A 55,443-nucleotide genomic window follows, 5' to 3' on the forward strand; every position below is an offset into this window, starting at 1 on the left:
GAGCCGGCGCCGGGCTCGGAGAAGCCCTGGCACCACCAGATGTCGAGGTTGGCCGTGGCCGGCAGGAACTTCTTCTTCTGCTCCTCCGAGCCGAATGTGGCGATCACGGGGCCAACCATGAAGACATTGAACTGCAGCGGCAGCGGCACGGCCGCGCGCTGCAGCTCCTCCGTGAAGATGTAGCGCTGCACCGGCGACCAGTCCTTGCCGCCCCAGGCCACCGGCCAGTTGGGCGTGGCGAGGCCGGCGGCATTCAGGATGCGCTGGGAGGTGACGATATCCTGCTTGTCCAGGTGCCGGCCCTCGGCCACCTTGTTGCGGATCTCGGCCGGGATCTGCTCCCGGAAGAAGCGGCGGAGCTCGTCGCGGAAGGCGATCTCCTCGACGGTGAAGCGAAGTTCCAAGGCGCCCTCCTCAGGCAGTGCCGGCCGTCCTGGCGGTCAGGCTCGCGGCCGGCGCGATTCCTCATGGCCAGCGGGTATCGCCCAGGAGAAAGCAAAGCGCCAGATGCCAACTGCAAGGAATGCACGCATAGCGCGAATTCGCGACCTGCCAGAGGCGCGTGCGACGCGGTGCTGTATCTCGGGATCTTGCTGTGCCTGCCAGCGATCTTCCCGGCAGAGGCTGCGCCATGAGCGGGGGATTGCAGGAGACCGTCCGTTCGGTCAATAATGCTGCCGTTCAGGAGGCTTCCCATGGCCCGCGCGGCAACCAAGATATCCGTGGTGGACCAGACCGGGCCATCGGAGCGGATTCTACAGATCCTTACCGAATCAGCCCGTCTTTTCGCGACGAATGGCTATGACGGGACCTCGATGCGCGACATCGCCGCGGCCTGCGGCATCTCGAAGTCGCTGCTCTATCATCACTTCGCCGACAAGGACGAGATCTTCGCCCGCATCGCCCTCGGCTCAACGCGCGAGCTGTGCGAATTCGTGACCGCGCGCATCCCGGAGGATGCGGCGCCGGCCGCGCGCATCCGCGCCTTCATGATCGGCACGGCGGAATATTTCCACCGCTACCGCTGGGCCTGGCTGGCTTCCACCTCCTCCTTCTGGAGCGACCCGGAAGCCCGGCGGCAGAAGGAACGCATGATGTGGCGGGACCGCTATGAGGGCCTGCTGCGGACCCTGCTGATGGAAGCAATCGAGGCCGGGGAGATGCGGCCTGTGGATGTCTCCCACGCCGGGCGGCTGATCCTGTCCTCGCTGAACTGGATGCACCGCTGGTACAAGCCCGAGAAGGGCCTGACCGCCGTGCAGATCGCCGAGACCTATTTCGACATGATCTTCAACGGGCTGAAGGCGGAGCCCCCAGCCCCCTGAAGCGCTAGTCCAGCTTGAGGCCGATGCTGCGGATGAGGGCGCCCCAGCTCTCCCGCTCGGTCATCAGCAGCCGGGCGAAGTCGCCGGGGTCGACGCCTTCCAGCGTCGCGCCCTGCGCCGTCATCTGGCCGCCCAGCGTCGGGCTTTTCAGCGCCGCGCGCGTGGCGGCCAAAACCGTCTCCACCACCGCATCGGGCACGCCGGCGGGCGCGAAAAGCCCGTACCAGTAGGGCTGCGCCACGTCGGGGAAGCCCGCTTCCGCGAAGGTCGGCGTATCCGGCAGCGCCGCGATGCGCTTCCCGCCCGTCACGGCCAGGGCGCGGATCTCGCCCGCCTTGACCAGTTCCACATAGGAGGCGACACCGTCGAAGCCCACATCGACATCGCCGCGGATCAGCGCCTGCGCCGCCGCCGAGCTGGAGCGGAAGGGCACGTCGGTCATGGCGATGCCGGTGACCTGCTTCATCCGCTCACCGGACAGATGCGCCACGGCGCCACGGTTGGTGGTGGTGAAGGTGACAGGGTGGGGCTGCTTCTTCGCGTATTCCACCAGTTCCGCGACGCTGCGGATCGGCAGCTTCGGGTTGCAATAGGGCGCCAGTTGCGCGCGCATCAGCAGCGTGATCGGCTTGAACTGTTCCAGCCGGTAGGGCAGCTTTTCGAAGAGATGCGGCGTGACGGCGAAGGTGGTGGAGGAGGTCAGCAGGAAGGTATAGCCATCCGCCGGCGCCTGCGAGACATGCTCGGCGGCGATGATGGTGGTGGCGCCGGGGCGGTTGTCCACCACCACCGGCTGCCCCAGCGCCTCCTGCATGGCCGGCGCCATGGCGCGGATCAGGATGTCCGGCTCCCCGCCAGGGGAAAAGGCGACGACGATGCGGACCGGGCGGGTGGGATAGGCGGCGGCCTTCGCGGCACCGGCCGGGATCAGGCCGCCCGCCAGGCCAGCCGCCATCAACCCGCGCCGGCCGATCGGCGCCCTGGCGGCATCACGCATGCTGTTCATTCCTGTTGTTCCTCCCGTGGTCGCGCCGGTTATTCAAGCGTGATCTTTCTTTCGGTGATGATCCGTCCCCATTGCGCCTTGTCACGCTGCATCTGCTCGTCCAGCAGGCTTGGCGGGCCGGAGATGGCGCGCAGCGCCTCGCTGGCCAGCCGGTCGCGCACGGCCTCGCTCTGCATGGCCTTGTTGGCGGCGGCGTTGAGGCGCGCGATCTCCGCGGCCGGTGTCCGCGCCGGTACCAGCAGGGCGGTCCAGAAGGAGGTCACCAGCGCGGGGTAGCCGGCCTCCTTGAAGGTCAGGATCTCCGGCAGCAGCGGCGCGCGCTCATCGTAGGACAGGCCCAGGATGCGCAGCTTGCCGGCGCGCACATGCTCGATCGTGGTGGTCGGCGCCTCGACGCTGATCTCGATGACGCCGGCCAGCAGGTCGGTGGTGGAAGGGCCATTGCCGCGATAGGCCACGTCGGTCAGCCGGATGCCCATGGCATCGGCCATCATGATGCCGAAGAGGTGGCTGACGCTGCCGGTGCCGTTTGTGGCGTAGCGCAGCGGGTTCGGCTCCGCCTTCGCATGGGCGACGAAGCTGGCGATATCGCGCGGCGGCAGCCCGGCATTGACCGTCAGCGACAGCGGGCCGTCAAAGAGCAGCGCGACGGGCGCGAAATCCTCCAGCCTGAAGGGCAGGTTGGGGCGCATCATGGCATTCAGCGGCAGGCCGGCGGTGCCGCCCACCAGCACCGTCAGCCCATCCGCCGGGGCGCGCGCCACTGCCTCGGAGGCGATGATGGCATTCCCGCCCGGCCGGTTCTCCACCACGATGGTCTGGCCCAGGGTTTCCGCCATGTTCTGCGCGATCAGGCGCGTGATGATGTCGGTGAGCCCGCCGGTGGCGAAGGGAACCACGAAGCGGATGGCGCGCCCGCCCTGGGCACGGGCGATGGCGGGCATGCAGAGGCTGGCGGCCGCGGCGGCCAGCAGGGGACGCCGAGGGAAGTGCTTCACGAATTCCTCCTTCAGTCCGGTGGTTCCGGGCCCGGCCATTGGGCCGATCCTAGACTCTGGCTGACCGGACGGTCAATCACTCTGCTCCCTGGCCGCCAACCGTGTTGCCAGTGCGGTCCTGGCAATGCTAGCGTTCCTCGACTGACCGGTCGGACAGTGCCTTCCGGGCATGATCCGCCGGCGCGAAGGGAGAGATGAGATGTCCGACGATATCGTGCTGCTGGAGGTGAAGGACCACATCGCGCTGGTCACCCTCAACAAGCCCCCGGTCAATGCGCTGAACCGCGACATGCGCAATGCCCTGATCGAGGTCTTCGACGCGATATCGGAGCGGGACGACGTGCGCGTGGCGGTGCTGACTGGCGCTGGCAAGGTCTTCTGCGCCGGCGCCGACCTGAAGGACCGGCCGGACAACAGCAAGCTCGGCGCCTTCGGCAGCCACAACCGCGTGACGCGCGAGACCGGCAATGCCATCCGCGAATGCGCCAAGCCGGTGATCGCGGCGGTCAATGGCGCGGCGCTGGGCGCGGGCCTCGGCCTCATGGCCGCTTGCGACATCTTCTTCGCTTCCGAGAACGCCACCTTCGGCATGCCCGAGATCGATGTCGGCCTGGCCGGCGGCGGCGCCATGCTCAACACCATCTTCGGCCGATCCACCATGCGGCTGCTGATGTATACGGGTGAGCGCCTCTCGGCGGCCGAACTCTATCGCCGTGGCATCATCGAGGCCTGCACCGCGCCGGAGGAGCTGCTGCCCACCGCCATGCGCTATGCCGAGAAGATCGCCAACAAGAGCCCGCTGGCCATCAACTATGCCAAGACCTCGGCCAATATGGTCGAGCTGATGCCGCAGAAGGACGCCTATCGCTTCGAGCAGAACTTCACGGTCGCGCTCTCGCGCACCGAGGATGCGAAGGAGGCGCGCATGGCCTTCATCGAGAAGCGCAAGCCGGTGTTCAAAGGCCGCTGAGATGTCGCTGACGCAGGACATGACCATCGGTGCCGGGCTGGAGGCCATCCTGCAGCCGCGCGCCATCGCCATCATCGGCGCCTCGCAGGATGCCACCAAGATCGGCGGGCGCCCGGTGCAGCTGCTGCAGCGCTTCGGCTATCCTGGCAAGATCTACCCGGTGAACCCGCGCGCCACGGAAGTGCAGGGCCTGCCGGCCTATCCTTCCGTCGAGGCGCTGCCGGAGGCGCCGGACCTCGCCATCATCGCCGTCTCGGCCGAGGCGGCGCCGGCGGCGCTGGAAGCCTGCGCGGCGCGCGGCATTCGCGGCGCGGTGATCTTCTCCTCCGGCTTCGCCGAGCTGGGCGAGGCGGGGGAGGCATTGCAGGCGCAGTTGCGCGACACCGCGCGCCGCAGCGGCATGCGGGTGCTGGGGCCGAACTGCCTTGGCGCGCTCAGCATCGCCGAGAAATCCATCGCCACCTTCTCCATCGTGCTGGAAAGCAGCCTGCCGCCGGCGGGGCCGCTGGGCATCGCCTCGCAGAGCGGCAATCTCGGCAGCTATACGGCATTGCTGGCGCGGGAGCGCGGCATCGGCATCAGCCGCTTCCTGACCACCGGCAACGAATGCGACGTGGATATCGCCGATGGCATCGCCTGGCTGGCGCGGGACCCGGCCACCAAGGTCATCCTCTGCTGCCTGGAGACCTGCCGCGACGCCCCCCGGCTGATCGCCGCCTTTGAGGAAGCGCGGCAGGCGGGCAAGCCCGTCATCGTGCTGAAGATCGGCTCTTCCGAGGCCGGGCAGGCCGCCGCCGCCTCCCATACCGGGGCGCTGGCGGGCTCGGACGCGGTATTCGATGCCGTCTTCCGCCGCGCGGGCGTCTGGCGGGTGCAGAGCGTGGAGGAGATGCTCGACCTCGGCCATGCCGCCGCCGTGCTGGGGCTGGAGCGGCTGCCGAAGAGCCGGCGCGTGATGCTGCTGACCGCGTCCGGCGGCTTCGGCGTGCTGCTGGCCGATGCCGCCAGCGCGGCGGGGCTGGAACTGCCCATGCCTTCCGCCGGGACGCAGCGCCGCATCCTGGACGCCGTGCCCTATGCCTCCCCGCGCAACCCGGTGGATGCCACGGCGCAGATGTCCAGCCGGCCGGAGATCCTGGAGCAGATCCTTTCCGCGATTCTCGATGACGAGAACTGCGATTCTCTGCTGCTGCTGCTCTCCTCCTCGCTCTACCTGCCGCGCCTGCGCAACGTGTATATGCAGACGCTGACCGCCATCCGCGCCCGCTATCCGGAGAAGGTGGTGATGCTGACGGTCCATGGCCCGCAGGACGCCGTGGAGGAACTGACCGCCATGGGCTTCCCCGTGGTGGATGGCGTCGGTCCCTCGGCGCAGACGCTGGCCGGGCTCTGCGGCCTGGCCGCCGCGCGGGACCTGCCGCCGCCGCCCGCGCCCGTGGCCGCCGCCGGCCCGCTGCCGCCGGACGCGCTGCGCAACGAATACGGCGCCAAGAAGGCCCTGGCCGCCGCCGGCGTGCCGGTGCTGCCGGAAAAGATCGCCCGCAGCGCGCGGGAAGCCTCCGAGGCCGCGCAGGCCATGGGCTTCCCCGTGGTGCTCAAGGTCCTCTCCGAGGACCTGCCGCACAAGACCGAGGTGGGCGGCGTGGTGCTGAACCTCGCCGATGCCGCCGCCGTGGCGGAAGGCTACGACGCCATGCTGGCGCGCGTGCGGCAGAAGGCGCCCACCGCGCGCATCGATGGCGTGCTGGTCTCCCCCATGGCGCGCGGCGGCACGGAGCTGATCCTGGGCGCCAAGCGCGACCCGGTCTTCGGCCCGGTGGTGGTGGTGGGCCTGGGCGGCATCTTCGCCGAGATCATCCAGGACGTGGCCGTGCGCCCCGCCCCGGTGGAGGAAGCGGAGGCGATGGAGATGCTGCGCTCCCTGAAGGCTTTCCCGGTGCTGGATGGCGCGCGGGGCCGGCCCAGGGCGGACCTGCCGGCGGCGGCGCGGGCCATCGCGGCGCTGGCCCGTTTCGCGGCCGCCCATGCGGGCGAGGTTGCCGAGATCGACATCAACCCCTTGCTGCTGCTGCCGGAAGGGCAGGGTGCCGTGGCGCTGGATGCGCTGCTGGTCCCCGCCGCCGCGCAGTGACGGGAGCCTGACCATGGACGGCATGACGCCGGAACTGAGCGGCGAGGCCTTTCGCCGCTATGCGCGGGACTGGCTGCGCGACAATGCCCCGTCAGGCTTCCTGGCGGACCAGCCGGGCTACACCCCGCCCGGCCTGGAGCAGAGCCTGGCCTGGGAGGCCGCGATGCACCGCGCCGGCCTCGCCGGCATCACCTGGCCCAAGGCCTATGGCGGCCATGGCCGCACGCTGCGGGAGCATCTGATCGCCAATCAGGAGATCGGCCGCCTCGCCCTGCCGGAGAGCGTCAGCTCCATCGGCAAGGAACTGGCCGGGCCCATCATCCTGGCCGTGGGCACGGAGGAGCAGAAGCTGCGCTACCTGCCGCCCATCCTTGAGATGCGGGAGATGTGGTGCCAGGGCTTCTCCGAGCCCGATGCCGGCTCCGACCTCGCGGGGCTCCGCACCCGCGCGGTGCCGGATGGCGATGGCTGGCGCGTCACCGGCCAGAAGATCTGGACCAGCGGCGCCTACAAGGCCAAGCGCTGCCTGCTGCTGGCTCGCACTGGCACGGTGGAGGACCGGCACAAGGGCCTCGCGCTCTTCGCCGTGCCGATGGACACACCGGGCATCCGCGTCGTGCCGATCCGCCAGATGAACGACAAGCAGAGCTTCTGCGAAGTCTTCTTCGACGATGTGCGGGTGGAGCCGGAGGATGCGCTGGGCAAGCCGGACGAGGGCTGGAGCGCCGCCATCCGCGTGCTGGGCATCGAGCGCGCCACCAACCGCATGTACCGCGCCTGGCGCTTCGAGAATGAGCTGCGCCACCTGGTCGCCGCCTGCCGCCAGGATGAATCCCTGGCGCCGCTGCTGCGGGATTCCGCCTATCGCCAGCGCATCGCCGCGACGGTGACGGATATCGAGATGGTGAAGGGCCATGTGGAGCCGGTGGTGGAGGCGCTGGTCGCCGGGCAGGCCATCGGCGCGCGCGGCAGCCTGATGAAGCTGCACTGGAGCGAGGCGCACCAGCGTTTCGCCGCCCTGGCGCAGGAGATGCTGGGCATGGCCGCGCCGGATGCGCCGCCCTCCACCCTGCAGGCGCAGAAGCGCTTCCAGGAGATCTATCTCCAGGCCCGCGCCGAGACGATCTATGCCGGCACCACCGAGATCCAGCTCGGCATCATCGCCGACCGCGTGCTGCAGCTCCCGAAGGGGAAGTAAGCCATGGACATGATCGAGAGCGGGCTGGACCCCGCCGAATTCGCCGCCACGGCCGAGCGAGCCGTGGCCGCCTGCGCCACGCTGGAGAGCCGGGCCCGCGCGGCGCGGCTGGCCGAGGACGGGCTGCTGGGCGTGCTGGCGGGGGAGGAGGCCGGCGGCCTCGGCCTCGGGCTGCGCTTCGCTGTGCCGGTGCTGGTTGCGGCGGGCGCGGGCGACCTGGGCTTCCCGCTGCTGGAGACGCTGCTGCTGGCCGGCGCGCTGGAAGGCCGGAAGCCGGAGCTGGTGGCGGCGCTGGTGGCGGGCGAGGCGCGCGGTACCATCGCCTGGAGCGGCGCGGCGCGGCTGGAGGGCGGGCGCGTCAGCGGCACCCTGGGCCGCGTGCCCATGGCCGGCGAGGCCGACTGGGTGCTGGTGCCGCTGACCGATGGCGGCGCGGCCTTGGTGGCCGCCGAGGCGGGCAAGGTGGAAAAGGCCATCACGCTGGACGTGACGGTGCCGGAGCAGGTGCTGCGGCTGGAAGGCGCCGAGCCCGCGCTGCTGTTGGATGCCGGTGCCCGCTCGGTGCTGGAGGCCGATGCGCTGGTGCTGCGCGCGGCGCTGATCATGGGCGCGGCCGAGACCTGCATCACCCTCGCCGCCGAGCATGTCTTCACCCGCCGCCAGTTCGGCAAGCCGCTGGTGGCCTACCAGGCCGTGCGGCACCTGCTGGCGCGGCACAAGCTGGGGCTGGAAGGCATCCGCGGCGCCATCACCCGCGCCACCACGGTGGAGCTGGAGGAGGGCGCGGCGCTGCTGGCCCGCCAGACCGCCTTCCTGGCCGCCGCCACGCATGGCCCTTCCATCGCCGAGGGTGCCTTGCAGCTTTTCGGTGGCATGGGCTTCACCTGGGAAGTGGCGGTGCATCGCTACATGCGCCGCATCCGCGCCCTGGAGGCCCAGGGCGGCGTGCCCGCGCTGCGCGAGGCCGTGGCCGCCCGCTTCATTGAAGCCGCCTGACAGAGACTTGGAGGAAACAGGAATGACCACGGAAGACCAGGCTCTGTCCGGGCTGCTCACTGGCCGCGTCGCGCTGATCACCGGCGCGGGGCATGGCATCGGCCGCGCCACGGCGCGCCGCATGGCGGCCATGGGCGCCATTGTCGGCATCAACGACCTGAAGCCGGAATTCGTCGATGCGGCGGTGGCCGAGATCGAGGCCGCCGGCGGCAAGGCCATCGGCGTGACGCAGAATGTCGCCTCGCGCGACGGCATGCGCGCGGCGGTGCTGGGCCTGGCGGAGAAGACCGGGCGCTTCGACATCCTGGTCAACAACGCCGCCTGGGTGCGCTACCAGGCCCTGCCGGATATCGCGCCGGAAACCGTGGACCGGATGCTGGAGATCGGCTTCAAGTCGGTCATCTGGGGCATCCAGGCGGCGGGCGAGGTGATGCGGGACCACCAGGGCTGCTCCATCGTCAATGTCGCCTCCACGGCCGGGCTGCGCTCCACGCCCAGCAGCATCGTCTATAGCGGCATCAAGTCGGCGGTGATGGGCATCACCCGCGCGGCGGCGATCGACCTCGGCGGGCGCGGCATCCGCGTCAATGCCATCGCGCCTTCCGCCGTGCCGACCGAGGGCACCGCCAAGCACCGCACCGAGGAAAAGGACCAGCGCCGCATTGCCCGTACGCCGCTGGGGCGGCTCGGCACGGTGGAGGATATCGCCAAGGCCATCTGCTTCCTGGCGACGGACCAGGCCAGCTTCGTCACCGGCCAGGTGCTGGCGGTGGACGGGGGCATCACCACCAGCACGCTGTAGGACGCCCGCGCCATGACGGGACGCATCGTGCTGGTCACCGGCGCCGCCGCCGGCATCGGCTGGGCGACGGCGCAGGCTTTCGCACGGGCCGGCGACCGGGTGCTGCTGGCCGATATCGACGGCGCGCGCGCCGGGGCCCGCGCCGCCGAGCTGGGCGCGGGCCACGAGGCCATCGCCGTGGACATGAGCGATGGCGCGCAGGTGGCGGCGATGATCGCCGGCATCGCCACGCGCCATGGCCGGCTGGATGTGCTGGTGAACAATGCCGGGCGCATCGATGGCGGCACCAGCGTGGTGGACCAGACGCCGGAGGGCTTCCGCAGCCTGCTGGCACTGAACCTCGACGGCAGCGCCCGCGCGGCGGAGGCAGCAGCGGCGCTGATGCGGCAACAGGGCGGCGGCGCCATCGTCAATGTCGCCTCCGGTGCGGCGCTGCGGGCCATTCCGTTGCGGAACGGCTACAGTGCCTCCAAGGCCGGCGTGGTGGCCATGACGCGCAACCAAGCCTGCGCCTGGGCGCGACAGGGCATCCAGGTCAATGCCATCGCCCCCGGCTATACCCGCACCGAACTGGTGGAGAAGCTGATCGCCGAAGGGCGGGTGGACCAGGCCAAGGCGGCGCGGCGCATCCCGCTCGGCCGCATGGGCGCGCCGGAGGAGATCGCCGCCGCCATCCTGCACCTCGCCTCGCCGGATGCCAGCTACATGGCTGGGGCGCTGCTGGTGGCCGATGGCGCCTCCCATGCCTATGGCGGCAGCGAGGATGCCAGTGTCATCCGCGGCAGGGCGCCCGCAACGCCGCCGCCGGGCATGCCGGTGGTCGCGGTGGGCGAGGGCGCCGTGGGCCAGGCCCTGGCCAAATTGCTGCGCGCGCGCGGCACCTGGGTGGTGCCGCTGGCGGAGATGGACCGGCACGGGCGCCTGGACGGGGTGCTGAACAGCGACCCCACTCCCGGGCAGCCGGGCCATCTGGACCGCCTCTTCCTCGGTGCCCAGGCGGCGGGGCGCATCATGCTGGACCAGGGCTTTGGCGCCATCGTCAACCTGACGGGCATCACCGGGCAGATCGGGTTGACCGATACCGGCCCTGCTGGGCCGGAAGCGGCGGCGGTGGGCATGCTGACCCGCACCATGGCCTGCGAATGGGGTGGCAGCGGCATTCGCGCGAATGCCCTGGCCGCCGGGCTGGTGGAGGGCGATGCGCCCACCCTGGTGCCCCGCGTGCCGCTGCGCCGCATGGCGCGCCCGGCGGAGATTGCCGCCGTCGCCGCCTTCCTGCTCTCACCCGCCGCCGGCTTCGTCAGTGGCAGCATCGTGCCGGTGGATGGCGGGCTGAGCGCCCATGGTGGATTGGATTTCTGCGGCTGACAGGCGCCAGGTTCAGGAACCCATGGATAATCTACGTGATCCACCCTGGTTACGGCTGTGATCAGGGTGGCGCAATGAGTGGCAGTGCTAGCTGACGGAACACACCGTGTGGCCATGCCTTGCATGGAAGACCCGCTGATGCTCAGCGGCATCATCCATGTGCCGCGTTCGGCGAAGGTTGGCCGCCGCGGGGCGCCCGCCTGCCGAACTGCTGATCGGCAGCCCTTGTGAAGTGCAGCTTTTAAGTCTGAACTCGAGCTGCACCCTTCCCTGAACGTCACGGCGGATGGCCGGCTGATCGCGCCCTCGTGCGCGCCGCGCCAGATAAAACCCAATGATCTCACAAGAAACGTAACTATCCTGGCCGTGGTGCGCATGGCTGCCGCTCCATCCAAGATCGAAGCTGTTGCAGCGGACAAGTGTGCCGGATTCTTTCACGAACCGACTTCATTCCAGAAGGAATGCACCGCATGCGTGCCACTGTCATGTATGCTGCTGGCGACGTTCGCATCGAGAACATTCCAGATGCCGGGCTCCGGGACCCGACCGACGCGCTGATCCGCGTGGCCCGTGCCTGTATCTGCGGCAGCGATCTTTGGCCCTACAACCTGAAAAAGCCGGGCGGTTCCCCTCAGCGCATGGGCCACGAGGCCATTGGAATTGTGGAGGCAGTGGGTTCCGAGGTTAGCACCCTGAAGGTCGGCAATGTGGTCGTGATGCCATTCGCTTGCTCCGATGGCACCTGCACCTTCTGCCATGAGGGGCTGAACACCGCCTGCGTCCATGTCGGCTTTTTCGGCAATGGTGACGAACTGGATGGCGCCCAGGCCGAGGCACTGCGCATACCCTACGCGGACGGGACTTTGTTCGCCCTGCCTGCCGGGGCGGATGACACGCTGATGCCATCTTTGTTGACGCTTGCTGACGTGATGGGGACAGGTCACCATGCGGCGATCGTCTCTGGAGCCGGGCCGGGCCGGATCGCGGCGGTGATCGGCGATGGGGCGGTGGGACTTTGCGGCGTTATCGCGGCAAAGCGGCTTGGCTCCGAGCAGATCATCATCCTGGGCCGCCACGACGACCGGATCGCGCTGGCAAGAAAATTCGGTGCCACGGATGTGGTGAGCGAACGCGGCGATGCGGCCGTGGCGCGCGTGATGGAGGTGACCGGCGGTTTCGGAGCGCACTCGGTTCTCGAATGCGTCGGAACCGAGCAGGCCATGGCGACGGCTGTGGGCATTGCACGGCCAGGCGGCGCGATTGGCCGCGTGGGCGTTCCGCATTACCAGGCGATCCCCGGCTCGCTCCCGGCCTTCTTCAAGAATGTCTTCGTTGGCGGCGGCCCCGCGCCGGTCCGCGCCTATATCGCGGACCTGCTCCCGGATGTGCTCGAGGGGCGCATAGAACCCGGCCTGGTTTTCGACCGGGAGGTTGGGCTTGAGGGTGTTCCCGATGGCTATCGGGCCATGCATGACCGCGAATCGATCAAGGTGATGGTGAAGCCCTGACTGGCGGCTGCCAGGGCGTTGGTGTCAGCTCGCCGTGGCGGGTGGGCGCCTGGGGCATCACTCGGCGCCCTCCGCCCGGGCGAGTCACGAAGGACCCTACAGCGCAATCATCTTCAGGGCCCCTGATCGCCAGCGGGTCTCAGATGGTCTCGATATGCGCCCGCACCGCTCCCTCGGCGTCAGTCCAGCCCTTGCTGGCCGCATAGGCCAGCATCTTGCCAAAGCCTTCCTCCCAGCCCGGCTGCCCGGCCTGGGGGGCGAGGCGCCGCAGCGCGGCAGGGGAGACCCAGGCATGGGTATCGCCCTCCAGCCGCGCGATGCCGTCCAGGGCACGGGCCAGCGGCACGCCGGGCGCGGCGCCGACCGAGAAGCCCCGGAAGTTATCCGCCTCCTCCAGCGTCACCGCGCCATCCGCCGCCACCCGCAGCCGCATCAGGCGGCGGCCTTGGCGAAGAAGTCCTCGCCCAGTTCCTTGCGGACGGCGGGGATGATGCGGCTGCCCCAGAGCTCGATCTGCTTCAGCATGGTCTTCTGGTCGAAGTCGCCAAGCTGGGTCTGCAGCGCGATATGCTTCGGCTTCAGGATGCGGATCTCCTCCACCAGCCGCTCGATCACGTAATCGACGCTGCCGACCGGCAGATTGGCGCGGATCTCGTCCAGGGAGGGCTCGTTCTGCCCCGGCTCTTCCTTCACCAGGAAGCCGTCGTCGGAATTGGCGCGGCGGAACTTCAGGGCTTCCGAGATGCGGCGCTGGTAGCGGGCATTCTCGACATAGCTGCGCAGCTCGGATTCATTGTCGCTGGCGAAGGCGCAGCGCAGCAGGCCCACCTTGGTGTCGTCGATATGCTTGCCCTGCTTCTCGGCGATGCCGGTCAGCGTCTGGCGGATCTGGTGCAGCTTCTCCGTGCCGTTCAGCAGCGCGGTGACGAAGAGGTTGTGGCCCTCGCGGATGGCGCGCGCCTGGGTCTCGGGGTGGCCGGTGGCCAGCCAGATCGGCGGCATCGGCTTCTGCCTGGTACGCAGGCTGATGGAGGTCTCGGGCAGATGGAGATGCTTCCCGTCGTAATGGAAGCTCTTCTCCTTGATGCCGAGCTGGATGACGTCGAGGAACTCGTTGAAGATCGCCGGCGCATCCTCGATCTTCACGCCGAAGCGGTCGAACTCGAACTTCTGGTAGCCGGAGCCCACGCCCAGCTCCAGCCGGCCGTTGGAGACGGAATCGGCGAAGCCGGCCTCGGCCAGCAGGCGGGCCGGGTGGTACATCGGCAGCACGCAGACGGCGCTGCCCAGGCGGATGCGCTTCGTCAGCGCCGCCATATGCGCCACCATCATCAGCGGCGAGGCGCAGAGGCCGTAATTCGAGAAATGGTGCTCCGCGTACCAGGCGGCGTCGAAGCCGGCCTGGTCGGCCGCGACCGTCTGCTCGACGGCATTGCGAAGGACCTGATCGGAAGTCTGATGGTAGCCGCGCTGCTGCATCAGGATGAAGACGCCGAATTCCATGGCCGCTTTTCCTTCCCAAGAGTTGGATGAAGGCTAGATCCTGGTCTTCCTCTGCAACAATACGCTATGAATGATCAGTATCTTATGATTTTCCGTAAAGATGAGGCCGATCATGAGCAGCCTCCAGGCCATGGAACTCTTCGTGGGCGCGGTGCGGGAAGGCAGCTTCTCCGCCGCCGGGCGGCGCGCCGGCCTTTCGCCTGCTTCCGTGGCGCGGCATGTGGCGGCGCTGGAGGCCCGTATGGGCGTCCAGCTCCTCAACCGCACCAGCCGCAGCCTGGCCCTGACGGAAGCCGGGCAGGAATATTACGCGCGGCTGGAGCAGATCCTGCAGGACATCAAGGAGGCGGAAGGCGCGGCCACGGCCCTGCAAAGCACGCCGCGCGGCTCGCTGCGCGTGCATTCCCGCATGATGTTCGGCATGCGGGTGGTCACGCCGCTGATCCCCGAGTTCCAGGCGCGTTACCCTGAACTGCGGGTGGAGCTGCGCCTGTCCGAGCGCCCGGCGCAGCTTTCGGAACAGGAATTCGACATCGAGCTGCGGATCGGCGCGCCGCCGGATTCCCAGTTCAAGCAGCGCCTGCTGCTGCGCAGCGAAAGGATCATGGTGGCGAGTCCCGGCTACCTGGCCGCCCGCCCCGCCATCGCCACCCCCCGGGACCTGCTGGCGCATCGCTGCCTGACCTATTGGAACGGGCCGGAGGACGTGGTCTGGCGCTTCCTGCGGGATGGCGCGGTGGAGGAACTGCCCATCCCCTCCCGCTTCACCACCAACAATGGCGAGGTGCTGCGCCAGTTGGCCATCGCGGGCCACGGCATCGCGATGCTGGACGATTACACCGTGCAGCGGGACCTGCGGGCGGGGCGGCTGGCACGGGTGCTGCCGCAATGGCAGGCCACCAATACCAGCTTCGGCTCGGGCATCTACGCCGTGTTCCACCAGACGCGGCTGCCCGCCAAGACCCGCGCCTTCCTGGATTTCCTGGCCGAGGCGCTGCCCCGCGTCATGGCCGGCGGCGGCGAGGTCGAGCTGGGTTGACCGTCCGGTCAGTCTGTCCATAGGCTACCGCCACGTCTCGCGCGTGGAGGAAACAAGCCATGTCCATCACCCTGGGCCGCCGCGCCCTTTGTTCCCTGGCGGGCGGGCTCGCCCTGGCGGCCGCGCGGCCCGGCGCGGCGCAGAACCTCAAGCCCATCCGCCTGATCGTGCCCTACGGCCCCGGGAGCGGCCCGGATATCTTCGCCCGCACCCTGGCCAGCGGCCTGCAGCAGCGGCTCGGCAATCCCATGGTGGTGGAGAACCGCGGCGGTGCTTCCACCATCATCGGCACCGACCATGCAGCGACCTCCCCGGCCGATGGGTCCGTGCTGCTGATGGGCAGCTCCACCACCTTCGCGGCCAATCCGCACCTCTATGGCAAGCTGCGCTACAAGACCGCGGACTTCCAGCCCATCACCATGCTGGTCCGCACCCGGCTGGCGCTTTATGCCAGCCCGGCCTTCGGGGTGGATGACATGCAGGGCCTGATCGCGCGCGCCAGGGCGGCGAAGGAGCCGCTGCATTTCGGCATCACCGGCCGCGGCAACTCGACGCATCTGACCGGGGAGGCGCTGAAGATCGCCGCCGGAATCGAGCTGCAGGACGTGCCCTACAGCTCCGTCGCCTCCATGCAGCAGGGCCTGATGAGCAACGACCTGCCGCTGGCCATCGACGGCATCCCCGCCTATCTGCCCATCATCCGGGACGGGCGCGTCAAGGTCATCGCCGTGACCGGCAACAAGCGCGTGGAGGCGCTGCCGGATACGCCCACCTTCGCCGAGGCGGGCGTGAAGGACACGGGCCACCAGCACTGGTACGGGCTGCTCTCCCCGGCTGGTATCCCGGCGCCGGAGCTGGCCCGGCTGCATGCCGCCGCCGTCGAGACCATGCGCGACACGGAACTCTGGAAGAACCTCACCTATGAGGGCGCGACGGTGGAGACCAACACACCCGAGCAGTTCACTGCCCTGCTGCAGGAAGAAACCGAAGCCTGGGGCAGCATCATCCGGCGCATCGGCCTGAAGATCGAATAGGCCCGGGCGCTCCTCAGCCGGCGAAGCGGGGCTCGGGCAGGCCGGTGACGCCCAGCCCCTCGATGGCGAAGAGCCCGCCGGCCTCCGGCTCCGGCGCCACATAGCGCGTGCTGGCGGAGATGGAGGTGACATAGAGCACATCCAGCCCCGGCCCGCCGAAGCTCAGGCTGGTCGGGTAGGTCACCGGCATGTCGATGCGCTGCACCAGCCGGCCATCGGGTGCGAAGCGGCCGATCTGCCCGGTGCGGACCAGCGCCGACCAGAGATGGCCCTCCGCATCCACCGTGGCGCCATCCGGCGCCGTGTTCAGCGGCTTCAGGTCCGCGAAGACGCGCTGGCGGGAGGGCGTGCCGGTTTCGGTGTCGTAGTCGCAGGCCCAGATCACCTGCCGCGAACTGTCCGCGACATAAAGGATGCGGCCATCGGGGCTGAAGCAGGGGCCATTGGTGGTGGCGATATCCTCCAGCAGCAGGGTGGCCGCGCCATCGGCCTCCAGCCGGTAGAGCCCGCCCAGCACCTTCTCCTCCGGCTGGCGGTTGATGTGCATGGTGCCCGCCAGGAAGCGGCCCTGGCGGTCCACCTTGCCATCGTTCAGCCTGACATTGGGATGGTTGATCCCCAGCAATGCCACCGGGCGCGCTTCCCCGCTGGCGAAGTCATAGCGGTGGAAGCCATCCCGCAGCGACAGGATGGCGCCGCCCGAGCGGCACAGCGCCAGCGAGCCGACGGGCGCCGGCACCGCGAAATCCTCCCGCGCGCCGCTCATGGGGTCGAGCCGGTGCAGCAGGCCGGCCAGGGAATCCACCCAGAACAGGCGCTGGCTTTCCGCGTCCCAGACCGGGCCTTCGCCCAGGCGGTCCTTTGTCTCGCCCACACGTCTGATGGAAATCGCCATGCCTCATGATCCCGCCTCGCAGTCGGGCAGGATGCATGTGGCTGACCGATCGGTCAACGCGCCCCCTGGTGCTTCAGCCCTGCAACTCCCGCCGCACGATCGCGGCCCCTTCCGCCATGGCGCGCAGCTTGCCGAAGGCGCGCGGGCGGGGGAGGTATTTCATGCCGCAATCCGGCGCCACCACCAGCCGTTCCGCCGGCAGGCGTCGGAGGCCGGCGCGGATGCGCTCCGCCACCATCTCCGGCGTCTCCACCTCCGCGCTGCCGAGGTCGAGCACGCCCAGCATGATCTTCTTGCCCGGCAACCCTTCCAGCACGGCAAGGTCCAGCTTCGGCTGCGCTGCCTCGATGGAAATGGTGCCGGCGGTGCAATCGGCCAGTTGCGACAGGAAGGAATAGCCGGAGGGCTTCTCCTTCACCACGGCCGCATAGCCGAAACAGACATGCACCACAGTCTCGCCCGAAAGCCCCTCCAGCGCGCGGTTCAGCGCCTTCACGCCGAAGCGCGCCGCACCTTCCGGCCGCGCCTGCATCCAAGGTTCGTCGAACTGGATGACATCGACGCCGGCGGCCAGCAGGTCCTTCGCTTCCTCGTTGACGGCGGCGGCATAGTCCATCGCCATGGCTTCCTCATCCCGGTAGTATTCGTCCGAGGCCTGCTGCGAAAGCGTGAAGGGGCCGGGCAGGGTGATCTTGGTGCGCCGCTCGGTATTGGCGACGAGGAATTCCACGTCCCGCACCTCCACCGGGCGGTTGCGGCGGATTTTGCCCACCACGCGGGGCACCAGCGTTTCCTTGCCGGCGCGGCCCATGGTGCGGGCAGGGTTGTCCACGTCCACGCCATCCAGCGCCAGGGCGAAGCGGTTGGAATAGCTTTCCCGCCGGATCTCGCCATCGGTGATGATGTCGACCCCGGCGCGCTCCATGTCGCGGATGGCGATGAGCGTGGCGTCATCCTGCGCCTGTTCCAGCGCATCCTCTGGCACACGCCACATCTGCTTCATGCGCACGCGCGGCACGAGGTTCTGCGCCAGCACATCGCGGTCCACCAGCCAGTCCGGCTGCGGGTAGCTGCCGACGACGGTGGTGGGCAAAAGCGTGTTGGTCATGTGTCAGGCCTTCATGGCGGTGGGCTGGTAGGCAAGGAGGCGCCATTCGCCGCCCTCCCGCGCCCAGACGGCGAGGGTGAGGCTGGCGATGCGCTTCTCCGCGCCATTGCGGATGATGCTGGCATGCATGCGGCCGAGTGCCGCGGCGCAATCCGGCCCGGCTTCCAGCACCATTTCCGTGCTGTGGCCCACTTCCAGGTAGCGCAGGCTGCCGGTGGAAAGGCTGGCGAGGTATTCCGCCTTGCTGTCCCGCGTCGCGTCGGAATGGGCATAAACGGCACGCTCCGACAGCAGCGCGGCCAGGGCATCGACATCGCCGCGCAACATGGCGTCGTAGCGCCGCGCTTCCAGGGCGCGGATCTCATCCTGCATGGATACCTCAGCGGGGATTGGGCGCGAGCAGCCGCTCGGGCCAGGTGGCGAGACGGAAGAAATCCAGCTCGCCCTCGCCGCTGGCCTGGTAGGCAGCGGCGAATTGCCGGGCGAGGGCGGAAAGCGGCATCGGCGCGCCCTCCCGCAGCCCGACGGCCAGGGCGAGGTCCAGATCCTTGGCGATGAGGTCGAGATCGGCGGCGGGCGTCCAGTCCCGCGCCTTCAGCATCCCGGCCTTGTAGGCGAGCAGGGGAGAGGCGACGACGCTTTTCGACAGCGCTTCCACCATCGCTTCCCAGTCCAGGCCCAGGCGGCCACCGAAGGCCAGCGCCTCGCCGATGATAGCGGGGGTGAGGGCGACCACGAGGTTGACCATCAGCTTCACGGCCCGCGCTTCCTCGGCGGTGCCGCAGCGGAGCGTTTCCTTGCCCAGCACGCCGAGCAGCGGCGCGCAGCGGTCCAGCGCCGCCTCGGGGCCGGAGGCGAAGATGGTCAGCGTTCCCGACGCCGCCGTGCTGGTGCTGCCGGAGACGGGGCAGCGCAGGTAATCCGCGCCGCGTGCCGCCAGGGCCTCCGCTACCTGCGCGGAAGTGGCGGGGGAGACGGTGCTGAGGTCGATGAAGACCTGCCCCGGGCGGATCTCCTCCGCCAGCCCGCCAGGGCCGAGCGTCACCGCCAGCAGCGCCGCGTCATTCGGCACCATGGAGAGGATGATGTCCGTCTGCTCCGCCAGCCCCGCCGCCGTCATGGCGGCGCGCAACCCCTCCTGCGCCAGCGCGGCGATGCGGGTGTGGTCGGGATCCGTGGCCGTGACCTCCGCCCCGGCCTCCAGCAAGCGGCGGCACAAGGGCGTGCCCATGCGGCCGACGCCGATCCAGCCCAGCTTCCAGCCATCCAGCGCCCCCATGCCAAGTTCCTTCACAGGCCGAGATAGAATTTGCGGACCAACTCGCTATCGCCCAGCGCCGCCGGGGAATCACCCTGGAAGGCCACCTGCCCATGCACCAGCACATAGCCACGGTCGGCGATGCGGATGGCCTGGTGAAAGTTCTGCTCGGCCATCAGCACCGTCAGGCCCAGCTTCTCCTTCAGCTCACCGATCTTCTCGACCGTGCGGGCCACAAGAATGGGCGCGAGGCCGACGGAAGGCTCATCCACCAGCAGGATCTTTGGCGCACACATCACGGCGCGGCCGAGGGCGACCATCTGCTGCTCGCCGCCGCTCATGCTGCCCACCGCCTGCGAACGGCGCTCCTTCAGGCGCGGGAAGGCGTCGTAGCAGAATTCAAGATTGCGCCCCATCTCCGCCCGCGCGGCGCGGCGATAGGCGCCAAGCAGCAGGTTCTCCTCCACCGACAGGCGCGGAAACAGCCGCCGCCCTTCCGGTACCAGGGAAATGCCGAGATCGACGATTTCCTCCGGCGAGCGGCCGACGAGGTCATGCTGCTGCCCGTCGATGGTGGCCAGGATGCGCCCGCGCGTCGGCCGCAGCAGGCCGAGGATGCAGCGCATCAGCGTGGTCTTGCCATTGCCGTTGGTGCCGAGCAGCGCCACCGTCTCGCCCGCCGCCACGGAGAGCGAGACGCCATCCAGCGCCCGCACCGCGCCATAGCCGGCGTCCAGATCCTCGATCAGCAGGCTAGCGGCCAAGATAGGCCTCCTCGACTTCCGGCATGGAGAGCACGGCGCGCGGCTCGCCATCCGCCACCTTGCGCCCGGCTACCAGCACCGCCAGGCGCTGGGAGAATTGCGTGACGGCGCGCATCACATGCTCGATCATGATGATGGTGGTGCCGCCTTCGTTCAGCCGGAAGAGCAGCCCCAGGATCTGGTCCACTTCGGAATCCGAGAGGCCGGCCATGGCTTCATCGGCAATCAGCAGTTCCGGCCGCAGCGCCGTGGCGCGGGCCAGTTCCAGCCGGCGCAGTTCCACCTGCGTCAGTTCCTTCGGCATCCGGTAGGCCTTGCCGGCGAGTTCCACCGTTTCCAGGCATTCCATCGCCCGTGCCTCGGTGGCCGCGTCCCGCCCGGCATAGGCCAGGGGGACGCGGATATTCTCGATCACCGTCAGGCCCTTGAAGGGGCGCGGAAGCTGGAAGGTGCGGGCAAGGCCACGCCGCGCGCGCTGATGCGGCTTCAGCCGGCCGAGCTTCTCGCCCTTGAAGGTGAAAGCACCGTCATGGCTGGCGAAAGCCCCGGCGAGGCAATTGGTAAACGTGCTTTTGCCCGAGCCATTGGGGCCGATCAGCCCCAGCCTTTCCCCGGCCCGCACTTCCAGGTCGATGCCGGAGAGCGCGGTGAAGCCGCCGAAGCGCTTGCCGACGCCCTCGGCCTTCAGGACGATCTCGCTCATCGCCGCCCCCGGAACAGCCCGATGATGCCGTGTGGTGCCGCGCAGACGAAGACCACCAGCACCACCCCCACGATCATCAGGTTGGCGGCGGAGGAAATGGTCACCGTCGCCGCCTGTTGCAGCGAGGCCAGCAGCACCGCGCCGATCAGCGGCCCCGCCCAACTGGCCGTGCCGCCGATCAGCGGCATGGCGATGGCATTCACCGCATAGGCCAGCCCGAAGGCCGAGTTCGGCTCCACATAGGAACCGAGGTAGGGCAGGGGGGCACCGGCCACCGCCATCATGGCGCCGCTGATCGTCGTCGCGATCAGCTTCAGCCGCAGCGTCGGCACGCCCGCCGCTTCCGCCGCCGCCTCATCGTCACGCAGCGCGGCGAGGCCGAGGCCGAGGCGGGACTTTTCGATCGTGCGCGCAATGGCTACGGCAGCCGCCGCCAGCACCACCACCACGGCGCAGAGAAAGCCGCTGTAGCTGTCGAAGCCAAATGGAACTTCGCGCGGGCGCAGCACATAGGCGCCGCGCGAGCCGCCGACATAGCTCCAGTTCACCACAATGGTTTGCAGCACCACCGAGAGGCAGAGCGTGGCGATGGCGAAATAGGCGCCGCGCAGCCGCAGCGTCAGGATGCCGGTGCCGAGGCCCAGCGCGCCCCCCACCAGCGCCGCGAAGCCGATGCAGGGCAGCAGCCCCAGGCCCAGCGCCTTGCCGATGGCCACCGTGGTATAGGCCCCGGCGGCGAAGAAAGCGGCGGCGCCGAAATTCACGTAGCCCGCATAGCCGCCCAGGATATTCCAGGCCGTGGCCAGCACCACGTATTGCAGCACGAAGGTGGCGGCGAAATAGGCGTATTCGCTGCCGAAACCACGCAGCGCCAGGATCAGCGCCAGCGCCGCCACGGCGGAAGCCAGCCAGAAGCCGGCATGGCCCAGGCGGCGCGGCGCCGGCAGCGGCAGGGCGGGAAGGGCGGTGCCGCTCATGCCGCGCGCCCGAAGAGGCCCTGGGGCCGGATGGCCAGCACCAGCAGCAGGCAGCCAAAGGCCACGGCGGGCGACCAGGAAGGGCCGTAGAAGGTGGCGGTCACATTCTCCACCACGCCGAAGGCCAGCGCCGCCAGCACGCAGCCGCCCAGCGAGGCCAGCCCGCCCATGATGACGATGGCGAAGACGCGGCCGATGAAGATATGGCCGGACCAGGCATCCACCGGCTGCACCACCACCAGCGCCCCGCCCGCCAGCGCCGCCATGGCGACGGAGATGCCGAAGGCAAGCCGCTTGATGCGCACGGGGTCGATGGCCAGCAGCCGCAGCGCCTCCCGGTCCTGTGCCACGGCGGCAATGGCGCGGCCGGTGAAGGAGCGGCGCAGGAACAGGGCCAGCGCCCCGATGGCCGCCAGCGCGACCGCCGCCGGCACCAGCATCCGCAACGGCAGGTCGATCTCGCCGATGCGCCAGGTGGTGTTGGCATAGGCGGCATCGGCGAAGTGCTGCTCCGGCCCCAGCGTCATCACCAGCCCGACCTCGATGATGAACATGATGCCGAAGAAGAAGGCGAGGCCCTGGATGGCCTCATCCCCGCGCCGCTCGAAGAAATGGTGGTAGGCGACGTAGATCAGCGCCCCCAGCGCCCAGAAGGCCGGCGTCAGCAGCAGCGAGAGCAGCAGCGGGTCCAGCCCCGTGGCACCCCAGAGCACCGCGACCAGCAGTGCCCCCAGCACCATGAAGGCCGGGTGGGCGATATTGACCACGTCCAGCATGCCGAAGGAGACGGAAAGCCCCGCCGCCGCCGCGGCATAAAGCCCGCCCAGCAGCAGGCCCGAGACCACCCCGTTCAGGAGAAGGGCGAGGTCCGGGTCCATCAGGCACCCGCCGTATAAGGCTTGCGCAGCTCGCCAGACTTGTAGCGCTGCGGGTAGAGGATCACCTGCGTGCCCGGCTTGCGGAACTGTTCGATGCCATTGCCCTGCACGCCCTGGTACTGGGTGTAGAGGTTGCGCTCCTCCGTCCATTCGCCCAGCGCGTCGAAGCGCAGCGGGCCGATGACGGTGTCGAACTGGTTCTTGTGCATGTCGGCCGCCAGCGCCGCCTGGTCCAGGCTGCCGACGCGCTTCACCGCCTGTTCCAGCACCTGCATCTGCGTATAGGCCAGCGGCGGCACGTAATGGCCAAGGGCGTCGGCATTCTCCTTGGCCGCCAGCGGCTGGTAGCGTTCGATCAGCGCGCTCGTGCCGGGGAATTGCAGCGTCGGCTCCGGCGCATAGACATCCCAGACCACGAGGTTGTTCAGGATGGGGCCGAGTTGCAGCTTCTGCGCGGTGATATGCGGCCCGATCATCGGCCCGCCGAAAAGCTGGAAGTTCACCCGCAGCTCGCTGGCCGCGCGCAGCAGCCCGGCGGTGTCCGGCGGGTAGGAGCCGATATAGACGACATCCGGCCGTGCCGCCTGCACCGAGCGCAGGATGGGCGTGAAATCCACCGTGCTGGGCGGATAGGCGCGGTCATAGACCACGCGCAGCTTGTTTTGCCCCGCGAGGTAACGCGCGCTCTCGGCGGTGCGCTGGTGGAAGTCACTGTCCAGGTTCACCAGCGCGATGCTGCGCGGCTTCGGGTCCATCGCCATCGCGATGTCGAAGAAGCCTTTCGCGAATGTCTCCTTCACGTCGGAGCCGGCGGGGTTGATGGAGAAATAGCGGTCGTATTTGAAGTCGCTGTTCACGCCGGTGCCGAAAAGCGACACGAAGGTCATGTTCCGCTGCATCACCACCGGCGTGGCAGGCGCGATGATGGCCGTGGCATAGCCGGAGACGACGAGATCGACCTTATCGACATCGATCAGCTTGGTGTAGATGCCCGGCACCTGCGCGCCGGTGCTCTGGTCGTCGTAATGCACCAGTTCCACGGGGCGGCCGAGTAGCCCGCCTTTGGCGTTCACATCCTCCGCCCAGATGCGGTGCGCCAGCAGCGCCGGGCGGCCATTGCCCGCCAGCCCGCCGGAGAGCGACATGGAATAGCCGATGCGGATCGGCGCGCCCGAGGGCGCCGTCTGCGCCCGCGCCGTGGCCGGCACCGTGGCGGCAGCCGCCAGGGCGAGCCGGCCGAGACCCCGCCTGCTGATATCCTTCATGGAACCTCCTCCTGCGGCCCGGTTTCTGTTGCCCGTGGCTCGCGTGACCTATCGGTTGGCGGCTACTCCGCCGCGACTTTCGAGGGATCGGCACCGACGCGGCCGGAAGTATCGCCCTCCGCCCGACGGGCGACGCGGAAGTCGTAGCGCACGCTCGGCACATCCGGCGCGGGCGAGCCTTCCACGCCTTTCTCCGGCCGCACCACAAGGGATTCCGAAACGCCGAAGACGGTGTCGGAATCGATATGCGGGTCGTCGCCCAGATAGAGCGCCGTCACCAGCTCCCGGTATCCCTCGGCGCCGATCAGCATGTGGATATGCGCGGGGCGGAAGCCGTGGCGGTCCTGCTGCCGCACCAGCTCGCCCACCGGCCCATCCATCGGAATGGAATAGCCCAGCGGGATCAGCGTGCGGATGGCGTAGCGCCCTTCTGCATCGGTGCGGAACTGGCCGCGCATGTCCATGACGCTGGGGTCGTTGGTCTGCAGGTCGTAGGCGCCATCGGCATCGGTCTGCCAGACTTCCACGACGGCATTGGGCACGCCCTCGCCGGCCTCGTTCAGCACCTGGCCGAACAGCATCATCTCCGGCCCCTTCGCATGGGCGGCGATGCTTTCGCCATAGCCGTATTGCGGCGAGGCCTCGCGGTAGAAGGGGCCGAGCAGGCTGGTCTCGGTGGCCTCGCCCACGCGGTTGGCCTGGTCGTCCAGCAGGTTCACGAGGCGCGAAAGGCCCAGCGTATCCGAGAGCAGGATGAATTCCTGTCGGATCGGCGTGCAGCTCTGGCCGACGCGGGTGAGGAAGCCGATGGCGGCCAGCCATTCGGCCGGCGTCAGCTTCACCTCCCGCGCGAAGTCGTGCAGGTGGCGCACGAGGCTTTCCATCACCTCCCGCAGGCGCGGATCGGTGGTGGAGGCCATCTGCGCGATCACGGCATCCGTGACGGTATTCTGGTCGAGGTCAGCCATTGCTTGTGTCCTCCATCCGGGGCGGCTTCTTGGGGCCGGCCCTCGGTCGCACATCATGGCGGGCGCGGCGGCGCCCCCTAGTCGGGTCGTATCCTGGCAGCAACGATCACCGGCTGCCACTTCGCAATCTCCTCCCGCGTCATGGCGGCAAGCTGCTCGGGGGTGCCGCCCGTCGGCTCCACCCCCTGCGCGCGCAGGTTGGCCAGGGCGGCGGGGTCGGCCAGCAGGGCGTTGGTGGCGCGGTTCAGCCGGGCCACGATGGCGGGCGGCAGTCCCGCCGGGCCGAAGAGCGACCAGCGCCCTTCCACCACGAAGTCCTGCACCCCCGCTTCCTGGATCGTCGGCACATCCGGCAGGATGCTGATGCGCTTGCCGGAGGTCACGGCCAGGGCCTTGAGCTTGCCGCTTTCCAGATGCGGCTTGAGGCCCAGCGGGTGGTAGAACATGGCATCCACCCGGCCGGACAGCAGGTCGGTCACGCCCTGGCTGGCATTGCGGTAGGGCACGTGCTGCGTTTCCAGCCCCGCCCGCAGGTTCAGCAGCGCCTGGGAGAGATGCCCCGTGGTGCCATTCCCCGCCGAGGCGAAGGAGAGCGGCCGCGCCTTGGCCAGCGCCACCAGCTCCATCACCGAACTGGCGGGGAGGGAGGCCGGCACGCCCAGCACCGTCGGCGTGGTGACGAAGGGCGCGATGGGCGTGAAATCCTTCACCGCATCGAAGCCGAGGTCAGGGAACAGACTGGAATTGATGCCATGCGTCCCGTTGGTGCCCAGCAGCAGCGTGTAGCCATCGCCGGGCGCCTGGGCCACGGCCTGGGCGCCGACATTGCCGCCCGCCCCGGCGCGGTTCTCCACCACCACCGGCTGCTTCGCCTCCCTGGCCAGGGCCTCGGCCAGGATGCGGCCCAGCGCATCGGTGGTGGTGCCGGCGGCGAAGGGCACGATGAGGCGGATGGGCCGGTCCGGCCAAGCGGCCTGGGCCCAGCCCCGTCGGGCCAGCAGCGGCGTGGCGGCGAGTGCGCCCAGAATGGCGCGGCGAGTAGCCTGGGTCATGCGGCAGCCCCCGTGTGAGGCGTGACATAATCCGCGACCGGCCCGGATGGCACGCCGCGGCGCAGCGGCACGCAGGCCGCCGGAAAGTCCTGGGTGAAGCGGGCGCCCCGGTCGGCCAGGGTGCCGAGGAAGCGGTCCAGGTGCCGCATGGCGCCATTCGGCAGGTCATGCAGCACCAGCGTCACGGGTTCCGGCCCCAGGCAAAGGTCCAGGGCGCGGTCCACCCAGCCGTCGGGGTCGCGGAAGTCGCCCGGCACGGCATTCCAGAGCACGCAGGTGAAGCGCCCGCGGAGCAGCAGGTCGAGCGCCGCGCGGCTCAGCAGGTGGTGGCCCAGCGCGCCGCCGCCGCCCTGGGGCCGGAACAGCCTGTCGGGGTGCGAGAGGGCGCCGATCTCCTCCTGGGTACGGGCAATCTCCGCCTCGGCCACCGCATCCGGCGCGTTGCCCAGCGGCCCCGCATGGCTCCAGGTGTGGTTGCCGATCCAGTGGCCCTCGGCATGGGCCCGCTCGGCCAGGGCGCGATGCGCCGCCAGCTTGTGGCCCAGCACGAAGAAGGTGGCGCGCAGGCCCCGCGCGCGCAGCACATCCAGCACGCCCGGCGTCACCTCCGGCTCAGGGCCGTTGTCGAAGGACAAGGTGACGCGGGGCGCGGTGGTCATGACACGCCGTGGCTGACGGGCCGGCGGCGCATGGCCTTCAGGCCTCGTCCCGCACGGGGTTGGAGAGGATGCCGATGCCCTCGATCTCGATCTCGACGGTGTCGCCATCCTTCATGAAGACCGGCGGCTTGCGGGCATAGCCGACGCCGCTGGGCGTGCCGGTGGCGATCACGTCCCCCGGCTCCAGCGTCATCACCTCGGAGAGGATCGCCAGGATACGCGGCACGGTGAAGATCATGTCCGAGGTATGGCTGTCCTGCATCACCTCGCCATTGAGGCGGGAGGTGATGCGGAGCGCGTTCGGCCCCTGCGGCAATTCATCGGGCGTGACGATCTCGGGGCCGAGGCCGCCGGTGCGGTCGAAGTTCTTGCCCATGGTCCATTGTGCGGATTTGCGCTGGTAGTCGCGGACCGAGCCCTCGTTCATGCAGGTATAGCCGGCGACGCAGCCCAGGGCCTCGGCCTCCGTCAGGTGCCGTGCGCGCTTGCCGATGACGATGGCCAGCTCGGCCTCGTAGTCGAACTTGTCGGACACCTTCGGGCGCAGCAGCGGCTCGCCGGGCGCGGCCAGCGAGGTGGGCCCGCGGAAGAAGACCGCCGGGTAATCCGGGATCGGGTTGCCGCCTTCCTTGGCATGCAGCGCGTAGTTCAGGCCGATGCAGATGACCTTGCCGGGGCGCGGCACCACCGGCAGCAGCGTCAGGCCCTTCAGCGGGCGGCGCGGCGCATTGGCGAGCTTCGCCGCCAGGGCGGGCGCGCCCTCCGGCAGGTTCAGGGCGGCCAGGGCCTCGCTGGGGTCCTGCGGCAGGCCCGGCACCACATCGGCCAGGGCCACGACATCATCGCCCAGGCGGGCGCCAAGGGCCGCCCGGCCCTCATGCTGGAACGCGATCAGGCGCACGCGCCGTATCCTCCTTGATTCTTGCGGTTGAGGTTTTATCGAAAATCCTGCCCGGTCAAGCAGGATTTCCGCAAATCCTTGCGCGGCCGAGGCACAGGCGCGATGATGCCGCTGCCATGTCCCAGGCGAATCCCCAGCCCGATGCGCGCGACCTGACCCTCGCCACCACCGTCCACCGGCGGCTGAGGGAGGACATCCTCTCCGGCCGCCTGCCGCCGGGGCAGAAGCTGAAGCTGCGGGACCTGGCCGAGAGCTACGGCGCCGGTGCCTCCCCGATGCGGGAGGCACTGTCCAAGCTGGCGGCCGAAGGGCTGGCGGAGCAGTTGGAGCATCGCGGCTTCCGCGTCGCGGCGGCGGCGCCGGGGCAGTTGGATGGGCTGATCCGCAGCCGCGTGCTGGCCGAATGCGCGGCGCTGCGGGAATCCATCCGGCGCGGCGATGCCGCCTGGGAGGAAGGGCTGCTGCTGGCCGAGCACCGGCTGCACCGCGTGGCCCGCTCGCTGGACCCACACCGCTTCGTCACCAATCCCGAGTGGGAAGCCTGCCACCTGCAATTCCACCAGGCGCTGCTGGCAGGCTGCGGCGCGCCGCCGCTGCTGGCCTTTTGCGACCGGCTGCGGGAGGAAGCGCGGCGCTACCGCGCGCTGTCCAATACCCTGGCCTATCCGGGGCGGGACGTGGCGGCGGAACATGCCGCCATCGCCCGTGCGACGCTGGAGCGCGATGCCGAGCAGGCCGCCGCCCTGCTGGCGCAGCATTATGAGCGGACCGGCGCCTTTGTCGGCGCCGACCTGGGCTGCGGCGGCGAATAGCCCGCCGCTTCAGCCGGCGCCGTCGTCCTTGCGCCTGCCGCGCAGGCAGAGCAGCGACACGAGGCCCAGCGAGACCAGCCCGCAGATCGCCGCAAGGATCACCGCCCAGGTGGGGCCGTAGAGATCCGCCAGCACGCCGATCAGCATCTGCCCCACCGGGCCGAGGCCGATGCAGACCGTGACGAGGCCCATCTGCCGCGAACGCTGGCTGGCCGGCACGGCGGTCAGCACCAGCGTGGTCTGCATGTTGCTGAACAGCGCCAGACCCAGCCCGCCGCCGACCAGCAGGCCGCAGGCCAGGGCGTAGCTCGGCATCAGCGGCATGGCGATCAGGGTCAGCAGGAAGAACAGGGAGCCCGCGATCATCAGCGTGCGCAGATAGGCCTTCGGCGCCCGGCTGGTCAGCAGCAGCCCGCCGAGCAGCCCGCCCAACGGCTCCCCCGCCGCCAGGAAGCCCACCAGCGCATCCGGCGCGGCGAAGACCGTGCGGGCCAGCGGCGCCACCAGCGCGACATAGGAGAAGGCGAAGAAGTTCATGGTCGCCGTGACGCCCAGCACCGTCAGCACGGCCGGCTGCCGCAGCGCGAAGGCGAAGCTCTCGGCCAGGTCGCCGGGAATGCGGGAAAGCTCCAGGCGCCGCATTTCCTGCGCATACTGGATGCCCGGCACCATCAGCGCCGCGATGAGGTAGCAGGCGGCCGAGATGGCGAAGGCGCCGGAAAGGCCGAACCAGGCGAAGAGCGCGCCGCCCGCCAGCGGCCCGACCATGCGGGCGGAGGCATTGGTCAGGCTGTCCAGCGCCACGGCCTGGGAAACAAGGCCGGTGCCGGCGGATTCCCCCACCATGCGCCGCCGCGCCGACATCTCGGTGGCCCAGACGCAGCCGCTGAGAAAGGCCGCCACGGCGATATGCCAGGGCTGCACCCAGCCCAGCAGGTCCAGCAGGCAGATGGACAGGGCGGCCGCGAAGCACAGCAGCATGCCGCCGAGCAGGATGCGCTTGCGGTTGATCGCCTCGCAGACCACGCCGGCGATGGCGCCCAGGAAGAGCATGGGCAGGCTGCGCGCCGCCGAGACAAAGGCCACCGCCATGCCGGAGCCGGTGGCCTCGTAGGTGAAGAGCGCGGCGGCCAGCATCTCGACCCAGCGCATGGCATTCGCGAGTCCGCCAAGCGCCCAGAGCCGCCTGAAGGCACGCGATCTGAGCAAGCTGCGCACGCCCTGCGGCGCGCGCGATTCCGGAAGCGTTTCCATCCCACCCGTGAGTGAGCACCTTCCCACCGCCCTGGCAACTGCCCAGGCCTGGCCTTTCGGCCATGGCTTCAGGGTGCCGGGCGCAGCGCGGCCTCCAGCTCGGCCTGACCGGGCATGTCGGCGCCGCGCCGGGTGCAGGTGAGGGCGGCGGCCAGGGTGGCGTAGCGCAGCACATCCTCCAGCGCCGCGCTGTCCAGCGCGAAGACCGCGGCGCGGCTGAGCTGGCCGCGCGCCTGCAGCCGGGCCAGCAGGGCGGCGTGGAAGCTGTCGCCCGCGCCCACGGTGTCGGCCACCGCCACAGGCTGGCCCATCTGCCGCAGGCTGCCGCCGGCATGGAAGGCAATGGCGCCCTTCTCCCCCAGCGTCACCACCACCAGCCCGACACCGAGGCCGAGCCAGTGCCGCGCCTGCACCGCCGGGTCGGCCTCCGGCCCATAGGCGATGTGCAGGTCCTCGATGCTGAGCTTGATGATGCTGGCGCTGCGGGCGAAGCGCTCGAACCGCTCCCGCCAGCGGGCGAGGTCGCCCACCAGGGCGGGGCGCAGGTTGGGGTCCAGGCTGACCACCCGCGCGGCCCCTTCGCGTTCCGCCAGCGCCAGCAGCGTGCCGCCGGAAGGCTCCACCGCCATGGCATAGGAACCGATGGCCAGCGCCGTGACGCCGGTCGGCAGTTGCCGCGGCAGGTCGGCGGGCAGCAGGTCGCGCTCGGCGCAGTCATGGGCATGGAAGGTATAGGCCGGGTGGCCTGCCGTATCGGGCGAGACCACCACCAGCGGCGTCGGCCGCGCGCTGTGCTTCACCAGGGTGGTATCCACCCCGTCGGCCCGCAGCCGCGCTTCCAGGAAGCGGCCGAAGCCATCGGTGGAGAGGCCGCCCAGATAGCCCGCCGGCGCCCCCAGCCGCGCCAGCCCCACCGCCAGGTTGAAGGGGGAGCCGCCGGCCACGGCACTGGCCGGCAGGCTGCCGCCGGTGCCGGTGGCATCGACGAAGAGGTCGATCAGCGCCTCGCCGCAGACCAGGATCATGGGGCTTACGCCGCCAGCGGGTGCTGGTGCAGCGCCGGCAGCGCCTGCCCCTCGGCATCGAAAAGGTGGCAGGCCTCGGCGTCGATGGAAAGGCGGATGGGGGTATGCGCCCGCGTCGGGTCGCTGCCCTCGATCTGCACGATCAATGGCTGGCCGTTGGCGAGGCCGACATGCAGCAGCGTCAGGCCGCCTAGCCGTTCCACCATCCGCACCTCCCCCGCCAGCGGCCCGGCCGGGTCGGGCCGCAGCGCCTCGGGCCGGATGCCCAGCGTGACGGGCTGGCCCGGCTGCACCGGGCCGGAGGGCCGGGGCAGCATCAGGCGCTCGCCGCCGCGCAGTTCCACCATCACGCCGTCTCCCACCTCGGCGCCCAGCTGGGCCGGCAGCAGGTTCATGCGCGGCGAGCCGATGAAGCCCGCCACAAAGAGATTGGCCGGGCGATGATACAGTTCCAGCGGCGAGCCGACCTGCTCCACCCGGCCCGATTGCAGCACCACGATCTTGTCCGCCATGGTCATGGCCTCGACCTGGTCATGGGTGACGTAGACCATGGTTGCCGCCAGCGCCTCATGCAGGCGGGAGAGTTCGATGCGCATCTGCCCGCGCAGCGCGGCATCGAGGTTGGACAGCGGCTCATCGAACAGAAAGACGCGCGGGTTGCGCACGATGGCGCGGCCGATGGCCACGCGCTGGCGCTGCCCGCCCGAAAGCTCCCTGGGCCGGCGGTCGAGATAGGGCTCCAGTTGCAGCACGCGCGCGGCCTCGGCCACCTTGCGCTCGCGTTCCTGCTTCGGCACGCGGGCCATGCGCAGCGCGAAGCCCATGTTCTGCCGCACCGTCATATGCGGGTAGAGCGCGTAGGACTGGAAGACCATGGCCAGCCCGCGGTCGGCGGGGCCGATGGCATTGACCCGCTGCCCGTCGATTAGCAGGTCGCCGGAGGTGATCTCCTCCAGCCCCGCGATCATGCGCAGCAGGGTGGACTTGCCGCAGCCCGAGGGGCCGACAAACACCACGAATTCGCGGTCCGCCACATCGAGGTTGATGCCCTTGATGACCTCGAAGCTCAGGTAGCTCTTGCGGATGTTGCGCAGGGCCAGGGTGGCCATGGGGCTTTCTCCCTACTTCACGGCGCCGAAGGTCAGGCCGCGCACCAGCTGGCGCTGGCAGAACCAGCCGAAAACGAGAATCGGGGCCACCGCCATGGTGGAGGCCGCTGAGAGCTTGGCGAAGAACAGCCCCTGGGGGGAGGAGAAGGAGGCGATGAAGGTGGTCAGCGGCGCCGCCGCCGCCGTGGTGAGGTTGAGGCTCCAGAAGGCCTCGTTCCAGCACAGGATCAGCGACAGCAGCCCGGTGGAGGCGATGCCCGGCAGGGTCAGCGGCAGCAGCAGGTGCCAGAACTCGGCGCCGGTGCGCGCGCCGTCCATGCGCCCGGCCTCCAGGATCTCCCCCGGCACCTCCTTGAAGAAGGTGAAGAGCATCCAGACCACGATGGGCAGGTTCATCAGCCCGTAGATGACGGCGAGGCCGGTGCGGCTGTCCAGCAGCCCCAGGGCGCGGAACAGCAGGTAGATGGGCACCAGCACGCCCACCGGCGGCAGCATCTTGGTGGAGAGCATCCAGAGCAGCGTGCCGCGCGTGCGTGGCGTCGGGTGGAAGGCCATCACATAGGCGGCGGGAATGCCCAGCGCCAGCGCCAGCACCGTGCCGCCCACCGAGATGGCGATGCTGTTGAAGGCGAAATGCAGGTAGTCGGCGCGCGCCAGCACCTCGGCATAGCTGTCCAGCACAGGCGTGAAGGCAATCTGCGGCGGGGTGGCGATGGCGCCCACCTCGGTCTTCAGGCTGGTCAGGGCCATCCAGAGGATGGGGAAGAACAACAGCAGCGCCACCCCCCAGCCGAGCAGCGTGACCAGCAGGCGTTGCAGCAGGGTCTGGCGCATGGCGGCTATACCTCCAGCCGGCGGGCGATGGAGCGGACCAGGAAGAAGGCGACGATATTGGCCAGGACGATGGCCACCACGCCGCCGGCCGAGCCGCCGCCCACGTCGAATTGCAGCAGCGCGCGGGCATAGATCAGGAAGGCGAGGTTGGTGGTGGCATTGCCGGGGCCGCCGGAGGTGGTGACGAAGATCTCCGCGAAGACCGTCAGCAGGAAGATGGTCTCCATCATCACCACCACGCTGATGGCACGGCCGAGATGTGGCAGGATGATGAAGAAGAAGCGCGCGATGGGCCCGGCGCCATCCATCCGCGCCGCCTCCTTCTGCTCGCCGTCCAGGGACTGGATGGCGGTCAGCAGGATCAGCAGCGCGAAGGGCAGCCATTGCCAGGCGACAATGACGATGACGGAGAACATCGGGTAATCGGCGAACCAATCCACCGCCGGCATCCCCAGCGCATGCGCCAGTGCGCCCAGCACGCCGTAGATCGGGTGCATCATCAGGTTCTTCCACACCAGCGCGCTGACGGTCGGCATGACGAAGAAGGGCGAGATGGCCAGTACCCGCGCGATGCCGCTGCCGAGGAAGGGCTGGTCGAACAACACCGCCAGCAGCGTGCCCAGCCCCACCGTGATAACCAGCACCGAGCCCACCAGCACCAGCGTATTAACCAGCGAGGCCCAGAAGTCCGGGTCGGTGACAAGAAACTCGTAATTCTCCAGCCCCGCGAAGCCGGTGACGGTGGGGTTCAGCAGGTTGTAGCGCTGGAAGGAGAACCACAGGGTCATCACCAGCGGCACGATCATCCAGAGCAGCAGCACGCCCACCGCCGGCGTCATCAGCAGCCAGCGCCGCTGGGCCGGCGCGGCGGGTTCCTCAAGGGCCTGGCTGGCCGGGGCGGTGACGGAGGACATGGGGCTGCTCCGCGTGGCTGTCTCGCGGCGCCTATTTCGGATACCCCGCCTGCCGCATGGTCCGCTCGGTCGCGGATTGCGCGCTGCGCAGGGCATTCTCGACGCTGGTGCCGGTCAGCGTGCTGGCGATGGTCTGGCCAACCTGCGTGCCGATGCCCTGGAATTCCGGGATGGCGACGAATTGCGCGCCGGTATAGGGGCGCGGCTCCCGCGTCGGGCCGCCCGGGTTGGCGCTCATGATCGCCTGCTGCACGAAGCCGGCGAAGGGCGCGACCTTCTTGTAGTCGGGGTTGTCATAGGTCGACTGCCGCGTGCCCGGCGGCACCGCCACCCAGCCATTCTCCTGCGCCACCAGCTTGATGTAATCCTTGGAGGTGGCCCAGGTGATGAAGCTGCGCGCGGCCTCCTGCTGCTTCGAGGATGCCGGGATGGCCAGATTCCAGCTCCAGAGCCAGGTCGGGCCGCCGGCATAGCTGCCGGTGGGGATGGGCGCGAAGCCGACACGCTCCGCGATCTGCGACTGCTTGGCATCATACAGCAGGCCGGCGGCCACGGTGCTGTCGATCCAGAAGCCGCAGCGGCCGCCGGCCATCAGCGCCAGGTTCTCGTTGAAGCCGTTGGAGGTGGCGCCGGGCGGGCCGAACTGGCGCAGGGATTCGCTGTACCAGGTGACGGCGTCGCGCCACTGCGGCGTGTTGATGGTGGGGCGCCATTCCTTGTCGAACCACTGGCCGCCGAAGGCTGTGACCAGCGGCGTGACGAAGGCCATGTTCTCGCCCCAGCCGGGCTTGCCGCGCAGGCAGAGGCCATAGGTCTGGCTGCCCTTGTCCGTGACCTTCTCCGCCATCTCCCGCAGCTGCGCATAGGTCGGCTTCTCCGGCATGGTGATGCCGGCCTTCTGCAGCAGGTCCGTGCGGTAATAGGTCATCGCGCTTTCGGCGTAGAAGGGCAGGGCGTAGAGCTTGCCCTGGTCGCTGATGGCCTCCCGCACCGGCGCCAGCAGGTCGTTGACATCGTAGTCCGCCGGCAGGTTCTCCAGCGCCGAAAGCCAGCCCTGCTTGGCCCAGATGGGCACTTCGTAATTTCCGATGGTCAGGATGTCGAACTGCCCGGCGCGCGTCGCGATGTCGGTGGTGACGCGCTGGCGCAGCACATTCTCCTCCAGCACCACCCAGCGGAGGCGGATATTGGCATTCTGCTGCTCGAAGCGGCTGGAGAGCCGTTGCATCACCACCATGTCCGCATTGTTCACGGTGGCGACTGTCAGGATGGTCTGGGACTGACCCGGCGCCGTGGCGGCCAGCGTCAGCCCGAGGGCCGTGGACAGGACAGCGAGGCAGCGCCTGATCATCGATCCATCCTCCCGCTGCCGCCCGTGCCGCTCTTGCGGCGGCACTCCTGACGGCAACCCGGCCTCAACTCTGGCGCCTCGCGCTTCGCCAGGTCAAGAATCTTGCACGGCAGGCCTGGCTCTTCGCAAGCACATGATCGGGAAGCCGCCTCAGAACAGGCCCCGCGCCCGTGCCTGCCGCAGCGTGGCGCGGGCGCCGCTGTCGTAGAGCGAGGCCAGCCAGGCGCCCAGGGGCCGCACCAGCCGCGCATCATCCCCCAGCTCGCCAAACAGTTGCCGGAGGGAAAGCAGGGGCCGCGGATTCTCGCGTCCTTCCAGCGCTTTTTCCCGCAACAGTGCCGCCAGCGGGTGCCGCACCTCGATGGGCCGGCCCTGCTCGTCCTCGCCGCGGATGCGGCGGAACCAGGCGGCGAGGGCGAGCGCCAGCAGCTCCACCGGCGCACCGGCCTTCAGCCGGTCGCGGATCGGGTCCACCAGCACGTTGATCGGCGCGTCGGTGTTCACCCGCTCCACCGTGTCCTTGATGGCCTCGTTGCTGAAGCGCTCGATCAGGGTCTGCTTGTAGGCGCCGAGGTCGATGCTTGGCACCGGGGCGAGGGTGGGGCCGGTCTCGCGGTCCATCAGCGCCGCCATGTAGTCGCGCAGCAGCGGGTCGGCCATGGTCTCGTCGATATAGGTATAGTCCAACAGGCGCCCGAGTCCGGCCACGGCGAGGTGGCTGCCGTTCAGCAGCCGCAGCTTCATGAATTCATAGGGCGTGACGTCATCGACGAATTGCGCGCCCACCATCTCCCAGGCCGGGCGGCCACGGATGAAGCGGTCCTCGATGACCCATTGCGTGAACATCTCGCTGAACACAGGCCAGTTGTCACCGATGCCGTAACGCGCGCGCAGCTCCGCCACCTGCGCTTCCTGCGTCACCGGCGTGATACGGTCCACCATGGTATTGGGGAAGCTGACATGCTCGCCGATCCAGGCGGCGAGGTCGGGCGCGCGGTGCTCCGCCAGGGCCAGCACGGCGGCGCGCAGCACATTGCCGTTGTGCTGGATATTGTCGCAGCTCAGCGCCGTGAAGCCTGGCAGGCCGGCCTGCCGCCGCCGCCGGCAGGCCTCCACGACGATGCCGATGGCGCTGCGCGGGTTGGCCGGCTCCGCCAGGTCCCGGCGGATCAGCTCATGCTCAAGGTCCAGCTTCTTGCTGGCCCGGTTGAGGCAATAGCCGTTTTCCGTGACGGTCAGGCTGACGATGCGGATGGCGGGGTCGTCGATGGCCGCCAGCAGTTCCGCGGCACTCTCGCCCGCGAAGATGACGCGCGGGATGGAGCCGATGACGGAAACCACCTCCTCCGCGCCGCGCCGTTCCACCAGGGTATAAAGCCCCTGCTGCGGCGCCAGGGCGTCATGCATGCGGCGGTCCGCCGGCAGCAGCCCGGCCCCGGCGATGCCCCAGGACAGCGCCTCCGGCTGCCGCTGCATCAGGTCATGCGTGTAGCGGGCCATATGCGCGCGGTGGAAGCCGCCCAGCCCCAGATGCACGATGCCCGGCACCACCTGCGCGGGGTCGTAGCCGGGCACCCGCACCGCCGGTGGCAGGCGGCGCAGGGTGTCGCGGGACAAGGGCATGGCATGCATGGGCGTCTCCCCGGCCGGTTGCTGCGGCCTTCCGTTCTGCCGAGCCCGGGCCAGGACGGCGGCGAAATGTTCCGGGAAGGCGCAGGTCACGGCAAGGAGTTTCGCGGGCAGGGTCCGGCGCCGCCATGCGGCGCCGGATGCGGGCTCAGTCGGCGAATTGCCCGGCGGCCTGGATGATCGGCCGCCAGCGGGCGACCTCCTCGCCCAGGAAGCGGCGGTGGTAGGCGGGCGTGGCGCGGTCGTCGTCCACGGTGGCCGTCACCAGTTCCGCGAAGCGCTGGCGCAGCCTTTCCTCCTTCAGCGCGGCGCGGATGGCGCGGGCCAGCCGCTCCTGCACCGCCGGCGGCGTGTCCCTGGGGGCATAGAGGCCGTGCCAGGTGCTCATCACCAGCGTCGGCTGCCCGGCCTCGGTGGTGGTGGGCAGGTTGAGGCCCGGCACGCGCTGCGGCAGCGTCACCGCATAGGCCTTCACGCGGTCGTCGCGGATAAAGGGCGCGGTATTGGTCGCTTGGTCGCAGAAGACATCGATGCGCCCGGCCATGAGGTCAGTGATGGCCGGCGCGCTGCCGCGGAACACCACCCCGGTCAGGCTGGCCTGCGCCGCGTGCTGCAGCACCATGCCGCAGAGATGGTTGGCGCCGCCCAGCCCGGAATGGGCGAGGTTGAGCTTGTCGCCCTGCTGGCGGATCTCCGCCATGAAGCTGGCCAGATCCGTGGCCGGGAAGTCGGGCCGCGCGATCAGAGTCATGGCGGCATCCGAGACCAGGCCCAGCGGCGCGAAGGATGTTTCCACATTGTAGGGCAGGTTGCGGTAGAGCGTGGCGCTGCTGGCGTGGCCGACATGGTGGATCAGCAGGCTGTGCCCGTCCGGCCTCGCCGTCGCGACCCGCCCGGCGGCGATGGTGCCGCCGGCGCCGGTCACATTCTCCACCACCACGGGCTGGCCGAGGTCCTTGGACATGCCTTCCGCCACCAGCCGGGCGATGACATCCGTGGGCCCCCCGGCGGAGAAGGGCACGGTGATGGTCACCGCATGGTCCGGGAAGGCTGTCTGGGCCTGGGCCATCGCGGGCAGAAGGGCCGCCGGCAGGGCGGCGAGCAGGCTGCGTCGTTGCATCGGATGTTTCCTCTCTTTTTCTCGCCCGCCCGCTTTCCGCGGGTCGGGGCCGGAGGCCTTAGCGTTCCTCCTTTTGCAGCCAGGCCGGGCAGGCTTCAGTCATTCGCCTGCCGCAGCGCCTCGCAAACCGCCTCGGTGACCTGCCGCGTGGTGGCGGTGCCGCCGAGGTCGGGCGTATGCAGCGCGGGGTCGGCGGTGACGCGCTCCACGGCCTTCATCAGCCGCGCCGCCGCCGCGGGCTCGCCCAGGTGGTCCAGCATCATCGCCGCCGTCCAGAAGGTGGCGACGGGGTTCGCGATGCCCTTGCCGGTGATGTCAAAGGCCGAGCCATGGATCGGCTCGAACATCGAGGGCGCGTCGCGCTCGGGGTTGATGTTCGCCGTCGGCGCGATGCCGAGCGAGCCCGCCAGCGCGGCGGCAAGGTCGGACAGGATATCGGCATGCAGGTTGCTGGCCACAATGGTGTCCAGGCTGCCGGGCTTGATCACCATCCGCATGGTCATGGCATCGACCAGCATCTTGTCCCAGGTGACATCGGGGAATTCCGCCGCCACCTCGGCCGCGATCTCGTCCCACATCACCATGGCGTGCCGCTGCGCGTTGGACTTGGTGACCACGGTGAGGAACTTGCGCGGGCGGGACTGCGCCAGGCGGAAGGCATAGCGCATGATGCGCTGCACGCCCGCGCGGGTCATGACCGAGACATCCTGCGCCACCTCGATCGGCAGCCCGCGATGCGCGCGGCCGCCGACGCCGGAATACTCGCCTTCCGAATTCTCGCGCACGATCACCCAGTCCAGCTCGGGGCCGGAGACGTTGCGCAGCGGGCTGGTGATGCCCGGCAGCACGCGCGTCGGGCGCACATTGGCATATTGGTCCAGCGGCTGGCAGATGGCGAGCCGCAGGCCCCAGAGCGTCACGTGGTCCGGGATATCCGGCGCGCCCACGGCGCCGAAGAGGATGGCGTCATAGGCCCGCAGCTGCTCGGCGCCATCCGCCGGCATCATCACGCCATGCTTGCGGTAATAGTCCGAACCCCAGTCGAAATCGGTGAAGTCCAGGGCGAACTGGCCGTCGCGCTCGGCGCAGAGCTTCAGCACCTCAACCCCGGCGTCGATGACCTCGGGGCCGATGCCGTCCCCACCCATGGCTGCAATTCGATAGCGACGCATTGATCGGCGATTCCCCGGAGTTGTTTCCTGCCGTATCATCTTGCATGGAAGATGGCATCGCAGCCAGCCACTATCCGCCGCGGGCGTCAATGACTAAACCCGGCGCCTGCATGGAAGCCCGGGGAGCCACGGAGATCACGATGGTGGCGTTGCGCAAGGAGACCGGGGGCCAGCCCGCCCGGGCATCGCTGGTGGACGGCGCCTACGAGGCGCTGAAGGAGGCGATCCGCAATGCCGTCTTCGCCCCCGGCTACCAGGGCTCGGAAGGCGAGATCGCGGCCCAGCTCGGCATGAGCCGCACGCCGGTGCACGAGGCCATCATCCGGCTGCAGGAGGAAGGGCTGGTCCGCGTGCTGCCCCGGCGCGGTGTGGTGGTCTGCGCCATCTCGCCCGAGGACATGCGCGAGATCTACGAGGTGGTGGTGGCGCTGGAGACCGCCTCCGCCGAACTCATCGCCGAGAAGCCGGAGGCGGAGCGCGGCGCCATCGCCGGGGAGCTGGCCGGCGTCAACGCGGAGATGGCGGAGGCCCTGGCGCGCGACGACCTGGTAAGCTGGGCCGGGGCGGACGGGCGCTTCCACCAGCTGCTGGTGGAGCGCGCCGGCAATCGCCGCCTGTCACGCATGTTCGCCTCCATCATGGACCAGTCGCACCGGGCGCGGATGCTGACCCTGCGCCTGCGGCCCCGGCCGGGCCTGTCGGTGGAGGACCATGCCGCGGTGGTGGAGGCGATCCGCCAGGGTGACCCGCGCCGCGCCCGCGACAGCGCCAGGGCGCACCGCATCCGCGCGCGGGACCAGATCCTGCCGCTGCTGAGCCAGCTCGGGATGCGCCACCTTTAGGCGGGCGCCTGCGCCCCTTGGGGGCGGCGGGACCAGGATTCCGCGTTCACGGCGCCCGGCGGCACCTCGCCCGCCAGGATGGCGCGTACCTGCCGGACGGTGTCGAAGGCCTGCGCCTCGATGGCCGGCGGCGTGAGGCCGCCGATATGCGGCGTGGCGATGACATTCGGCAGGCGCGCGAGGCCGGGGGAGGGCATCTGGTCCGTGGCGCGTCCGACATCCATGGCGGCGCCGGCGATCCGGCCTTCCGTCAGGGCGCTCGCCAGGGCGGCCTCATCCACCAGGTTGCCGCGGGAGAGGTTGATGAAGACGGCATCCCGCTTCATCCGCGCCAGCGCCGCGGCGTCGATCAGGTTCTCGGTGGCCTCAGTCGCCACGGCGAGGCAGACGACATAATCGGCGCTGGCCAGCAGCGTCTCGAAGCTGACCTGGCGGACATGCGGCGCCTCGATGCTGGCATAGGGGTCGCTGACCAGCACCTCCATGCCAAGCTGGGCGGCGAGCTGCGCGAGGTTCCGGCCGATGGCGCCATAGCCGATGATGCCGATGCGGCTGCCGGAAAGCTGCCGCCCCATCCGCACCTCCGGCATGCGGCCGGCATGGTAATCCGCGCTGGCGCGGGAAATGCCGCGCGAGAGATCCACCAGGAAGCCGAGCGCCAGCTCCGTCACCGAGGCCACGAAGCCCGGGCTGGCATGCGTCACCAGCACGCCCGCGCGGCCGGCCGCCGCCGTGTCGATGTTGCGGATATCCACGGCGCAGCGGAGGAAGGCGCTGAGCCGGGGCAGGCGGGGGAAGATCTCCGCCGGGCCCGTGGTCAGGCGGTCCGCGATGATGAGGTCGGCTTCCGCCGCCGCGGCCACTAGCCCTTCCGGCGTCAGCGGCTGCTCCTGCTGGTGCAGGATCACCTCCGCCATGGCCTCGAGTTCAGCCAGGGCGCGCGGGCCGTAATACTGCTCGCGCATGCGCGGCGTGTGCGTCAGCAGCACCTTCATGCATGTGTTCCATCTGGTCGGGGGTGGCGGGAAGCAAGGCGGGTGGGGCAGGATAGACCGCTTCTTCCCCTGCTCCCGCGGAAATCCGCAAGGCGGGCACCCGGCCGCCGCCCTGTGTTGCCCGGGACACGGCAGCCTGCCAAATCCAGCATCAGAGGAAAATGTAACCGGCTGCCCTTTCCAAGATGACGATGGCGCAATATGCGAATGCCTCGCATTATTACGTATGATTCGGGGGCGCCTTTGATGCCATTGGGAGAAGCAACAGGCCGGGCGCGACGCGCTGGACCGCTGACCGCGCCGGCGGCGGCCACGGCTTTTCCCGCTGCCGGGGCCGGTGGCGCACCGGCCGGCACCCTGAAGCACCGGTTCTGAGGCGGCGATGGACGTGTCCCGTGCCATCAACGGCACCGCGCGCCGCACCCGGTTCCGGCCAGGGGCCGAGGCACGGTGCCGCGCCGGCATCGCCATGCGGCTGCTGGCGGGCGTCGGCGGCGGCTATGCGGTGGCGGCGCTCTTCACCATGGCGCTTTCCATCGGCCTGCCCATGCCGCGCGCCGAGGCGGTGCTGACCGCCACCATGGCCAGCTTCGCCATCTATGCCGCGGCCATCGTCTGGGCCTTCGCCGCCCCCGGCGTGCTGCGCGCCTGGGCGGGCATGGCCGCCCAGGCGGCGCTGCTGCTGCTGGCGCTGTTCCTGCTCGAAGGATACCTGCCGTGAAGGATGGCTTCCGCCAGTCCATGGCCTGGCTGCACACCTGGGCCGGCCTGCTGGTCGGCTGGGTGCTCTTCGCGGTTTTCCTGACCGGCACGGCGGCCTATCTGCGGCCCGAGATTTCCTACTGGATGCGGCCGGAACTCGCCCTCTCGCGCCCCGGGCCGGAGAATGCGGCGGTGGCCGTGGCCGCCATGCAGGCCATGGCGCCGGATTCGCCCAGCTGGTTCATCACCCTGCCCAATGAGCGGGAAACCGTCACCCGCGTCTTCTGGCGCGACCCCAAGGCCCAGGGGCGGCGCTTCCGCGATGCCGTGCTGGATGCCGATACCGGCCAGCCCGTGGCGGCGCGCGAGACGCTGGGCGGCGATTTCTTCTACGTCTTCCATTTCCAGCTGCATTACGTCGGCGTCCTCTGGGGGCGCTGGATCGTCAGCATCTGCACCATGTTCATGCTGGTGGCCATTGTCAGCGGCATCATCACCCACCGGCGCATCTTCGCGGATTTCTTCACCTTCCGCCCCGGCAAGGGCCAGCGCTCCTGGCTGGATGGCCACAATGTCTGCTCCGTGCTGGCGCTGCCCTACCACCTGATGATCACCTATACCGGGCTGGTGCTCTTCATGCTGATGGTCATGCCCTGGGGCATCGACCGCGCCTATCCGGGCCAGCGCGCCGCCTTCAACACGGAAGCCTTCGGCAATGCGCCGCCACGCCAGCGGGCCGGCACCCCCGCGCCGCTGGCGGCGGTGACGCCCTTGATGGAGGAGGCGCGGCAGCGCTGGCAGGGTGGCCGGGTCGGCCGCGTCATCGTGCAGAACCCTGGTGATGCGCATGCCACCATCCAGCTCATCCGCGCGGAGTCCGAGCGGCTTTCCTACAACCAGCAGAGCCTGACCTTCGATGGCACGACCGGCGCGCTGATCCATGACAGCGGCGACAGCGGCGCGGCGGCGGAGGTGCGCGGCGTGATGTACGGCCTGCACATCGGCCGCTTCGCCGGGCCGCTGCTGCGCGGGCTCTTTCTGCTGTCCGGGTTGGCTGGCACCGCGATGGTCGCCACGGGCTGCATCCTCTGGGCCACCAAGCAGCGGCAGCAGGCGGCACGCCGGGGCGCGGCCGGCTTCGGCACGCGGCTGGTGGAGCATCTGAACATCGCCGCCATCGCCGGCCTGCCACTGGCCATGGCGGCCTTCTTCTGGGCGAACCGGGTTCTGCCGCAGGGCCTGGCGCAGCGCGGCGCCTGGGAGGCGCATGTCTTCTTCATCGCCTGGGGGCTCTGCCTGCTGCATCCGCTGCTGCGCCGCGGCCGCCGCGCCTGGGTGGAGCAATTCGCCGCCGGCGCGCTGGGCTTCGCGCTGCTGCCGGTGCTGAACGCGCTCTTCACCACGCAGCACCTGCCCGCCACGCTGGCGCGGGGGGACTGGGTGCGCGTCTGGTTCGACCTGGGGCTGCTGGGCTGCGGCGCGCTGCTCGGCCTGCTGGCCTGGAAGGTGGCGCGCCACCGGCCATCCGCCCCGCTGCCGCGCCCTGCCGCCGTCCTGGCCCTCCGTTCCCTGGCGGAAGCGGCGCCGTGATCGGCCTCGGCTTCGCGCTTGCCTATGCCGGCTTCAGCGCGCTGTGCCTGGCGATGGAGCGGCACCATGAGCAGGTCTTCCGCAGCCGCCGCATCCCGCCCTGGCGGCGGCTCGCCCTGGCCGGCGGCGGCTGGCTGCTGCTGGGGGCATCGGCGCTGCCGCTGCTCCAGGCCCTGGGCTGGGGCATGGGCCTGGTGTTCTGGGCCGGCATCCTGACCGTCACGGCGATGCCGCTGGCGATGCTGCTGACCTATGCCCCGCGTCTTGCCCTGGCGCTGGCGGGCCTCTCGCTTCCCGCCGGCCTGGTGCTGCTCCTCTGCGGCGCATGAAGCGAAGACACCCGATCCGGTACCATACCGCATAGGCAACAGTTGCATCAAAGTCACATTTCTTACTGAACTTGCAACAGAGCCCTCCGGCAGCCGTCTGGCCGTTGTGACCGGAACCTCAGGAACTTAGGATGAATCATAAATCAACCAACGGTAGCTTTTGCGGATGCAAGTCGTCGATCTGTCCACCGCTCAGGATGTGCTCGGGGGTCTGCCGGCCTCGATCGTCAGCGTGGTGCTGAACGGCTTCGAGCTGGATGTCCGTCGGCTCAACAAGGACATGCTCAGGGCCGCGCATGCCGGCGATGCGGTGGCCTATTCCAACGCCGCCCATGCCCTGGCCGATGCCGCCAGCCGCCTTGGCGCGACCGAGCTGGCGGTGATGGCGCGCGGCGCCTCGCGGCGTCCGGTTCCGGTGGCCGACCTGTCGCTGCTGGTGGCCAGCGAAAGCGCGATCGGCGAGATGCGGGCCGCGTTCAGGGGCTGAACGGGGCGCCACGGCCTCCATGCCGCACTGAAACAGGATGGCCTGACTTCGCCTCCCGCCCCATGGCTTCCCAAGGCGCTGCCGGAGTTCCGGTGAGGTTGCCCGCACGGCCCTGCGGCTGCTGGAGCACGTGCAGGAAGGGCGCCGCATCCTTCCAGCCAGCCGCCCAGCTAGCGCCGGTGCCTCCGGCAACCCAAGCCCCTACCGTCACCACCAGCCTGCACGCCGTTCCGCGCCGCGCAGCCGTGGCGGCCAGGCACCCCGATTCAGGGGGTTTCGGGCGGCCCGGGTAGCGGCAGGGCGCCGTGGAATTTGCCGTGGCCTGAAGCCTTTTCGAATCGGGTTCGTTATAAATCCGTGGCAGCGGGCATGAGGACGCGAGCCGCCCAGCACCCGTCGCGACATCCGGCCGCCAGACCGGGATGGGGTTCCCCCATGACAGACTGGCTTCCGTGCAAGGAGAGAGCATGCCCGAGACAGCGACCATGAAGCATCCGGTGCGGGCCGGGCGGGAGGCGTCCGGCGGGGCTGCCGCAAGAGGCGGCCCCGCGTGGCGCATGGGCCTCCGGCCCCATCCGCAGGGATCATGATGCTGTCCGCCCCGTTCCACCGCCCGGTCCCGATGCCGGCGCGGAAAGGTCAGGCAGAGGCGGCGTGGGTGCTCCGCCCCTGTCTCACGGCCGTCGGTACCGGCAGGTCCGGTGTCACGATGGAAGGGCTGATCGCTGCCGATCTGGCTGGCCATGACGAAGTCCATCTCGAATAGCCCGGCTGGCCTCGACCAGCAGCTGCGTATCCGGGTGGCGGAGCTGGAACTGGAGAATGCCCGCCTCCGGGCGGATCTGACGGGAAAGCATGTGGAAGCCGGCCAGATGATGGCCGGTGCCGAGGAACTGATCGCCGGCCTGCAGCGGGCCAACGCGGCCCTGGACGAGAGCCGCGCGGCCCTGGCCGAGAGCGAGGCCCGCTACCGCGCCGTGCTGGAAAGCGCGACGGGCCACGCGATCATCACCATGTCCCGGGAAGGGCACGTGACCGGCTGGAGCCCCGGCGCCGTCGCCCTGCTGGGCTGGGAGGAGGCTGAGGCCCTCAATCGCAACATCGCCTTCATCTGGACCGAGGCGGACCAAGCGGCCGGCGTGCCGGAAAAGACGCGCCGCCAGGCCCTCGCCAAGGGGCGCGTGACGGAGGAGCGCTGGCACCTGCGGCGCGATGGCTCCTGCTTCTGGGGCTCGGGGCAGCTCACCTCCTTCGAGCTTAACGGCACCGTCGGCTTCGTGAAGATCATGCGGGACGAGACCGCCCGGCGGCAGGCGGTGGAGGCGCTGCGGGAAAGCGAGGCGCGCCTAGCCGCTATCTTCGGCGCGGCCGCGACCGGTCTGTGCGAGCTGTCCACCGAAGGCGCCTTCCTGCGGGTGAATGACGAGCTGTGCCGCATCCTGGGCCGGCCGCGGCGGGAGCTGCTGCGGTTGACGGTGGCGGACGTGACCCATCCGGACGATCTGGAGCGGAACTTCATAGTCGTGCGCCAGGTGCTCGAGACGCGGGATGTCGGCCATCTCGACAAGCGCTACCTGCGGCCGGATGGCACGGAGGTCTGGGCCAATAGCAGCATTTCCCCTCTCCCCGGGTCGGACGGGGAGGTGCGGAGCCTGCTGGTCGTCACCGCCGACCTCACCGACCGCCGCGCCGCCGAGGCGGCGGTGCGGGACAGCGAGAACCGCCTGCGCAGCCTGGTGAGAGCCTCCTCGGAAATCCTCTATGGCATGAACGCGGACTGGACGGTGATGCGCTGGTTGGAGGGCGGGGGCTTCTTCTCCCAGGTGGACCAGCCGGGCGCGACCTGGTTCGAGCGCTACGTCCATCCCGACGACCAGGCCATGGTCAGGGCCGCCGTCCAGGAAGCGATCCGCACCAAGGGCGTCTATGAGCTGGAGCACCGGACAACCCGTGACGACGGCAGCGAGGGGTGGGTCCACTCCCGCGCCGTGCCGCTGCTGGACGAGGCCGGGGAGATCCGGGAATGGTTCGGCGCCGCCAGCGACGTGACGGCGCGCAAGCAGGCCGAGGAAGCCCTGCAGGACGAGAAGGAGCGCTTCCGGCTGCTGGTGATGAGCATGCCGCAGCTGGTCTGGCGTTCCGCCGATGGTGGGGCATGGACCTGGTCCAGCCCGCAGTGGGGGGCCTATACGGGCCAGGCCGAGGGGGAGAGCCTGGCGCTGGGCTGGCTCGACGCCGTGCATCCCGACGACCGCGAGATGACGTTGCAGGCATGGCAGCAGGCGCCCCTGCACGGCAGGCTCGAGCTCGAATTCCGCATCAGGCGGGGCAACGACGGCACCTGGCGGTGGCACCAGACGCGGGCGCTGCCGATGTGGGACCTTTCCCTGCCCGAGCATCCGGAAAGCCGCATCCGGGAATGGGTGGGCACCAGCACCGATATCGAGAACCTGATGCGCCTGCAGCAGCAGCAGCAGATCCTGGTGGCCGAGCTGCAGCACCGGACCCGCAACCTGCTGACGGTGATCCGCTCCATTCTCAACCGGAGCCTGCCCCGCTCCCCCGAGCGGGACGAGCTGGACGGGCGCCTGGGCGCCCTCGGGCGGGTGCAGAGCTTCCTCACCCGCACGCCGGCCTGGACGGTGTCGCTGAACGATCTCGTCACGGCGGAGCTGGCGGCAGCGGGAGCGGGGAAGTCAAAAACCTCGGCCATCACGGGCCCGGCTGTCGAGCTTCCGGGCGACAAGGTGCAGCCGCTGGCCCTGGCGCTGCACGAGCTGGCCACCAATGCCGCCAAATACGGCGCCATCGCGCAGCCCGCCGCGCAGCTGTCGGTGCGCTGGGAGTTCAAGATGATGCAGGGCAAGGAACACCTGCTGCTGGAATGGCGCGAGAGCGGCGTAGCGATGCCGGCAAGTGGATTGCCGCCCCGGCAGGGCTTCGGCACCCAGTTGATCACCCGCGCGCTGCCCTATCAGCTGCGGGCCAGGACCGACCTGAACTTCACGCCCGATGGCGTGTGCTGCAGCATCACACTGCCCGCTTCCGGCCTGCGGAAGACCTGAGCCGGATAGCCCGGCATGCGCGCCGTCCTCGGCCGCTTCGCCAGGGCAAGGGGTCGTGATGGCGCCTGTGTCTGGCTCGGCGGAACCCGGCCCCTTCGGGCTCTGCGCTATCGGCCCGGCCGGAATGCCGCCGCGCCTGAGGACGGCGGCCCGCCTTCTCCACGCTGCAGCAGCGCGATGACCTCCGCATCCTCAACCTGGGTGAAATCAGCGAAGAAACTGCCGACGGCGCCGAAAGGCTCCGGTGTCGCCAGGAACACGGCCTCATCGCAGAAGCCGCGCAGTGCCTCGGCCACGGAGGGCGGCGCCACCGGCACGGCCAGCACGATCCTGCGCGCGGCACCGGATTGCGCGAGGGCCTGCAGGGCCACCCGCACCGTCGCGCCGGTCGCGACCCCGTCATCGACCAGGATGACGGTACGGCCTTCGAGCGGCAGGGGAGCCCGGCCATGGCGGTAGAGTCCGCGCCGCCGCTCGATCTCCGCGCGCTGCCGTGCCGCCTCCTGCTCCAGGTAGCTGCGGGAGATGCCGAGGTCCCGCACCACATCCTCGTTGATCAGCATCGTGGGATGCTGCTCGGCGACGGCGCCGGCGGCCAGCTCGGGGAAGCCCGGCGCGCCGACCTTGCGCACCAGCAGCAGGTCGAGCGGCGCCGGGAGCGCCGTCGCCACCTCGAAGCCCACGGGCACCCCGCCACGCGGCAAGGCCAGCACCACCGGCGCCGCCTCCCGCAGATGCCCGAGGCGGCGGGCCAGGGCACGCCCGGCCTCGGTCCGGTTCCGGAACATCATGCGATGCCTCCGTGGCAGGGATGGGTGGGGGCGGGGCAGGCGCCAGCATCGCTGCGGGATGAGAATGTCGCTGCCCGGTGCCGCCGTTCAAGCGGAGGCGTGGAAGAATCCGGCGAGGGCATCCTCATCCACCTCCGGCGCCGCTGGCGGGAATTTACGGGCTGGCCAGGCGGGGCAAAGCTTCGCATTCTTTCACCAGTCCAGGAACGAAGCCGCACCGGGAAACCCGGGCAAGGAGTCGCCATGATCAAACGTCGCACGGTTTTCACAGTCCTGGCCGGAAGCGCCGCTGGCGGGATGCCGGGCATCCTGCGCGCGCAGGAGAGCTATCCGTCGCGCAGCGTGACCATCCTGGTGGGCTTCGCGCCGGGCGGGGGCACCGACATCATCGCCCGCCTGCTGGCGCCCTCCCTGCAGGCGGAACTCGGCCAGGCCGTGGCGGTGGACAACCGCGCTGGCGCCAGCGGCACCCTGGCATCGGCGGCGACGGCCCGTGCCAAGCCGGATGGCTACACGCTGCTGATGGGCACGGTCTCGACCCAGGCGGTCGTGGCGCCGCTGATGCGGAACCCGCCCTACGACCAGGACAAGGATTTCACGCCCCTCGTGCTGGCCGGCACGGTGCCGCTGGTCGCGGTGGTGCCGGCCAATGCGCCGTACCGGGACCTGAAGGGGCTGATCGAATTCGCCCGGCAGAACCCTGGCAAGCTGAACTACGCCTCCTCCGGCATCGCCACCCAGCAGCACCTGGCGGCGGAGATGCTGTGCCAGGCCGCCGGCATCCAGATGACGCATGTGCCCTATCGCGGCACCGGCCCGGTGCTGAACGACCTGATGGCCGGCACGCTGGACCTCGCCATCGACACCATGCCGACGCATCTGCCGCATCTGCGCAGCGGCAGCACGCGCGCCCTGGCGGTGACCATGCCGGAGCGGGTCAAGGCGCTGCCGGATGTGCCGACGGTCGCGGAAAGCGGCTTTCCGGGCTTCGAGATCACGGTGTGGTACATGCTGCTCGGCCCGGCGGGCCTGCCGGCACCGGTGACGGAACGCTGGGTGCAGGCCATGAACAAGGCGCTGCGGGACCCCACCAACCGCAGCCGCCTGGAGGAAGCGGGTTTCATCCCCGGCGGCGGCAGCGCGGCCGATGCGGCGGAGCTGGTGCGGCGGGAGGCCGCGCGCTACGGCGCCCTGGTGCAGAGCGCCGGCATCCGGGTGGATTGAAGGCCCTTGCGCCGGACTGCGGCTGCGCCGCCATGACCTCTCCCCCACGCATCGCCCTGCCCAGCCCGGAGGAGATGTCGCCGGAGCAGCGCGCGCTCTACGACCGCATCATCGCCAGTCCGACCCGCCGCATGGCGGGGCCGCAGCGCGCCAATATCCACAGCCCTGAGCTGGCGGAGGCCTGGTGGCGGCTGGGCGACATGCTGCGCAGCCGTACCGTCCTGCCGAAGCGGCTGCTCGAGTTGGCCATCATCCTGGCCGGCCGGCGCTGGAACAGTCCGGTGGAATTCCACATCCATGGCGCCGCCGCGATCGAGGCGGGGCTGGACCCGGCGCTGGTGGAGGCCATCCGCCTCGGGGACCCGCCGCTGCTGCCGCCGGGCGAGGAGCGGGAGATCTACGACTTCACCCGCCAGGTGCAGATGCGGGGCGATGCCGATGATGCGACCTACCACGCGGTGCTGGCTCGCTGGGGCCAGCGCGGCGTGGTGGAACTGGCCGCCGTCATCGGCTTCTACACCATGGTCTGCATGGCGCTGAACCTGCACCGCATTCCGCTGCCGGATGGCGCCGCCGCGCCGATCGCCCCGGCCGGGGAGGTGGGGGCGCTGGCGGTGCTGCCGCCCGCCCTGCCAGAGCCGGGGGAGGGCGGAACGGGCTGACCCTGGGCAAGGCGGCCTGTTGACGGCCGGGCCTGAAGGGGAAACTGTAACGCGCCATGACTCACCGCCCCATCCCCCAGGACCTGCCCGACCGGGCCGCCTCCCCCGCCTCCACCTTCCGGGAAGGCAGCCCCGGCGACAGGGTCCGGCGGCTGGACGGCTTCCTGCCGCTGTTGTGGGATGAGGCCACGGGCCGCCTCCAGATCGAGGTGCGGCGGCTGGACGAGGATTTCCTCTATATCGACCGCATCTCCCACGGATTGGGGGACCACCGGCTGGAACGCGGCAACCTCAGCCGCCCCACGGTCGCGCGCTTCGAGCGGCGCGGCACCCGCCTGCTGCTGGTGGCGCGCAACATGGCCTGGCGGACCTCCTCGGCCGAGCCGGCGCAGCAGCTCGCGGTGCGGCAGGCCTTTCCGGAATCGGTGCTCTGGTCCTTCGAGATCCTGTCGGAGCAGGATGGCGCGCTGCTGGTGGATGGCACCGCCTTCTTTCTGCGCGATGCGCGCGGGCTCGCGGCGCAGCTCAGCGGCCTCGGCCAGGGCAGCTACACGCTGGACCCCGCGCGCTGCGCCATCGCGGGCGAGGGGCTGCGCGCCTTTCCGCTGAACAGCCAGGCGGAAAGCATCCTCACCTTCGTCAATCCCGCTGCCAAGCTGCGGCCTTTCTGGAACGGCGACGGGTTGCGCGAAGGGCTGATGGCCCTGGCCGCGGACCCGCGCAGCATCACGCTGCGGCTGCGGCATTGCTTCATCCAGCTACCGGAGCCGGGCTTCCGCCCGCGCCGCTTCGACCCGCGCTCCTCCTTCTTCAATAGCACCGTTTTTCATGACTTCGGCGTCTCGCTGGAGGAGCCGGGCGATGTGCATTACGCCATCCGCCACCGGCTGGAGAAGAAGGACCCGAACGCGGCGGTCAGCGAGGCGGTGAAGCCCATCGTCTATTACGTGGACCGTGGCGCGCCGGAGCCGATGCGCACCGCGCTGCTGGAAGGCGCGCGCTGGTGGGAAAAGGCCTTCGAGGCCGCCGGCTTCCGCAATGCCTACCGGGTTGAGCTGCTGCCCGAGGACGCCGACCCGCTCGACATCCGCTACAACATGATCACCTGGGTGCCCCGCGCCACGCGCGGCTTCTCCACCGGCACCATGATCTGGGACCCGCGCACGGGCGAGATCATCAAGGGCGAGGTGACGCTGACCGCGCTGCGCGACCGCCACTTGCGCATGATCGCGGAAGCGCTGCTCTCCCCCTACGAGGACGGCACGCCCTGCCCGGAGGTGGAGAAGCTGATGCTGGCCCGCCTGCGCCAGCTTTCGGCGCATGAGGTGGCGCATACGCTGGGCCTCGACCACAACCACATCGCCAGCACGCATGGCCAGGACATGTCGGTCTGCGACTATCCGGCGCCGCTGCTGACGCTGGATGCGGAAGGGCGGGTGGACCTCTCCCGCGCCTATGGCGAGAGCATCGGCCGCTGGGACGAGATTTCCATCACCTGGGGCTACAGCCAGTTCCCGCCCGGCCTGACGGAGGCGGAGGAACAGGCGGCGCTGGACGCCATCCTGGAAAAGGCGGAGCGCGAGGAGGGCCTCTATACGCTGGCGCAGCAGGATGGCATTCCGGAAAGCGGCGTGCATCCCAAGGGTCATCACTGGGATACCGGCGCCGATGCGCCGGATGAGTTGCTGCGCCTGCTGAAGATCCGCGAGGCCGCCCTGGCGCGCTTCGGGGAGCGCGCCATCAAGCCCGGCCGGCCGCTGGCGCTGCTGGCCGATGTGCTGGTGCCGCTCTTCATGCTGCACCGCTACCAGACCGAGGCGGCGGTGAAGCTGCTGGGCGGGCTGGAATTCCGCTATGCGCTGCGCGGCGACAGCCAGCTTGTCACGCGCCTGGTGCCGGGCGAGGACCAGCGGCGCGCCCTGCGCGCCGTGCTGGCGACGCTCTCCCCCGAGGTGCTGACGCTGCGCGAGGAGCTGTTGCTGCTGCTGCCGCCGCGCCCGCCGGAATATGAGCGGACGCGTGACACCTTCCGCGGCCATACCGGCCTGACCTTCGACCCGCTGGGCGCGGCCGAGGGCGCGGCCACCCATACGCTGAGCTTCCTGTTCCACCCGCACCGCGCCGCGCGCATCGTGGAGCACCACCAGCGCGATGCCAGCCTGCCCGACCTGCACGAGGTGCTGCAGGCGACGCTGGACGCCACCTGGCACGCCCCCGCCGGGCAGGGGCTGGCGCAGGCGGTGAAGCTGCGGGTGGAGCATGTGGTGCTGCGGCACCTGCTGGCGCTGGCGGCGGCGGAGGAAGCCTCGCCGCTGGTACGCGCCATCGCGCGGGAAGTGGCCGCCGGGCTGCGCGCCACCCTGGCCGCCGCCGCCGCGCCGGCGGATGCCATGACACGCGCGCACCGGGCCGCCGCCATGGCAGCCATCGATGCTTTCGAACGCGCGCCGGAAGCCTTCCGCCACCCCGGGACACTGCCGCCGCCGCCGGGCATGCCGATCTGACTCGCGCTGGCAGCCTGGCCCTGAGCCGGGCTGCCACCGCGCCTGGAGCGGCCCAGGCCATGCGCGGCTTCCGGCAACCTCTTCCTTGAACGGGCACTAAGCAGAATGAGCTTCCGCTCGCCTGCGGCCGCGTTTGGAGGAATTCGATGCCCGAGGCACACCAGCAGGGCCTGAGCCGGCCTGAGCAACAGGATGCAGAGGATCTCGCCGCGCCGAAAGCCACGGTGCTGCATGAGGTCGTCCGCCGGCAGGGAGAGGAGGAGCTGAAGCGCCCTCCCGGCTCGCTGTTCTGGTCCGGCCTGGCGGGTGGCGTGACCATCATGACCTCTGTCATCGCCGAGGCTGCTTTGCAGCACAAGCTGCCGCCCGGCATGCCGGGGCGCGAGGCCATCGCCGACCTGGGCTACAGCATCGGCTTCCTGATGGTGATCCTCGGGCGCATGCAGCTCTTCACCGAGCAGACGATCGTCACGGTGCTGCCCAACATGGCGGAGCCCGGCTGGCGGAAGCTGGCCCTGACGGCGCGGCTCTGGCTGATCGTCTTCCTGGCCAACATGGCCGGCACCTGTATCGCCGCGGGCATGAATGTCCACTTCCATCTGGTGGGCCAGCCGCTGCTGGAGTCCATGCTGGACGTGTCGCGGTCCCTGCTCGGGAAGACGCCGATGGAGATGCTGCTCCAGGGCATTCCCGCTGGCTTCCTGATCGCCTCTGTGGCCTGGATCAGGGCTGGCGCCTCCAGTGGCGAGTTCTGGATCGTGCTGGCACTCACCTATGCCATCGCGCTCTGCGACTTCACCCATGTGGTGGCGGGCAGCGCTGAGGCGTTCCTTCTGCTGTTCACCGGGCAGGTCGGGATTGGCCAGGCGCTGGGCGGCATGATCCTTCCCTCGCTGCTCGGAAACATCCTTGGCGGGACAGGCCTTTTCGCGCTCCTGGCCCATGCGCAGGTCCGCCAGGAAATCTGACCCGGGAGGCACTGCACGCCTTCTTCCTGGAATCCGGAGGACGCCGGCATGCGGCCGGCGCCCCGTTTCGGCGCCTTAGAGCAGCGCTTCCTTCATGGCATTGACTGGCTTGTCCTCGCGCATGGCGCGCTTCCGCCGCCGCAGCTGCTTGTCCACGCGCTCCAGCGCGGTCGCGAAGGCGGTATAGGCATTGCTGGAATGCTCGCCATGCCCGTCGAAGAACAGCCCGCGCCCGGCATGCACCCTGACATTGCAGCCAAAGCCGGCGCCCTTTCCGCCAGGGGAGAAGGTGATGGTGATATCCTCGGCGCCATCGAAATACTTCTCGGAGAGACGGGATGCCTGTTCGGTGGCATGCGTCCGCAACGCATCGCCCACATCCATCTGCTGGCCCGACACGACGATGCGCCCGTCGCGGGCGTTGTCGATGTTCTCAGGAGCTGCCACTGCGTCTTTCCTCCAGAACTTAAAGGGTACGGCGATTCAACGCCCTTCGGCTGAACATGTTGCGGGTAGGCATGTCAGCCCGCTGCCGTCCTGATCCGCTCCAAGTCCAGCACACCCTTGGCGCCCCAGCCGCGCGCGCCTGGCGGTACCTCGGGGCGGAATGTCTCGTAGAGCCGGAAGCCGATGCGGTTGAGTTCCTCCGGCGGCATGGAGCGCGCCAGGTCCTCCATCGCCTGACGCACCGTGGGCAGATCCTTCCCCAGCGCGCGTTCGACATAGCTGGCGGCTGCCCGGGGCGCGGCCGGTTTGTCGTGGTCGAGGGCGCGGATCTTGCCTTTCTCCTCCACGACCGGCAGGTCGCGGCCGAGCAGATGCACGGTGTTCCTGGCCGGCGCGCGGTTCTGCCGCAGCTTGTCTGCCTCGTCACGCAGGCCGCCGGATTCCGGGCGGTCTTCGGCAATGCCGATCGCCTTGGCCTTCACCCGGGCACTGGAGCCCGCGACCGCACGGCCGAGCGTGATCGCGGCATCCCAGTCGTGGCCCAGCCGCATGGCGACCACAGCCGCCCAGAGCGTCAGCACCGGTGCACGGTTGACCCTGATATCACTCCCGGTTCCGGCCATGCGCTGCCTCCTGCAAGCCCTTTAGCAACAGCACAGGAGGGCAGGAGATGCATGCGGGGTGGCGGTGCTACTTGATCCGGTACCAGATTGGGGAAGATGGGCATGCAACCGCGCGCCAATCTGAAGCGATCGGGATCCAGCTATCTCGCGGAAGGGAAAGGGACGGCAGCGCAAGATGCTGCTGATGGAAAGCCGCTTCTTTGCTGCACTGCACTCGCGCGGCCTGAGTGCCGCGGAAGATCGTGATGCGAGACGATTTGGAAAAACCCTTTCCTCAACAAAAATTTTGAATCCACATTCTGATGGGCCAATAGTCAGCATCGCTGATGCGGAAAATCAGCTGACTGCATCTACCAGTTCTTTGCGGCAGGAGTTCCGGCGCGAAGGCGATGCGATAGCGGAACGTCGTGCTCTTTGATTGCTGATTTTCGATCACTCAAATATGTTGCGCCGTGGCGGCAATAGCTGCCGTACCGCTCTTGACCGGACGACGCATAGTGATCCGACTTCGCCGCCGCACGGCTATTGCCTTCCTCGCTGTCACTTGGATGACGGTCGCTGGCGGCACTCTGCTGGGTGGCCAAGCTTACATCGCACATACGCGGCACGATCAGGAGCAGGAAGCCCTCAACCGCGCCGAGGCGGCGGCCCGCTCGCTGGAGCAATACCTGCTGCGCACGCTGGAAGCGATCGACCTTTTCCACGACATGGTGCAGCGGCGCCAGGCGTTGTTGACCGCGGGCGACACGGCAGGCGCCGCCGCCATCGCGGCGCAGATCATTGCGTTGGCCAGCGACGAGCGCTTCAACATCCTCCAGGTCGCGACTGTCGGCGCGGATGGCTGGACCACCTGGACCAGCACCCCGGACGCGCCTCGCGTGAACCTTTCCGACCGTGAGCATTTCATCGTCCACGAGCATGGACTCACCGAGATGTTCGTCAGCGCGCCGCTCGTCGGCCGCCAGTCGCAGCGCCAGACGGTGCAGTTCACGCGGCCACTCTCCAAGACCGGCGGCGGCTTCGGCGGCGTGGCTGTTGTATCACTCGATGCGACGGCCTTCTCGAAAGGGCTCCAGACGCTGCCTTTCGCAGGCCGCGATGCCCTGATCGTCGTCCGGCAGGATGGCACCATCATCGCGCGGAGCCGCGACCCCGAGGACACCGTCGGGCGCCGGATCGAGATGCCTGGCAAGGGGCCACACCACGTCACCCGCGCCAGGACGGTTAGTGCCATCGATGGCGTCGAGCGCTTCATCTACCGGCGCGATGTTGATGGCACGCCCCTCGCGACCGGCGTGGGGCTCGACGCCAGCGCGGAACTCGCGTCCTTCGAGATCATCCGCAAGGCCGTGAATGTCAGCACCATTGGCGTTGTGCTGCTCTCCCTCACCCTGGCGCTGCTCGCGCTGCTCTGGATCGAACGGCGCCGCGCCGAGCACAACCTGCAGGCGGCGCTCGCCAGCCTGGAATCCTCGCAGCGCATGGATGCCCTTGGCCGTCTCGTCAGTGGCGTGGCCCATGACTTCAACCACGTCCTCCAGGCCGTTCTCTCCGGGGCGCACTTCATCCAGAAATCCTCCGCCGATCCGGAGGCCGTGGGCCGCTATGCCAGGATGATCGCGGCGGCCGCGCAGCGTGGGGCCTCCGTCACGCGCCGGCTGCTCTCGCTGGCGCGGTGCGACCGGCTC

At 69.6% G+C, this 55,443-nt stretch carries 54 protein-coding genes (1 of these 54 only partly in view); 23 read left to right on the forward strand and 31 right to left on the reverse strand.

Annotation, left to right across the window (positions count from 1 at the left end; all coding sequences use genetic code 11):
• Positions 1-404 (reverse strand): acyl-CoA dehydrogenase family protein (locus tag EBE87_RS19180; RefSeq protein WP_199707955.1); only part of this gene is annotated, 404 nt, incomplete at its 3' end.
• Between the two features lie 291 nt (positions 405-695).
• On the opposite strand from EBE87_RS19180, the gene EBE87_RS19185 reads away from it, so the two are divergent.
• Complete coding sequence (locus EBE87_RS19185) at positions 696-1,325, forward strand: TetR/AcrR family transcriptional regulator (protein WP_120640857.1); 630 nt, start codon at positions 696-698, stop codon at positions 1,323-1,325.
• Between the two features lie 4 nt (positions 1,326-1,329).
• Here the strand turns inward: EBE87_RS19185 and EBE87_RS19190 are convergent, their stop codons facing one another.
• Positions 1,330-2,331: a Bug family tripartite tricarboxylate transporter substrate binding protein gene (locus tag EBE87_RS19190; RefSeq protein ID WP_120640858.1), complete on the reverse strand. Its 1,002-nt coding sequence runs from the start codon at positions 2,329-2,331 to the stop codon at positions 1,330-1,332.
• A gap of 29 nt (positions 2,332-2,360) precedes the next feature.
• Positions 2,361-3,368: a tripartite tricarboxylate transporter substrate binding protein gene (locus EBE87_RS19195; RefSeq protein WP_120640859.1), complete on the reverse strand. Its 1,008-nt coding sequence runs from the start codon at positions 3,366-3,368 to the stop codon at positions 2,361-2,363.
• 160 nt (positions 3,369-3,528) lie between these two features.
• Here EBE87_RS19195 and EBE87_RS19200 point away from each other — a divergent pair, with 160 nt between their 5' ends.
• The 7 genes from EBE87_RS19200 to EBE87_RS19230 all read left to right on the forward strand — a co-directional run bounded on the left by EBE87_RS19200 (position 3,529) and on the right by EBE87_RS19230 (position 12,302).
• Positions 3,529-4,299 (forward strand): enoyl-CoA hydratase/isomerase family protein, encoded by a 771-nt coding sequence (locus EBE87_RS19200; RefSeq protein ID WP_120640860.1) that lies wholly within the window; start codon positions 3,529-3,531, stop codon positions 4,297-4,299.
• Between the two features lies 1 nt (position 4,300).
• Positions 4,301-6,430, forward strand: a complete 2,130-nt coding sequence (locus tag EBE87_RS19205; RefSeq protein ID WP_199726504.1) for an acetate--CoA ligase family protein — start codon at positions 4,301-4,303, stop codon at positions 6,428-6,430.
• A gap of 13 nt (positions 6,431-6,443) precedes the next feature.
• Entirely contained in the window at positions 6,444-7,628 is a 1,185-nt protein-coding gene (locus tag EBE87_RS19210) for an acyl-CoA dehydrogenase family protein (RefSeq protein ID WP_199708220.1), read from the forward strand.
• Between the two features lie 3 nt (positions 7,629-7,631).
• Positions 7,632-8,624 (forward strand): acyl-CoA dehydrogenase family protein, encoded by a 993-nt coding sequence (locus EBE87_RS19215; protein WP_122140103.1) that lies wholly within the window; start codon positions 7,632-7,634, stop codon positions 8,622-8,624.
• Between the two features lie 22 nt (positions 8,625-8,646).
• Positions 8,647-9,426, forward strand: coding sequence for an SDR family NAD(P)-dependent oxidoreductase (locus tag EBE87_RS19220; protein ID WP_120637123.1), 780 nt, complete (start codon positions 8,647-8,649; stop codon positions 9,424-9,426).
• Between the two features lie 12 nt (positions 9,427-9,438).
• Complete coding sequence (locus tag EBE87_RS29080; RefSeq protein ID WP_120637122.1) at positions 9,439-10,794, forward strand: SDR family oxidoreductase; 1,356 nt, start codon at positions 9,439-9,441, stop codon at positions 10,792-10,794.
• 470 nt (positions 10,795-11,264) lie between these two features.
• A complete protein-coding gene (locus EBE87_RS19230; RefSeq protein ID WP_199707168.1) occupies positions 11,265-12,302 on the forward strand; it encodes a zinc-dependent alcohol dehydrogenase family protein in 1,038 nt (345 codons plus the stop codon).
• Positions 12,303-12,441: 139 nt separating this feature from the next.
• On the opposite strand, the gene EBE87_RS19235 is transcribed toward EBE87_RS19230, so the two are convergent.
• Complete coding sequence (locus EBE87_RS19235) at positions 12,442-12,735, reverse strand: hypothetical protein (protein ID WP_120637120.1); 294 nt, start codon at positions 12,733-12,735, stop codon at positions 12,442-12,444.
• Positions 12,735-13,805, reverse strand: a complete 1,071-nt coding sequence (locus tag EBE87_RS19240; RefSeq protein ID WP_120637119.1) for an LLM class flavin-dependent oxidoreductase — start codon at positions 13,803-13,805, stop codon at positions 12,735-12,737. Before EBE87_RS19240 ends, EBE87_RS19235 begins: the two co-directional genes overlap by 1 nt.
• Positions 13,806-13,917: 112 nt before the next feature.
• Here EBE87_RS19240 and EBE87_RS19245 point away from each other — a divergent pair, with 112 nt between their 5' ends.
• Entirely contained in the window at positions 13,918-14,844 is a 927-nt protein-coding gene (locus EBE87_RS19245; protein ID WP_120637118.1) for a LysR family transcriptional regulator, read from the forward strand.
• Positions 14,845-14,903: 59 nt separating this feature from the next.
• Positions 14,904-15,878 carry a Bug family tripartite tricarboxylate transporter substrate binding protein gene (locus EBE87_RS19250; RefSeq protein WP_120637117.1) on the forward strand — a complete coding sequence of 325 codons (975 nt, stop codon included), beginning with the start codon at positions 14,904-14,906 and terminating at the stop codon, positions 15,876-15,878.
• Between the two features lie 13 nt (positions 15,879-15,891).
• Here the strand turns inward: EBE87_RS19250 and EBE87_RS19255 are convergent, their stop codons facing one another.
• The 13 genes from EBE87_RS19255 to EBE87_RS19315 form a co-directional block, all read right to left on the reverse strand.
• Positions 15,892-16,773, reverse strand: a complete 882-nt coding sequence (locus tag EBE87_RS19255) for an SMP-30/gluconolactonase/LRE family protein (RefSeq protein WP_120637116.1) — start codon at positions 16,771-16,773, stop codon at positions 15,892-15,894.
• Positions 16,774-16,846: 73 nt separating this feature from the next.
• Entirely contained in the window at positions 16,847-17,881 is a 1,035-nt protein-coding gene (locus EBE87_RS19260; protein WP_120637115.1) for a 5-methyltetrahydropteroyltriglutamate--homocysteine methyltransferase, read from the reverse strand.
• Positions 17,882-17,884: 3 nt separating this feature from the next.
• The gene (locus EBE87_RS19265) at positions 17,885-18,253 is read right to left on the reverse strand and encodes a nuclear transport factor 2 family protein (protein ID WP_120637114.1); all 369 of its coding nucleotides are present in this window, start codon (positions 18,251-18,253) and stop codon (positions 17,885-17,887) included.
• 7 nt (positions 18,254-18,260) lie between these two features.
• Positions 18,261-19,160 (reverse strand): NAD(P)-dependent oxidoreductase, encoded by a 900-nt coding sequence (locus EBE87_RS19270; protein WP_120637113.1) that lies wholly within the window; start codon positions 19,158-19,160, stop codon positions 18,261-18,263.
• Between the two features lie 11 nt (positions 19,161-19,171).
• The gene (locus tag EBE87_RS19275; RefSeq protein WP_120637112.1) at positions 19,172-19,903 is read right to left on the reverse strand and encodes an ABC transporter ATP-binding protein; all 732 of its coding nucleotides are present in this window, start codon (positions 19,901-19,903) and stop codon (positions 19,172-19,174) included.
• The gene (locus EBE87_RS19280; RefSeq protein ID WP_120637111.1) at positions 19,893-20,606 is read right to left on the reverse strand and encodes an ABC transporter ATP-binding protein; all 714 of its coding nucleotides are present in this window, start codon (positions 20,604-20,606) and stop codon (positions 19,893-19,895) included. The genes EBE87_RS19275 and EBE87_RS19280 overlap by 11 nt, the downstream gene beginning before the upstream one ends.
• The gene (locus EBE87_RS19285; RefSeq protein ID WP_120637110.1) at positions 20,603-21,583 is read right to left on the reverse strand and encodes a branched-chain amino acid ABC transporter permease; all 981 of its coding nucleotides are present in this window, start codon (positions 21,581-21,583) and stop codon (positions 20,603-20,605) included. The genes EBE87_RS19280 and EBE87_RS19285 overlap by 4 nt, the downstream gene beginning before the upstream one ends.
• Complete coding sequence (locus tag EBE87_RS19290; protein WP_120637109.1) at positions 21,580-22,461, reverse strand: branched-chain amino acid ABC transporter permease; 882 nt, start codon at positions 22,459-22,461, stop codon at positions 21,580-21,582. The genes EBE87_RS19285 and EBE87_RS19290 overlap by 4 nt, the downstream gene beginning before the upstream one ends.
• On the reverse strand, positions 22,461-23,726 hold the full coding sequence (locus EBE87_RS19295; protein ID WP_120637108.1) for an amino acid ABC transporter substrate-binding protein: 1,266 nt from the start codon (positions 23,724-23,726) through the stop codon (positions 22,461-22,463). Before EBE87_RS19295 ends, EBE87_RS19290 begins: the two co-directional genes overlap by 1 nt.
• Positions 23,727-23,788: 62 nt before the next feature.
• A complete protein-coding gene (locus tag EBE87_RS19300; protein ID WP_120637107.1) occupies positions 23,789-24,694 on the reverse strand; it encodes a dioxygenase family protein in 906 nt (301 codons plus the stop codon).
• Positions 24,695-24,771: 77 nt separating this feature from the next.
• Positions 24,772-25,746 carry a Bug family tripartite tricarboxylate transporter substrate binding protein gene (locus tag EBE87_RS19305; RefSeq protein WP_120637106.1) on the reverse strand — a complete coding sequence of 325 codons (975 nt, stop codon included), beginning with the start codon at positions 25,744-25,746 and terminating at the stop codon, positions 24,772-24,774.
• Positions 25,743-26,405, reverse strand: a complete 663-nt coding sequence (locus tag EBE87_RS19310) for a polysaccharide deacetylase family protein (protein ID WP_120637105.1) — start codon at positions 26,403-26,405, stop codon at positions 25,743-25,745. The genes EBE87_RS19305 and EBE87_RS19310 overlap by 4 nt, the downstream gene beginning before the upstream one ends.
• Before the next feature lie 37 nt (positions 26,406-26,442).
• Positions 26,443-27,306 carry a fumarylacetoacetate hydrolase family protein gene (locus EBE87_RS19315; protein ID WP_120637104.1) on the reverse strand — a complete coding sequence of 288 codons (864 nt, stop codon included), beginning with the start codon at positions 27,304-27,306 and terminating at the stop codon, positions 26,443-26,445.
• Between the two features lie 116 nt (positions 27,307-27,422).
• On the opposite strand from EBE87_RS19315, the gene EBE87_RS19320 reads away from it, so the two are divergent.
• Positions 27,423-28,118 (forward strand): GntR family transcriptional regulator, encoded by a 696-nt coding sequence (locus EBE87_RS19320; RefSeq protein WP_120637103.1) that lies wholly within the window; start codon positions 27,423-27,425, stop codon positions 28,116-28,118.
• Positions 28,119-28,127: 9 nt separating this feature from the next.
• On the opposite strand, the gene EBE87_RS19325 is transcribed toward EBE87_RS19320, so the two are convergent.
• The 9 genes from EBE87_RS19325 to EBE87_RS19365 form a co-directional block, all read right to left on the reverse strand.
• Positions 28,128-29,372 carry an MFS transporter gene (locus EBE87_RS19325; protein ID WP_120637102.1) on the reverse strand — a complete coding sequence of 415 codons (1,245 nt, stop codon included), beginning with the start codon at positions 29,370-29,372 and terminating at the stop codon, positions 28,128-28,130.
• A gap of 68 nt (positions 29,373-29,440) precedes the next feature.
• Positions 29,441-30,397 carry a carbohydrate kinase family protein gene (locus EBE87_RS19330; protein ID WP_120637101.1) on the reverse strand — a complete coding sequence of 319 codons (957 nt, stop codon included), beginning with the start codon at positions 30,395-30,397 and terminating at the stop codon, positions 29,441-29,443.
• Positions 30,398-30,402: 5 nt separating this feature from the next.
• Positions 30,403-31,506, reverse strand: coding sequence for an ABC transporter ATP-binding protein (locus EBE87_RS19335; protein WP_120637100.1), 1,104 nt, complete (start codon positions 31,504-31,506; stop codon positions 30,403-30,405).
• A gap of 12 nt (positions 31,507-31,518) precedes the next feature.
• Positions 31,519-32,340 (reverse strand): carbohydrate ABC transporter permease, encoded by an 822-nt coding sequence (locus EBE87_RS19340; RefSeq protein WP_120637099.1) that lies wholly within the window; start codon positions 32,338-32,340, stop codon positions 31,519-31,521.
• A 5-nt stretch (positions 32,341-32,345) separates the two neighbouring features.
• Positions 32,346-33,254, reverse strand: a complete 909-nt coding sequence (locus EBE87_RS19345; protein WP_120637098.1) for a carbohydrate ABC transporter permease — start codon at positions 33,252-33,254, stop codon at positions 32,346-32,348.
• 31 nt (positions 33,255-33,285) lie between these two features.
• Entirely contained in the window at positions 33,286-34,605 is a 1,320-nt protein-coding gene (locus tag EBE87_RS19350) for an ABC transporter substrate-binding protein (RefSeq protein WP_120637097.1), read from the reverse strand.
• A 150-nt stretch (positions 34,606-34,755) separates the two neighbouring features.
• Positions 34,756-36,237, reverse strand: coding sequence for a mannitol dehydrogenase family protein (locus tag EBE87_RS19355; protein WP_120637096.1), 1,482 nt, complete (start codon positions 36,235-36,237; stop codon positions 34,756-34,758).
• A gap of 145 nt (positions 36,238-36,382) precedes the next feature.
• Entirely contained in the window at positions 36,383-37,354 is a 972-nt protein-coding gene (locus EBE87_RS19360; protein ID WP_120637095.1) for a tripartite tricarboxylate transporter substrate-binding protein, read from the reverse strand.
• Positions 37,355-37,449: 95 nt separating this feature from the next.
• Complete coding sequence (locus EBE87_RS19365; protein ID WP_120637094.1) at positions 37,450-38,526, reverse strand: tartrate dehydrogenase; 1,077 nt, start codon at positions 38,524-38,526, stop codon at positions 37,450-37,452.
• A 110-nt stretch (positions 38,527-38,636) separates the two neighbouring features.
• Here EBE87_RS19365 and EBE87_RS19370 point away from each other — a divergent pair, with 110 nt between their 5' ends.
• Positions 38,637-39,368 carry a GntR family transcriptional regulator gene (locus EBE87_RS19370; protein WP_199707165.1) on the forward strand — a complete coding sequence of 244 codons (732 nt, stop codon included), beginning with the start codon at positions 38,637-38,639 and terminating at the stop codon, positions 39,366-39,368.
• Here the strand turns inward: EBE87_RS19370 and EBE87_RS19375 are convergent.
• Entirely contained in the window at positions 39,365-40,363 is a 999-nt protein-coding gene (locus EBE87_RS19375; protein WP_120637092.1) for an NAD(P)-dependent oxidoreductase, read from the reverse strand. The two genes, EBE87_RS19370 and EBE87_RS19375, sit on opposite strands and share 4 nt — an antisense overlap.
• Positions 40,364-40,745: 382 nt before the next feature.
• On the opposite strand from EBE87_RS19375, the gene EBE87_RS19380 reads away from it, so the two are divergent.
• From EBE87_RS19380 to EBE87_RS19400, 5 genes are all read left to right on the forward strand, one after another.
• A complete protein-coding gene (locus EBE87_RS19380) occupies positions 40,746-41,084 on the forward strand; it encodes a DUF3649 domain-containing protein (RefSeq protein WP_120637091.1) in 339 nt (112 codons plus the stop codon).
• The gene (locus EBE87_RS19385; RefSeq protein WP_199707163.1) at positions 41,081-42,655 is read left to right on the forward strand and encodes a PepSY-associated TM helix domain-containing protein; all 1,575 of its coding nucleotides are present in this window, start codon (positions 41,081-41,083) and stop codon (positions 42,653-42,655) included. The genes EBE87_RS19380 and EBE87_RS19385 overlap by 4 nt, the downstream gene beginning before the upstream one ends.
• Complete coding sequence (locus EBE87_RS19390; protein ID WP_120637090.1) at positions 42,652-42,984, forward strand: DUF3325 domain-containing protein; 333 nt, start codon at positions 42,652-42,654, stop codon at positions 42,982-42,984. The genes EBE87_RS19385 and EBE87_RS19390 overlap by 4 nt, the downstream gene beginning before the upstream one ends.
• Before the next feature lie 166 nt (positions 42,985-43,150).
• Entirely contained in the window at positions 43,151-43,471 is a 321-nt protein-coding gene (locus tag EBE87_RS19395) for a hypothetical protein (protein ID WP_120637089.1), read from the forward strand.
• A 743-nt stretch (positions 43,472-44,214) separates the two neighbouring features.
• Complete coding sequence (locus EBE87_RS19400; protein ID WP_120637088.1) at positions 44,215-46,536, forward strand: PAS domain-containing sensor histidine kinase; 2,322 nt, start codon at positions 44,215-44,217, stop codon at positions 46,534-46,536.
• A gap of 107 nt (positions 46,537-46,643) precedes the next feature.
• On the opposite strand, the gene EBE87_RS19405 is transcribed toward EBE87_RS19400, so the two are convergent.
• On the reverse strand, positions 46,644-47,327 hold the full coding sequence (locus EBE87_RS19405; protein ID WP_233553081.1) for a phosphoribosyltransferase: 684 nt from the start codon (positions 47,325-47,327) through the stop codon (positions 46,644-46,646).
• 243 nt (positions 47,328-47,570) lie between these two features.
• Between EBE87_RS19405 and EBE87_RS19410 the strand changes: the two genes are divergently transcribed.
• The 4 genes from EBE87_RS19410 (at position 47,571) to EBE87_RS19425 (ending at position 52,685) form a co-directional block, all read left to right on the forward strand.
• Positions 47,571-48,551: a Bug family tripartite tricarboxylate transporter substrate binding protein gene (locus EBE87_RS19410; RefSeq protein ID WP_158600818.1), complete on the forward strand. Its 981-nt coding sequence runs from the start codon at positions 47,571-47,573 to the stop codon at positions 48,549-48,551.
• 32 nt (positions 48,552-48,583) lie between these two features.
• Complete coding sequence (locus EBE87_RS19415; protein WP_120637125.1) at positions 48,584-49,213, forward strand: carboxymuconolactone decarboxylase family protein; 630 nt, start codon at positions 48,584-48,586, stop codon at positions 49,211-49,213.
• A gap of 56 nt (positions 49,214-49,269) precedes the next feature.
• Entirely contained in the window at positions 49,270-51,717 is a 2,448-nt protein-coding gene (locus tag EBE87_RS19420) for a zinc-dependent metalloprotease (RefSeq protein ID WP_120637086.1), read from the forward strand.
• A gap of 146 nt (positions 51,718-51,863) precedes the next feature.
• Positions 51,864-52,685: a formate/nitrite transporter family protein gene (locus EBE87_RS19425; RefSeq protein ID WP_120637085.1), complete on the forward strand. Its 822-nt coding sequence runs from the start codon at positions 51,864-51,866 to the stop codon at positions 52,683-52,685.
• A 75-nt stretch (positions 52,686-52,760) separates the two neighbouring features.
• On the opposite strand, the gene hpf is transcribed toward EBE87_RS19425, so the two are convergent.
• Positions 52,761-53,132 carry a ribosome hibernation-promoting factor, HPF/YfiA family gene (gene hpf / locus EBE87_RS19430; protein WP_120637084.1) on the reverse strand — a complete coding sequence of 124 codons (372 nt, stop codon included), beginning with the start codon at positions 53,130-53,132 and terminating at the stop codon, positions 52,761-52,763.
• Positions 53,133-53,206: 74 nt separating this feature from the next.
• On the reverse strand, positions 53,207-53,755 hold the full coding sequence (locus tag EBE87_RS19435) for a hypothetical protein (protein ID WP_120637083.1): 549 nt from the start codon (positions 53,753-53,755) through the stop codon (positions 53,207-53,209).
• Positions 53,756-53,930: 175 nt separating this feature from the next.
• Here EBE87_RS19435 and EBE87_RS28690 point away from each other — a divergent pair, with 175 nt between their 5' ends.
• Together EBE87_RS28690 and EBE87_RS19440 are read left to right on the forward strand one after the other, a co-directional pair.
• Positions 53,931-54,173, forward strand: coding sequence for a hypothetical protein (locus EBE87_RS28690; RefSeq protein ID WP_147425954.1), 243 nt, complete (start codon positions 53,931-53,933; stop codon positions 54,171-54,173).
• Positions 54,174-54,252: 79 nt separating this feature from the next.
• On the forward strand, positions 54,253-55,443 hold the 5' portion of the coding sequence (locus EBE87_RS19440; RefSeq protein WP_147425953.1) for an ATP-binding protein. The gene runs 507 nt beyond the window's last position; only the first 1,191 of its 1,698 coding nucleotides appear in the window; its start codon is at positions 54,253-54,255; its stop codon lies beyond the right edge, outside the window.

The sequence above is a fragment of the Teichococcus wenyumeiae genome (assembly GCF_003696345.1).
Taxonomy (GTDB): domain Bacteria; phylum Pseudomonadota; class Alphaproteobacteria; order Acetobacterales; family Acetobacteraceae; genus Pseudoroseomonas; species Pseudoroseomonas wenyumeiae.

Excerpts from the sequence above, each read along its gene's own strand:
- EBE87_RS19410 (WP_158600818.1), top strand. The coding sequence starts at position 47,571 with ATGATCAAACGTCGCACGGTTTTCACAGTCCTGGCCGGAAGCGCCGCT.
- EBE87_RS19365 (WP_120637094.1), bottom strand. The coding sequence starts at position 38,526 with ATGCGTCGCTATCGAATTGCAGCCATGGGTGGGGACGGCATCGGCCCC.
- EBE87_RS19415 (WP_120637125.1), top strand. The coding sequence starts at position 48,584 with ATGACCTCTCCCCCACGCATCGCCCTGCCCAGCCCGGAGGAGATGTCG.
- EBE87_RS19285 (WP_120637110.1), bottom strand. The coding sequence starts at position 21,583 with ATGAGCGGCACCGCCCTTCCCGCCCTGCCGCTGCCGGCGCCGCGCCGC.
- EBE87_RS19210 (WP_199708220.1), top strand. The coding sequence starts at position 6,444 with ATGGACGGCATGACGCCGGAACTGAGCGGCGAGGCCTTTCGCCGCTAT.
- EBE87_RS19425 (WP_120637085.1), top strand. The coding sequence starts at position 51,864 with ATGCCCGAGGCACACCAGCAGGGCCTGAGCCGGCCTGAGCAACAGGAT.
- EBE87_RS19360 (WP_120637095.1), bottom strand. The coding sequence starts at position 37,354 with ATGCAACGACGCAGCCTGCTCGCCGCCCTGCCGGCGGCCCTTCTGCCC.
- EBE87_RS19310 (WP_120637105.1), bottom strand. The coding sequence starts at position 26,405 with ATGACCACCGCGCCCCGCGTCACCTTGTCCTTCGACAACGGCCCTGAG.
- EBE87_RS19355 (WP_120637096.1), bottom strand. The coding sequence starts at position 36,237 with ATGCATGCCATGCCCTTGTCCCGCGACACCCTGCGCCGCCTGCCACCG.
- EBE87_RS19375 (WP_120637092.1), bottom strand. The coding sequence starts at position 40,363 with ATGAAGGTGCTGCTGACGCACACGCCGCGCATGCGCGAGCAGTATTAC.
- EBE87_RS19305 (WP_120637106.1), bottom strand. The coding sequence starts at position 25,746 with ATGACCCAGGCTACTCGCCGCGCCATTCTGGGCGCACTCGCCGCCACG.
- EBE87_RS19380 (WP_120637091.1), top strand. The coding sequence starts at position 40,746 with ATGGACGTGTCCCGTGCCATCAACGGCACCGCGCGCCGCACCCGGTTC.
- EBE87_RS19245 (WP_120637118.1), top strand. The coding sequence starts at position 13,918 with ATGAGCAGCCTCCAGGCCATGGAACTCTTCGTGGGCGCGGTGCGGGAA.
- EBE87_RS19290 (WP_120637109.1), bottom strand. The coding sequence starts at position 22,461 with ATGGACCCGGACCTCGCCCTTCTCCTGAACGGGGTGGTCTCGGGCCTG.
- EBE87_RS19435 (WP_120637083.1), bottom strand. The coding sequence starts at position 53,755 with ATGGCCGGAACCGGGAGTGATATCAGGGTCAACCGTGCACCGGTGCTG.
- EBE87_RS19270 (WP_120637113.1), bottom strand. The coding sequence starts at position 19,160 with ATGGGGGCGCTGGATGGCTGGAAGCTGGGCTGGATCGGCGTCGGCCGC.
- EBE87_RS19230 (WP_199707168.1), top strand. The coding sequence starts at position 11,265 with ATGCGTGCCACTGTCATGTATGCTGCTGGCGACGTTCGCATCGAGAAC.
- EBE87_RS29080 (WP_120637122.1), top strand. The coding sequence starts at position 9,439 with ATGACGGGACGCATCGTGCTGGTCACCGGCGCCGCCGCCGGCATCGGC.
- EBE87_RS19300 (WP_120637107.1), bottom strand. The coding sequence starts at position 24,694 with ATGGCTGACCTCGACCAGAATACCGTCACGGATGCCGTGATCGCGCAG.
- EBE87_RS19370 (WP_199707165.1), top strand. The coding sequence starts at position 38,637 with ATGGAAGCCCGGGGAGCCACGGAGATCACGATGGTGGCGTTGCGCAAG.
- EBE87_RS19320 (WP_120637103.1), top strand. The coding sequence starts at position 27,423 with ATGTCCCAGGCGAATCCCCAGCCCGATGCGCGCGACCTGACCCTCGCC.
- EBE87_RS19250 (WP_120637117.1), top strand. The coding sequence starts at position 14,904 with ATGTCCATCACCCTGGGCCGCCGCGCCCTTTGTTCCCTGGCGGGCGGG.
- EBE87_RS19190 (WP_120640858.1), bottom strand. The coding sequence starts at position 2,331 with ATGAACAGCATGCGTGATGCCGCCAGGGCGCCGATCGGCCGGCGCGGG.
- EBE87_RS19205 (WP_199726504.1), top strand. The coding sequence starts at position 4,301 with ATGTCGCTGACGCAGGACATGACCATCGGTGCCGGGCTGGAGGCCATC.
- EBE87_RS19335 (WP_120637100.1), bottom strand. The coding sequence starts at position 31,506 with ATGGCCACCCTGGCCCTGCGCAACATCCGCAAGAGCTACCTGAGCTTC.
- EBE87_RS19330 (WP_120637101.1), bottom strand. The coding sequence starts at position 30,397 with ATGATCCTGGTCTGCGGCGAGGCGCTGATCGACCTCTTCGTCGATGCC.
- EBE87_RS19235 (WP_120637120.1), bottom strand. The coding sequence starts at position 12,735 with ATGCGGCTGCGGGTGGCGGCGGATGGCGCGGTGACGCTGGAGGAGGCG.
- EBE87_RS19325 (WP_120637102.1), bottom strand. The coding sequence starts at position 29,372 with ATGGAAACGCTTCCGGAATCGCGCGCGCCGCAGGGCGTGCGCAGCTTG.
- EBE87_RS19200 (WP_120640860.1), top strand. The coding sequence starts at position 3,529 with ATGTCCGACGATATCGTGCTGCTGGAGGTGAAGGACCACATCGCGCTG.
- EBE87_RS19280 (WP_120637111.1), bottom strand. The coding sequence starts at position 20,606 with ATGAGCGAGATCGTCCTGAAGGCCGAGGGCGTCGGCAAGCGCTTCGGC.
- EBE87_RS19405 (WP_233553081.1), bottom strand. The coding sequence starts at position 47,327 with ATGATGTTCCGGAACCGGACCGAGGCCGGGCGTGCCCTGGCCCGCCGC.
- EBE87_RS19260 (WP_120637115.1), bottom strand. The coding sequence starts at position 17,881 with ATGACCAACACGCTTTTGCCCACCACCGTCGTCGGCAGCTACCCGCAG.
- EBE87_RS19255 (WP_120637116.1), bottom strand. The coding sequence starts at position 16,773 with ATGGCGATTTCCATCAGACGTGTGGGCGAGACAAAGGACCGCCTGGGC.
- EBE87_RS19350 (WP_120637097.1), bottom strand. The coding sequence starts at position 34,605 with ATGATCAGGCGCTGCCTCGCTGTCCTGTCCACGGCCCTCGGGCTGACG.
- EBE87_RS19395 (WP_120637089.1), top strand. The coding sequence starts at position 43,151 with ATGCAAGTCGTCGATCTGTCCACCGCTCAGGATGTGCTCGGGGGTCTG.
- EBE87_RS19265 (WP_120637114.1), bottom strand. The coding sequence starts at position 18,253 with ATGCAGGATGAGATCCGCGCCCTGGAAGCGCGGCGCTACGACGCCATG.
- EBE87_RS19420 (WP_120637086.1), top strand. The coding sequence starts at position 49,270 with ATGACTCACCGCCCCATCCCCCAGGACCTGCCCGACCGGGCCGCCTCC.
- EBE87_RS19195 (WP_120640859.1), bottom strand. The coding sequence starts at position 3,368 with ATGGCCGGGCCCGGAACCACCGGACTGAAGGAGGAATTCGTGAAGCAC.
- EBE87_RS19215 (WP_122140103.1), top strand. The coding sequence starts at position 7,632 with ATGGACATGATCGAGAGCGGGCTGGACCCCGCCGAATTCGCCGCCACG.
- EBE87_RS19185 (WP_120640857.1), top strand. The coding sequence starts at position 696 with ATGGCCCGCGCGGCAACCAAGATATCCGTGGTGGACCAGACCGGGCCA.
- EBE87_RS19400 (WP_120637088.1), top strand. The coding sequence starts at position 44,215 with ATGACGAAGTCCATCTCGAATAGCCCGGCTGGCCTCGACCAGCAGCTG.
- EBE87_RS19340 (WP_120637099.1), bottom strand. The coding sequence starts at position 32,340 with ATGCGCCAGACCCTGCTGCAACGCCTGCTGGTCACGCTGCTCGGCTGG.
- EBE87_RS19220 (WP_120637123.1), top strand. The coding sequence starts at position 8,647 with ATGACCACGGAAGACCAGGCTCTGTCCGGGCTGCTCACTGGCCGCGTC.
- EBE87_RS19240 (WP_120637119.1), bottom strand. The coding sequence starts at position 13,805 with ATGGAATTCGGCGTCTTCATCCTGATGCAGCAGCGCGGCTACCATCAG.
- EBE87_RS19345 (WP_120637098.1), bottom strand. The coding sequence starts at position 33,254 with ATGTCCTCCGTCACCGCCCCGGCCAGCCAGGCCCTTGAGGAACCCGCC.
- EBE87_RS28690 (WP_147425954.1), top strand. The coding sequence starts at position 53,931 with ATGCTGCTGATGGAAAGCCGCTTCTTTGCTGCACTGCACTCGCGCGGC.
- EBE87_RS19295 (WP_120637108.1), bottom strand. The coding sequence starts at position 23,726 with ATGAAGGATATCAGCAGGCGGGGTCTCGGCCGGCTCGCCCTGGCGGCT.